This is a genomic window from Propionicicella superfundia DSM 22317, from assembly GCF_000423465.1.
In the GTDB taxonomy this organism is placed as follows: domain Bacteria; phylum Actinomycetota; class Actinomycetes; order Propionibacteriales; family Propionibacteriaceae; genus Propionicicella; species Propionicicella superfundia.
This window is the reverse complement of sequence record NZ_AUIA01000013.1, coordinates 112,626-170,296: the sequence shown is the minus strand read 5'-3', so window position 1 is coordinate 170,296 and position 57,671 is coordinate 112,626. Positions and strand designations below refer to the sequence as shown.

44 protein-coding genes (2 of these 44 cut by a window edge) are annotated in these 57,671 nt (G+C 71.2%); 23 read left to right on the top strand and 21 right to left on the bottom strand.

The annotated features are described in order from the left end of the window. The 8 genes from G555_RS22520 to G555_RS0102445 form a co-directional block, all read left to right on the top strand. The coding region annotated (locus G555_RS22520; RefSeq protein WP_028707645.1) for a tail fiber domain-containing protein crosses the window boundary (this coding region is incomplete at its 5' end): on the top strand, positions 1 to 363 show 363 of its 512 nt. 149 nt of the annotated region lie to the left of the window's left edge. Between the two features lie 1,315 nt (positions 364 to 1,678). Further along, positions 1,679 to 5,116 carry a TIGR03773 family transporter-associated surface protein gene (locus G555_RS0102475; RefSeq protein ID WP_028707644.1) on the top strand — a complete coding sequence of 1,146 codons (3,438 nt, stop codon included), beginning with the start codon at positions 1,679 to 1,681 and terminating at the stop codon, positions 5,114 to 5,116. Positions 5,117 to 5,235: 119 nt separating this feature from the next. Then, a complete protein-coding gene (locus G555_RS0102470) occupies positions 5,236 to 6,738 on the top strand; it encodes an anchored repeat ABC transporter, substrate-binding protein (protein ID WP_084634592.1) in 1,503 nt (500 codons plus the stop codon). A 50-nt stretch (positions 6,739 to 6,788) separates the two neighbouring features. Continuing rightward, a complete protein-coding gene (locus tag G555_RS17455; protein ID WP_084634577.1) occupies positions 6,789 to 7,922 on the top strand; it encodes a choice-of-anchor M domain-containing protein in 1,134 nt (377 codons plus the stop codon). Continuing rightward, entirely contained in the window at positions 7,919 to 8,686 is a 768-nt protein-coding gene (locus G555_RS0102460) for an anchored repeat-type ABC transporter ATP-binding subunit (RefSeq protein WP_036920712.1), read from the top strand. Before G555_RS17455 ends, G555_RS0102460 begins: the two co-directional genes overlap by 4 nt. After that, positions 8,683 to 9,648, top strand: a complete 966-nt coding sequence (locus G555_RS17450; protein ID WP_211223151.1) for an anchored repeat-type ABC transporter permease subunit — start codon at positions 8,683 to 8,685, stop codon at positions 9,646 to 9,648. The genes G555_RS0102460 and G555_RS17450 overlap by 4 nt, the downstream gene beginning before the upstream one ends. Beyond that, the gene (locus G555_RS17445) at positions 9,645 to 10,532 is read left to right on the top strand and encodes a lytic transglycosylase domain-containing protein (protein WP_051208266.1); all 888 of its coding nucleotides are present in this window, start codon (positions 9,645 to 9,647) and stop codon (positions 10,530 to 10,532) included. Before G555_RS17450 ends, G555_RS17445 begins: the two co-directional genes overlap by 4 nt. Positions 10,533 to 10,646: 114 nt before the next feature. Continuing rightward, positions 10,647 to 11,987 (top strand): choice-of-anchor M domain-containing protein, encoded by a 1,341-nt coding sequence (locus tag G555_RS0102445; RefSeq protein ID WP_028707641.1) that lies wholly within the window; start codon positions 10,647 to 10,649, stop codon positions 11,985 to 11,987. A gap of 200 nt (positions 11,988 to 12,187) precedes the next feature. Here G555_RS0102445 and G555_RS17440 read toward each other — a convergent pair whose 3' ends face one another. Further along, complete coding sequence (locus G555_RS17440; RefSeq protein ID WP_051208264.1) at positions 12,188 to 12,814, bottom strand: TetR/AcrR family transcriptional regulator; 627 nt, start codon at positions 12,812 to 12,814, stop codon at positions 12,188 to 12,190. A 147-nt stretch (positions 12,815 to 12,961) separates the two neighbouring features. Here G555_RS17440 and G555_RS0102435 point away from each other — a divergent pair, with 147 nt between their 5' ends. The 3 genes from G555_RS0102435 to G555_RS0102425 all read left to right on the top strand — a co-directional run bounded on the left by G555_RS0102435 (position 12,962) and on the right by G555_RS0102425 (position 18,672). Beyond that, entirely contained in the window at positions 12,962 to 15,637 is a 2,676-nt protein-coding gene (locus G555_RS0102435; protein ID WP_028707640.1) for an MMPL family transporter, read from the top strand. 13 nt (positions 15,638 to 15,650) lie between these two features. After that, positions 15,651 to 17,897 (top strand): YhgE/Pip domain-containing protein, encoded by a 2,247-nt coding sequence (locus tag G555_RS0102430; protein WP_028707639.1) that lies wholly within the window; start codon positions 15,651 to 15,653, stop codon positions 17,895 to 17,897. 154 nt (positions 17,898 to 18,051) lie between these two features. Beyond that, positions 18,052 to 18,672, top strand: a complete 621-nt coding sequence (locus tag G555_RS0102425) for an NADPH-dependent F420 reductase (RefSeq protein ID WP_028707638.1) — start codon at positions 18,052 to 18,054, stop codon at positions 18,670 to 18,672. Positions 18,673 to 18,692: 20 nt separating this feature from the next. On the opposite strand, the gene ilvD is transcribed toward G555_RS0102425, so the two are convergent. Then, positions 18,693 to 20,537, bottom strand: coding sequence for a dihydroxy-acid dehydratase (gene ilvD / locus G555_RS0102420; RefSeq protein WP_028707637.1), 1,845 nt, complete (start codon positions 20,535 to 20,537; stop codon positions 18,693 to 18,695). Between the two features lie 333 nt (positions 20,538 to 20,870). Between ilvD and G555_RS17435 the strand changes: the two genes are divergently transcribed. Further along, complete coding sequence (locus tag G555_RS17435) at positions 20,871 to 22,058, top strand: M20 metallopeptidase family protein (RefSeq protein WP_051208262.1); 1,188 nt, start codon at positions 20,871 to 20,873, stop codon at positions 22,056 to 22,058. Positions 22,059 to 22,068: 10 nt separating this feature from the next. Here the strand turns inward: G555_RS17435 and G555_RS0102410 are convergent, their stop codons facing one another. After that, complete coding sequence (locus tag G555_RS0102410) at positions 22,069 to 22,734, bottom strand: EcsC family protein (RefSeq protein ID WP_028707636.1); 666 nt, start codon at positions 22,732 to 22,734, stop codon at positions 22,069 to 22,071. Between the two features lie 131 nt (positions 22,735 to 22,865). Next, a complete protein-coding gene (locus tag G555_RS0102405) occupies positions 22,866 to 23,510 on the bottom strand; it encodes an HAD family hydrolase (RefSeq protein ID WP_051208260.1) in 645 nt (214 codons plus the stop codon). 112 nt (positions 23,511 to 23,622) lie between these two features. Between G555_RS0102405 and G555_RS0102400 the strand changes: the two genes are divergently transcribed. After that, positions 23,623 to 24,741 carry an N-acetylglucosamine-6-phosphate deacetylase gene (locus G555_RS0102400; protein ID WP_028707634.1) on the top strand — a complete coding sequence of 373 codons (1,119 nt, stop codon included), beginning with the start codon at positions 23,623 to 23,625 and terminating at the stop codon, positions 24,739 to 24,741. Positions 24,742 to 24,756: 15 nt separating this feature from the next. Here the strand turns inward: G555_RS0102400 and G555_RS22130 are convergent, their stop codons facing one another. Continuing rightward, positions 24,757 to 26,343 (bottom strand): SMP-30/gluconolactonase/LRE family protein, encoded by a 1,587-nt coding sequence (locus tag G555_RS22130; protein WP_051208258.1) that lies wholly within the window; start codon positions 26,341 to 26,343, stop codon positions 24,757 to 24,759. Positions 26,344 to 26,527: 184 nt separating this feature from the next. On the opposite strand from G555_RS22130, the gene aat reads away from it, so the two are divergent. Together aat and G555_RS0102385 are read left to right on the top strand one after the other, a co-directional pair. Beyond that, a complete protein-coding gene (gene aat / locus G555_RS17425; protein WP_084634572.1) occupies positions 26,528 to 27,244 on the top strand; it encodes a leucyl/phenylalanyl-tRNA--protein transferase in 717 nt (238 codons plus the stop codon). Continuing rightward, entirely contained in the window at positions 27,228 to 28,091 is an 864-nt protein-coding gene (locus tag G555_RS0102385; RefSeq protein WP_028707633.1) for an Fpg/Nei family DNA glycosylase, read from the top strand. Before aat ends, G555_RS0102385 begins: the two co-directional genes overlap by 17 nt. A gap of 219 nt (positions 28,092 to 28,310) precedes the next feature. On the opposite strand, the gene G555_RS0102380 is transcribed toward G555_RS0102385, so the two are convergent. The 8 genes from G555_RS0102380 to G555_RS0102345 all read right to left on the bottom strand — a co-directional run bounded on the left by G555_RS0102380 (position 28,311) and on the right by G555_RS0102345 (position 40,208). Beyond that, positions 28,311 to 29,246 carry a transglutaminase family protein gene (locus G555_RS0102380; protein WP_028707632.1) on the bottom strand — a complete coding sequence of 312 codons (936 nt, stop codon included), beginning with the start codon at positions 29,244 to 29,246 and terminating at the stop codon, positions 28,311 to 28,313. Continuing rightward, positions 29,246 to 31,759, bottom strand: coding sequence for a circularly permuted type 2 ATP-grasp protein (locus G555_RS17420; protein WP_051208256.1), 2,514 nt, complete (start codon positions 31,757 to 31,759; stop codon positions 29,246 to 29,248). The genes G555_RS0102380 and G555_RS17420 overlap by 1 nt, the downstream gene beginning before the upstream one ends. Before the next feature lie 55 nt (positions 31,760 to 31,814). Next, a complete protein-coding gene (locus tag G555_RS0102370) occupies positions 31,815 to 35,264 on the bottom strand; it encodes a transglutaminase family protein (RefSeq protein WP_028707631.1) in 3,450 nt (1,149 codons plus the stop codon). A 168-nt stretch (positions 35,265 to 35,432) separates the two neighbouring features. Continuing rightward, positions 35,433 to 36,071, bottom strand: a complete 639-nt coding sequence (locus G555_RS0102365; protein WP_051208254.1) for an NUDIX hydrolase — start codon at positions 36,069 to 36,071, stop codon at positions 35,433 to 35,435. Between the two features lie 78 nt (positions 36,072 to 36,149). After that, on the bottom strand, positions 36,150 to 37,487 hold the full coding sequence (locus tag G555_RS0102360; RefSeq protein ID WP_036920710.1) for an MFS transporter: 1,338 nt from the start codon (positions 37,485 to 37,487) through the stop codon (positions 36,150 to 36,152). A 210-nt stretch (positions 37,488 to 37,697) separates the two neighbouring features. Beyond that, positions 37,698 to 38,366 (bottom strand): methionine ABC transporter permease, encoded by a 669-nt coding sequence (locus tag G555_RS0102355; protein WP_028707628.1) that lies wholly within the window; start codon positions 38,364 to 38,366, stop codon positions 37,698 to 37,700. Beyond that, complete coding sequence (locus G555_RS0102350) at positions 38,363 to 39,349, bottom strand: methionine ABC transporter ATP-binding protein (RefSeq protein ID WP_028707627.1); 987 nt, start codon at positions 39,347 to 39,349, stop codon at positions 38,363 to 38,365. The genes G555_RS0102355 and G555_RS0102350 overlap by 4 nt, the downstream gene beginning before the upstream one ends. A 1-nt stretch (position 39,350) precedes the next feature. Then, complete coding sequence (locus G555_RS0102345; RefSeq protein ID WP_028707626.1) at positions 39,351 to 40,208, bottom strand: MetQ/NlpA family ABC transporter substrate-binding protein; 858 nt, start codon at positions 40,206 to 40,208, stop codon at positions 39,351 to 39,353. A 501-nt stretch (positions 40,209 to 40,709) separates the two neighbouring features. Here G555_RS0102345 and G555_RS0102340 point away from each other — a divergent pair. Then, positions 40,710 to 41,378 carry a hypothetical protein gene (locus G555_RS0102340; RefSeq protein WP_028707625.1) on the top strand — a complete coding sequence of 223 codons (669 nt, stop codon included), beginning with the start codon at positions 40,710 to 40,712 and terminating at the stop codon, positions 41,376 to 41,378. Between the two features lie 39 nt (positions 41,379 to 41,417). After that, positions 41,418 to 41,981 (top strand): DNA-3-methyladenine glycosylase I, encoded by a 564-nt coding sequence (locus G555_RS17415; RefSeq protein WP_036920708.1) that lies wholly within the window; start codon positions 41,418 to 41,420, stop codon positions 41,979 to 41,981. 53 nt (positions 41,982 to 42,034) lie between these two features. On the opposite strand, the gene G555_RS0102330 is transcribed toward G555_RS17415, so the two are convergent. The 4 genes from G555_RS0102330 to G555_RS0102315 form a co-directional block, all read right to left on the bottom strand. Beyond that, positions 42,035 to 42,697: a response regulator gene (locus tag G555_RS0102330; protein WP_028707624.1), complete on the bottom strand. Its 663-nt coding sequence runs from the start codon at positions 42,695 to 42,697 to the stop codon at positions 42,035 to 42,037. Positions 42,698 to 42,707: 10 nt separating this feature from the next. Continuing rightward, positions 42,708 to 43,982: a sensor histidine kinase gene (locus tag G555_RS17410; protein WP_051208251.1), complete on the bottom strand. Its 1,275-nt coding sequence runs from the start codon at positions 43,980 to 43,982 to the stop codon at positions 42,708 to 42,710. Positions 43,983 to 44,101: 119 nt separating this feature from the next. Then, positions 44,102 to 45,136, bottom strand: a complete 1,035-nt coding sequence (locus G555_RS0102320) for a 2-hydroxyacid dehydrogenase (RefSeq protein WP_245581174.1) — start codon at positions 45,134 to 45,136, stop codon at positions 44,102 to 44,104. Positions 45,137 to 45,150: 14 nt separating this feature from the next. Beyond that, positions 45,151 to 46,668, bottom strand: a complete 1,518-nt coding sequence (locus G555_RS0102315; RefSeq protein ID WP_028707622.1) for an FGGY family carbohydrate kinase — start codon at positions 46,666 to 46,668, stop codon at positions 45,151 to 45,153. A gap of 310 nt (positions 46,669 to 46,978) precedes the next feature. Here G555_RS0102315 and G555_RS0102310 point away from each other — a divergent pair, with 310 nt between their 5' ends. From G555_RS0102310 to tpx, 5 genes are all read left to right on the top strand, one after another. Then, positions 46,979 to 48,640 (top strand): hypothetical protein, encoded by a 1,662-nt coding sequence (locus G555_RS0102310; protein WP_156887389.1) that lies wholly within the window; start codon positions 46,979 to 46,981, stop codon positions 48,638 to 48,640. Between the two features lie 67 nt (positions 48,641 to 48,707). Continuing rightward, complete coding sequence (locus G555_RS22750; protein ID WP_211223146.1) at positions 48,708 to 48,836, top strand: DLW-39 family protein; 129 nt, start codon at positions 48,708 to 48,710, stop codon at positions 48,834 to 48,836. A 208-nt stretch (positions 48,837 to 49,044) separates the two neighbouring features. Next, positions 49,045 to 50,040 (top strand): dihydroxyacetone kinase subunit DhaK, encoded by a 996-nt coding sequence (locus G555_RS0102300; protein WP_028707620.1) that lies wholly within the window; start codon positions 49,045 to 49,047, stop codon positions 50,038 to 50,040. Positions 50,041 to 50,042: 2 nt separating this feature from the next. After that, complete coding sequence (dhaL, locus tag G555_RS0102295; protein WP_051208249.1) at positions 50,043 to 50,672, top strand: dihydroxyacetone kinase subunit DhaL; 630 nt, start codon at positions 50,043 to 50,045, stop codon at positions 50,670 to 50,672. A gap of 122 nt (positions 50,673 to 50,794) precedes the next feature. Further along, a complete protein-coding gene (gene tpx, locus G555_RS0102290; RefSeq protein WP_028707618.1) occupies positions 50,795 to 51,295 on the top strand; it encodes a thiol peroxidase in 501 nt (166 codons plus the stop codon). Between the two features lie 9 nt (positions 51,296 to 51,304). On the opposite strand, the gene G555_RS0102285 is transcribed toward tpx, so the two are convergent. From G555_RS0102285 to G555_RS0102270, 4 genes are all read right to left on the bottom strand, one after another. After that, on the bottom strand, positions 51,305 to 53,962 hold the full coding sequence (locus G555_RS0102285) for a fibronectin type III domain-containing protein (RefSeq protein WP_156887388.1): 2,658 nt from the start codon (positions 53,960 to 53,962) through the stop codon (positions 51,305 to 51,307). Between the two features lie 193 nt (positions 53,963 to 54,155). Continuing rightward, positions 54,156 to 55,676, bottom strand: coding sequence for an Ig-like domain-containing protein (locus tag G555_RS0102280; RefSeq protein ID WP_028707616.1), 1,521 nt, complete (start codon positions 55,674 to 55,676; stop codon positions 54,156 to 54,158). Next, positions 55,666 to 56,406 carry a TIGR03943 family putative permease subunit gene (locus G555_RS0102275; protein ID WP_084634553.1) on the bottom strand — a complete coding sequence of 247 codons (741 nt, stop codon included), beginning with the start codon at positions 56,404 to 56,406 and terminating at the stop codon, positions 55,666 to 55,668. Before G555_RS0102275 ends, G555_RS0102280 begins: the two co-directional genes overlap by 11 nt. Beyond that, complete coding sequence (locus G555_RS0102270) at positions 56,396 to 57,448, bottom strand: permease (RefSeq protein WP_084634550.1); 1,053 nt, start codon at positions 57,446 to 57,448, stop codon at positions 56,396 to 56,398. The genes G555_RS0102275 and G555_RS0102270 overlap by 11 nt, the downstream gene beginning before the upstream one ends. 74 nt (positions 57,449 to 57,522) lie before the next feature. Between G555_RS0102270 and G555_RS20975 the strand changes: the two genes are divergently transcribed. Further along, positions 57,523 to 57,671, top strand: partial view of a hypothetical protein gene (locus tag G555_RS20975; RefSeq protein WP_051208247.1) — the 5' portion only. Its footprint extends 241 nt past the window's final position; only the first 149 of its 390 coding nucleotides appear in the window; it begins with the start codon at positions 57,523 to 57,525; the stop codon falls past the right edge of the window.

The window sequence follows — 57,671 nt, the reverse complement described above, 5'->3', positions numbered from 1 at the left end:
CTGCGCATGCTCTCTTTGGAGGAATGGCAGACGTGCATGCCGTCACAGACCGTGACGATCACCAACACGCTGGAGCGGATCCCGACGTCGTCGGTCTCCGCGACGCCATCGGTCCCGGCTTCGCCGACACCGGCCTCCGCGACGCCGTCGGTCCCGGCTTCGCCGACTCCGGCCTCCGCGACACCGTCGGTCCCGGCCTCCGCGACACGGTCGGTCTCGGCTTCGCCGACCCAGGCGCACGCCGTCACGGACCGGCGGCTCGCCGCCACCGGTGCCGAGAGCGGTGTCGTCGCGGTTGTCGGGGCGTTGTTGATCGCTGCGGGAGCTGCCGTGACGAGGAGGAGCGCCCGACGCGGCCGCTGAGACCGGGCCGGCGGGTCTCGCTGCGGGAGGAGAAGAGGCTCCTCGGGTCTTGCGCCGTTCGTCACGCGTCGGCGAGGCCGGATCGAGGTGGTGCGGCCTTCGTCGAAGCCCACCGTGAATCCCTTGCCGTCGACGAATGAAGTTAGCCTGCATAGTCAGATCAATCCGTTGTCAGGGCAGGCGTGTTTGATTTGGATCAAGAGCTTTCGTCCGCTGTAGATCACGGTCGACATGCACTTTGTGCTGATTTCGCGAGAACTGCGATGATGACGGTCATCGTGTTGCGAAGTGGGACGTGACAGGGGATGACGTGCAGGCAACGACATCGGGTGCGTGGTGCGACCGGTGCTGTCACGTGGGGTTGTCACGGAAATTCAATGAGAAAAAGAAGCGACCGAATAATGGTCGCAATGACGAGGGTCATGCCTGGATCATTCGACGTGGCCGCCCCGCGAACAGTGGGCCTTCTGAGACGGTGCCGTCGTCCGCAGCACTGTCAGCATTCCCCGTGCCGTCGGCGAGCGGCATTCGCCGACCCCGGCGCCCGCCGGGAGGCGCGCGGGTGGCACGGCGCGGCGTTGCGTCGCTCGTGGCCGAGAGCCCGAGCGGTCGGGGGCACCGGCCACTCCTGAGCGGTGTGGGACACCCCCCGGGTCCCACGCCTCCGGGTGGCGGAGATCTCGGATCTCCGCCACCTCCCCCGACCGGCTGAGGTCTCAGGACTTCTCAGCCGGTCACCCGAGCGCGGGTTGGCGGTGAGCCTCCCCAAGGTCGCCGACCCGCTCAGGGGGCGTCGAGGCCCGGCTCGGCCCGACGCCTCCGGGGCCGGCGGCGCTGCCCGCCGCCGGCCCCCCTTCTCACTGTTCCGAGATGGTTGACCGCCAGCTTGTGAGGCATACCGGCCCGGTGGGCGCGGCCCGCGGCCGATGACCGCCAGGTTGTAAGGCATACGGCGCCGGATCCGGGCCGCGTAGCCCGTACAAGGTGGCGGTCAGCCCGCGGCGGGCGGCTCACCCGGCTGGAATGCCTCACAACCTGGCGGTCACCGCTGTCCCTGTCTGCTTCGCCCATCGCGGGCCGCTCGGCGACGTGGTGCGCGCCTTGACAGTCCAGAAAACGGCTGCTGTAATACTCATCAGTGATGATGAGACTCATTCTCATTAAGTAGCCACGGCCAGCACCAGCGTGCTGTAGAAGCGAGGCAGGCCATGCAAGCGACCTAGGCGCACCGGCGCGGGCGCATCCGTGCCCGCGGTCCCCTCGATTCCTTGGTCCCTCCACCGCGCCGCGGCACAGCCACGGCGGAAAGCCGCATATGCACAGCACTCTGCACGCCCGTCGTCTCCTCTCCCTGCTCACCCTCGGCGTCACGACCGCGCTTCTGAGCGGCACTCTCGGCGCCCCCGCGTCGTTCGCCGAAGAACCCGCACGGACGACCCGGGTCGCCTTGTCCCAGGCGTCGCTTCCCGCCCTGGTCGGGGACCGCACCGGCCTGTCAGTGACCGCCGCCGAGAACGGCACGCTCCTCGACCCGGCGACCACGGTCTTCACGGCGGTGGCCGGAGAATCCTCGACGTCACAGGTGCTCGTCGACACGGACTCGATCCCCGACGGACTGGCGTTCGCCGGAGCACGCCTGAGCTACGAGATCACGACGTCGCCCGAGGACGCTGCCGTCCGGATCGGGATCGTCGACAGGAACGGAAGCCGGACGGACTGGGTGGCGGGCCGGGCAGTGGCGATCGGCAGCACGAGTTCGGACACCCTCACGTGGGCCTTCGATCGCGCCGGAGACTACGTCCTGCGACTCACCGCCGAGGTGGAGCTGACCTCGGCCGCAGACACCGGAGCATCCGCGCCGACAGGCAGCGCCGACACGACGACGGGGACGAGCGAGACCGCCGACCGGACACTGACCTCGACCGCCGACTACGCCGTCGAGGTCTCCGTGCCGGCGGTCGGCACCTCGACGGATCGGGGCAGCACGTCCGCCGTCGCAACGCCGGCAGGCAGCGGCGGGGCCACCGCGACCGCGCGTGGCACCCAGCAGGCGCCCCGCGCCGACGCCGACGAGGACGCCGGGGACGGTTCGGACGAGACGGATCCCGACCCGGCGGCGTGGGACGTGCCGAACCACAGCACGACCGCGTCGGGGGCGACGATCATCACCGAGGGACATATCGATGTCGCCTCCCTCCTCGAGGGCGGCACGCTCGTCACGAGGATCAAGGACGACTCCGATCTCGCGGCGGGAACCACCTACCGCGACCCGGCCACGACCGTGTTGCAGGTGCGGCCGGAAGCGCAGACGACGGTCCCGGCCGTCGAGGCGTACGCGTTTCTCGGCGAGGCCGGATCCGCGCTGTGGCAGGTCTCCGAGACGCAACAGGCAGGACTGTTGTGGCCGGGGTGGTCGACCGAGGCGATACCCGTCGCCGCGACGCAGACAGGGGTGACCTGGAGCCTGGACAGGATCTCCGGGCCCGGCGAGTTCGCCTTGTACACGACGAGCCTGTCCTCGCCGAACGTGCTGTACAACACACGCGACGGGATCACGGAGAAGGACTCGTTCGAGATCCCGAAGAACTCCCACGTGCACGGGTCCTGGGCGTTCTCCACGCAGGGCACCTACTGCCTCGGCTTCACCCGGTCCACCAGGTCGGCGGACGGGACGAACGCCTCGGACACGTTCACGCTCGCCATCGCGGTCGGAGAGGTCGACGTCACCCGGATCGACCCGGCGGCGTGCTTCGCACGCACGGATGAGCCGTCCGAGCAGGACGTCACCCCGGTGCCGGAGCCACAGTTGACGGATGCGACCACGGGCGGCATCGAGGTGCTCGGGGGCGATGCCGGGTTCACGCCGGGGCAGCTCGTGACCGTCCAGGTGGGTGCCTCGCACGCCGGCCAGTGGGTGTCGGTGTGGCTGGACTCGACGACGTGGCTGGGCTGGGTGCAGGCCGACTCCGGTGGCGCGGTCCAGGTGCGGCTTCCCGCCGGTTCCGCGCTCGGGTCCCACAAGCTGGTGGTGAAGGCCGACTCGGGTGACCTGATCGGATGGGATGCGCTGAGCCTGGTGACGCCCCCCGAGGATCCCGGTGACGACTCCGGCGACGATCCCGGGAACGGCACGACACCGCCGCCGAACACCACCACCGGGTGCGAGGCGGAGACGACGATCATCTCGGCGGGCCACCTGGACTACTCGACACAGGTCGTAGGCGGCAGGTTGCAGTCGTTGATCGGGGACGACTCCTCCGGCCGCAAGGTCTTCCGGGAGCCCTCGGAGACGGTGCTGTGGCTCAAACCGTCCAGCAAGGTCAGACTGTCGGCCGGGTACGAGCGGGTCGCTCCCGCGGGGACGAGCGTGTTCCTGGGGCCGCAGACGCAGAACTCCGATCTGATCTGGCTGGGCTGGTCGACGGAGCTGGTGAACTCCTCCCACCTCGCGAGCCCGGTGACGTGGAACCTGGATCGGGTCGAGGGGCCCGGCGAGGTGTCGGTGTTCCTCCAGGGCGCCTTCGGCGGGATCGAGAAGATGGTGTTCGACGGGGCCGGCAGCTACCAGATCAACCTGGGCGTGCACGCGCATGCGAACTGGGCGTTCACGAAGGCGGGCATCTACCGGCTGCACTTCACCCAGTCGGCGACGCTGGCGAGCGGGCAGAGGTCGTCCGACACCGAGACCCTGACCATCGCTGTGGGGGACGTCGATCCGGTCAGCGCGGTCGACGGAGGCGCGGACTGCGTGGACACGTCCGGAGGCGGCGCCACGGTCGCCAAGGGCACCACGACGAACCCCGGCGCCGACACGGCCACAGACGCGGTGCGGAAGAAGCGGACCACCGCGGCCGAGTGCACGCCGACGAGGTCGACGGTGCTGTCCTCCGGACACATGGACTGGAATGCGCAGATCGTCGGCGGGAAGCTGGAATCCCTGATCGGGGACGATTCGACCGGCTCCCGGGTCTACCGGGATCCGGGGTCGACGGTGCTGTGGCTCAAACCCTCCAGCAAGGTCACCCTGCCGTCCGGGTTCTCCCAGATCGGGGCCGCGGGCTCGACGGTGTGGCAGATCCCGCAGACCCAGGAGCAGAGCCTGGTCTGGCTGGGCTGGTCCACCGAGTTGCTCAACGCCGGCAATGCGTCGAGCGCCGTCACCTGGACGTTGACCGAGGTCGAGGGGCCGGGCACCGTGGCCGTCTACACCATCGGCTCGTTCAGCGGGGTGCAGGATCTGGTGTTCGACGGCACCGGCACGTCCTCGATCGCCTTGGGCGTGCACGCGCACGCGAATTGGGCGTTCAGCAAGCAGGGCGTGTACCGGCTGCACTTCACCCAGTCGGTGAGGCTGGCCGGGGGCCGGACGTCCTCCGACAGCGAGGTGCTGACCATCGCCGTCGGGGACGTCGATCCCACCACCGTGACGACCAGTACCACCGGGTGCGGCGCGGTCTCGAACGGGGCTCGGTCCGGTGTCGACACCACTGCGGACCAGGCACGGGTCGCGGCCGACCAGGCCGTGGCGGAGGCAGCGGAGGTCGCTGCCGCGGAGCTGCCCGGGGAGGGTTCGGACGTGCCGGGGCCAGGCGCCTCGAATCCGTTCGAGGAACTCGCGAACGGCAATCCCGTCCCCCTGCTGCTCGACGTCCTCGGCGGGCTGCTGCTCCTCGGAGCGGTCGGCACAGGCGGGCTGTGGTGGCGCAGACGTCGCTGGGAGGGCGTCGCGGCGTCGGCGTCGGGCGCCTCGTGACGGGCTGGGCATCGGTGATCGGATTGCGTCCGCTCGACCACCGGCTCCGTCGCGGGCTGCGGTCCCTCGCGGTGCTTGCCGCCGTGGGGTTGCTGGTTTCGGGGTGCGCGGCCAAGCCGATGCTGGCGGCCGACTCGGACCGGCTGCAGGTGGTGACCACCACGGGCATCCTGCGCGATCTGGTGTCCCACGTGGGCGGCGACCGGGTGGACGTGGTCTCCCTGGTACCGGACAACGGCGACCCGCACACCTACGAGCCGACGCTGCGGGACGCCCGCAACGTGGTGTACGCCGATGTGGCGTTCAGCAACTACGCGATGCTGGAGGAGCAGTCGATCATCAAGACCCTGGACGCCAACATCGGCGACGACGCGGTGAACGTGTCGCTGGTGGAGGAGTCGGTCAAGTACGCCGCCGAGCTGATTCCGCTGGTCGAGGACGTCAATCTCGACACCGTGTGGCTGGGGTTGCGGGCACAGGGCGACGGTGAGCAGTACGGTGCCACGCGCACCTCCGAGGTGCTCCTCTCGGCCACGGCGGCCACGGGCCCCGGGGACGTGTACGCCTATCTGACCGGGACGTTCGGGGACACCGACGTGTACTTCGACTCCTCCGACGGGTTCGACGCCGCCACCGGCTACAAGGACGACACGATGAGCCTGCCGGCGGACGCTCACACGCATCTCTCCTGGGCGTTCACGAAGCCAGGCGTCTACACGATCACCCTCACGGCGCAGCTTCGGGTCGACGACACGTCCAGGCCGACCGACCTGGGCGAGGCCACCTACACGTTCGCGGTGGGCGTGAACCCGGTCGAGGCCGCCGCGGAGGCGGGCATGACGGACCCGGTGGTGCTCGACAAGGGACACGCGGACCTGGCGGCGAACCTCGACGAGGGCACGCTCGAGGTTCGCTACGACCCGGAGGGTGGCGGCGAGCACACTCAGCACGCGTACGCCGCCGACGAGGTGGTGATCGACGTGCCGGCCAAGGCTCTGGCGGAGATTCCCGCCGGAGGCCAGTACACGTTCCTCGGGCATGCGGGCGATCAGATCTACCAGCTCGCCCAGGCCGTCCTCGGCAAGCATGTGCACGGCGAGATCGACCCGCACCTGTGGCAGAACGTGCGCAACGCGATGGCCTATGTGCAGCTCATCCGGGACACCCTGATCGGGGCTGACCCGGCCGGGGCGCGCACCTACGCGGCCAACACCCAGGCGTACCTGACGGAGTTGGAGGCCACCGACGGCTACGTGCGGGACGTGATCGCGAGGATCCCGCAGAAGAACCGGTACCTGGTGACCACGCACGACGCGTTCGCGTATCTGGCCGACGCCTACGACATCCAGGTGGCCGGGTTCGTCACGCCGAACCCCTCGGCCGAGGAGTCGCTGGCGGACCGCAAGAAGCTCTCCGAGACGCTCCGCACGCTGCATATCCCCGCGGTGTTCCTGGAACCCAATCTGAAGGCGCGGTCCTCGACCCTGACCCAGGTCGCTGCCGAGCAGGGCATCGCCGTGTGCGCGATCTACGGCGACACGTTCGACGAACACGTCACGAGCTATGTGCAGATGATGCGTTTCAACGCGGACTCCCTGCTCGGTTGTCTCGGCGGCACGTGATCCCGCCCGCGCACCGAGGACCGATGAACCGGATGAGAAGAGAAGAACACATGACGCACGCTGACAGGCCCGCACGTACCCGCGCCCTCCGACGGCGCCGGCCGGTGCTGGGCGTCCTGGGCATCGTCCTCGCCGGCGCGGCGCTGCTCGCGCCGTCGGCGGCGTGGGCGGAGACGGCTCCGCCGGACGACCCGAACCTCAAGCAGACGCTCTCCCCGGACCTGGCGATCGTGCACGGGGAGCGAGTGCTGGAGACCGGGCATGTGGACATGGGCCCGAAGTTCGAGAAGGACGGCACCTGGCGGTTCCTCATCCACGACGACGTCGCCCGGGCCGACGCGGACGCGAAGAGCGTCTGGCGCTACCCGGACGAGACCGTCTTCCACGTCGTCGACGCCGCCGAGCTGACCGTGCCCGACGACGAGGCATACTCCTTCCTCGGCGCCGATCCCGGCGAGACCGTGTGGGTCGTGCCCCAGACGCAGAACCCCGACGTGGTCTGGCTGGGCTGGAACACTCAGGATCCCGACGTCATGAAGACGATCGACCGGGGGATCACCTTGTCGCTGACCGGGGTGCAGGGCCCGGGCGTGGTGACCACCTACCTGCAGTCGGGCTCCTTCGGAGCGCCGCAGGTGCTGTGGGATTCGCGGAAGACGGACGCGCAGCCGGTGTGGGTCGACGTCAACACCCACACGCACGCCAACTGGGTGTTCACGAAGCCGGGCGTCTACCTGCTGCGGCTGACGGCCGAGGCCGACCTGGTCGACGGCAGCCACGCCTCCGACACCCAGCTCATCCGCTTCGCGGTCGGCACCGCCACATCCCCCGCCGAGGCGATGGCCGCGACCTGGCAGGGTGAGGACGATCCGACCAGCACCGCCCCGGCGTCGGCCGGGGCGACGGCGGGATCCACGCAGGACGCGACGGCACCGGCGAACCGCGACACGGATTCGTCCGGCCCGCTGGTGCCCGTCCTGATCGGCGCGATCATCGTCGTCGCGGTCGGGTTGGTCACCGGGTTCGCGATCGCGATCGCCCGTGGCAACCAGGCCAGGCGCCGCATCCTCGCGGCCCGCACGGGCGACCGCGGGAGTCCGGACGAACCGGGATCGACGGCGGATCCGGGACAGGCCCCCGGCCCGGATCCCGGCCGCGACGGCTCGCGAGGCGGTGACGCATGAGCGACACCGGAACGACGGCGGCGCTGGCGGTGGAGAAGGTGTCTGTCGATCTCGGCGGCCGTCGTGTGCTGCACTCGGTCGATCTCCGGGCGCACCGCGGGGAGCTGGTCGGGCTGATCGGCCCGAACGGGGCGGGCAAGACCACCTTGTTGCGCACGATTCTCGGCCTTCTGAAGCCCGCCGCGGGCGCGGTCACCGTCGAGGGTCGCCCCGCCAAGCCCGGTCGGGTCCCGGTCGGGTACATCCCGCAGCGCCTGGACTTCGCCTGGGAGTTCCCGATCTCCGTGGCCAACGTCGTCATGACCGGGCTCACCGGGCGGCTCGGTCTGGCCCGCCGCCCCGGAGCCGCGCAATGGGAGGCGGTCGCCGACGCTCTGGACAGGGTGCGGATGACCGAGTTGGCGGACCGTCCTGTCGGGCAGCTCTCCGGCGGGCAGCGGCAGCGCGTGCTCGTCGCCCGTGCGCTGGCTCTCCAGCCCGCGGTGCTGCTGCTCGACGAACCGTTCACCGGTCTCGACATGCCGACCCAGGAACTGCTCTCCGGCTTGTTCGCCGATCTTGCCCACGAAGGACGCGCTCTGCTGATGACGACTCATGACATCCTCTCGGCCCTGGACGGTTCCGACCGGATCGCCCTGCTCAACCGCACGATCGTCGCGTCAGGCACGCCCGCCGAACTGGCCGGCGATCCGAGCCTGTGGGCGAGGACGTTCGGGATCGGGCCGGGCTCGGCGCTGCTGCGCATGGTGCAGGCGGCCGCCTGATGAGCCCGATCGAGTTCCTCGGCGACCTTCTCAATCCCGAGCTCGCATTCCTTCCGAAGGCGCTCGCGGTGGCCGTCATGTCGTCGATCGTGTGCGGGGTGATCGGCTGCTACGTGGTGCTGCGCGGCATGGCCTTCATCGGGGATGCGGTCGCCCACTCCGTCTTCCCCGGCCTGGCCATTGCGTTCGTCGTCGGCGGGAACCTCGTGCTGGGCGGTTCGCTGGCGGGGATCGCGACGGCGATCCTGGTGGCCGTGTTCTCCCAGAACCGGCGCCTGAAGGAGGATTCGATCATCGGGGTCCTGTTCGTCGCCGCCTTCGCGCTCGGTGTGGTCATCATCTCCCAGGCCCCCGGGTATGCGGGAAGCCTGCAGCAGTTCCTGTTCGGGTCCATCACCGGCATCCCCGACTCGGACCTGTACGTCGTCGGTATCACTGGCGCGGTCGTGCTGCTGGTGGTGTTCCTGCTGCACAAGGAGTTCGTCACCATCAGTCTCGACCGCGAATCGGCGCGGGCGCTCGGCGTGCAGGTGTTCTGGCTCGATCTGGTCCTCTACGTCCTCGTCACCCTCGCGGTGGTCATCTCGGTGCAGACCATCGGCAACATCCTCGTGCTCGCCCTGCTCGTCACCCCGGCCGCCACCGCCCGCCTGCTCACCGACCGGCTGGGAATCATGATGGCTCTCGCTCCGGCCATCGGCGGGCTCGCGGCCCTGACCGGCCTCTACGTGTCGTGGTCGTGGGATCTGCCCACCGGCGGAACCATCGTGCTCGTCCTCACCGCGGTGTTTCTGCTCGCCTGGGTGTTCGCCCCGCGACAGGGGCTTGTGGCGCGGGCCGGACGGCCGGGCCGTCGCACCCGCCCGGCCGACCCGGGCGCCGTGTCGGGATCCGCGCCGGCCGTGTCCCTTGCCGACACGGATCCCGATCCTCAGCCCGCCACCAGTGGAGCCCGCTCATGACCGAACCGATTCCGCCCGCCCGTCACCGCGACCGGGACGACGGCACCGTCGTCCTTCCCGACCCGGTGGCGGCCGAATCCGCATCGCCGCGAACGGGCACGCGTCGACTGCTGCCCGTGACGACCGTGACGCTGGCCGTCCTCGGTGCAGCAGCGCTCCTCGCCGGAACGATCGGCGCCGCCGGTGGCGCGTCCGTCCCGGCCCCGTCCGTTCCGGCGGTGTCGGCGACGGCGGGCGGGGTCGCGCGGACTCCCTCGGCCGCGTCGGCCGCGGCGGTCGACGCGGGTGCGGCCTCCGGCAGGCAGGACACTCCGATCTCCGAGCTCGCCGATCCCGCCTGGGTCTCCCGCATCGCCGAACAGGGCGACATCCCCGAGCGTGCGCTGGCCGCCTACGCCGGGGCGTCCCTTGCTGTCGCCGGGGCTGTCCCGGGCTGCAGGATCGGCTGGAACACCCTGGCCGCCATCGGCAAGGTCGAATCCGAGCACGGCACCATGAACGGCGCCCGCATCGACGACCGTGGCGTGGCGAGCCCCACCATCATCGGGATCGCTCTCGACGGATCGCAGAACACGGCGAGGATTCCCGACACCGACGACGGCAGGCTCGACCAGGACACCGCCTGGGATCGCGCGGTCGGGCCGATGCAGTTCATTCCCGCCACCTGGGCTCAGGCCGCCCGGGACGGGAACAAGGACGGCGCGAAGGACATCAATCAGATCGACGATGCCGCCCTTTCGGCCGCTGTGCTCCTGTGCGAGGCCGGCGGCGGCGATCTCACCGTGGCCGAGGGCTGGATCGCGGCCGTTGCGGCCTACAACGACTCGGCCGACTACAACAACCGCGTCGCCGAGGCCGCCACGACCTACGCGACGCTGAGGTAGGCGCGGGGCAGCGGGAAAGCGACCAGACCCGGCTCCGAATTGATATCGACTCTCAATATCGTTTAATATCGCAAGGATCGATCGTTCCGCCAGTCGAAGGAGACCGAGTAACCAATGTCCGCCCACAAATCCATTCCTCGCCTCGGGGTGACGCTCGCGCTCGCCGTCGGCCTCGCCCTCCTTGTCCTGGGGTCCGGCATCACCCAGGCGAGGGCGGACCCACTGCGGGAGTACGTGCTGCCGAAGGGACACATCGATCTGTTCGAGGTCACCTACGACGCCGAATCGGCGGGCCTGAAGCTCAGCGTCAAGGACGACACCAGGATCTACTCCTCCGGCGTCGAGTTCCGTGCTCCCGAGGAGACATCGCTCCTGGTCGACAGCGGGTTGGCGGTGCTGGATCTGTCGGGGATGCCGTCCGCGTACGACTTCCTGAAGGTCGACGGGACCACCGTCTACTACTTGCCGCAGACGCAGAACCCGGATCTGCCCTGGCCCGGCTGGAGCACCGAGCGGCTCCCGAGCACTCTTCCGGACGGTGTCAGCCTTTCTGCAACCGGTTCGCCCGTGGAGTTGGACCTGCAGATCGAGGGCCCGGGGGAGGTCTTCACCTGGCAGACGGGGACGTTCGGCGGAGTTCAGAACACCTACGTCAACACCGCCGATCCCGCGCCCGACGTGATTCCCATCGCGAGGAACGCCCATGTGCACACGAACTGGGTCTTCACTCAGCCGGGCGACTACTACCTCACGGTGACGCCGTCGGCCACGACGACCACGGGCGAGACGCTGACCGGCCCGAGCGCCAGCTACCACATCCGTGTCGGGGCTGCGACCGACCTCGCGCTGGTCTCGACGGCAAAACCCGTCGTCAGCGGGACGCCTGCGCCCGGTGAGACGCTCACGGCGACGGGCGGCACCTGGGAGCGCACTCCGGACTCCGTCACCTATCAGTGGTTGGCGGACGGCCAGCCGATCACCGGCGCGACGGGCAGCACCCTCGACGTGACGGACGCCCTGCTGGGCAGTCAGATCTCCGTCGAGGTGACCGCGACGAAACTGGGCCGCACGAACGGCGTGGCCGTATCCGACCCGGTCGGTCCCGTCGCGACGCCCGCTCCCTCCGAGACTCCGTCGCCGTCCGGGTCGCCGTCGCCGACCGGGTCGCCGTCGCCGTCGGAGTCTCCGTCGGGATCGGCGCTGCCGTCGGAGTCGCCGTCCGGAACGGGGTCACAGACCCCGAACTCGTCGGAGTCGGCAAGCGATCCTGTTCCCAGCGGGTCGTCCTCCGAGAGCGCACCGCCCACGGACCAGGATGACGAGGACGGTGCCGCCGATCCGCAGCTCGCAGACACCGGAACCGGAGCGGGCATCGCCGCCGTGGCAGGACTCGTCGCCGTCGGCGGCGCGGCCGGCAGCCTCCTCCTCAGACGTCGGATGCTCCGACGCCCCTGACCGGCGGACCGCCGGTTGTGGGTGTCCGGCGGTCGGACCGCCTCACCGGCGAAGAGTGACCGTCAGGTTGCCATGGCCATCAGCCCGGATTCGCGGGCCGTATGCCCCGCAGCCTGGCGGTCACCTTTCGCTTCGCGGCCGCCCCGCAACCCGGCGGCCGGTGCCACCGGCGAGGCGCCGGCGCGGAGAGTCCGGCGACGTCAGGCCTGGCACGCTCCGTCGAGCCGGACGATCATCGCCTTCAAGGTGTCCCGCATGAGGGCGTGGATCATCGCCGGATCGGAGCCCCGCATCGTGTGCGACTCGAGGACGCAGCCCAGGAGATCGATGGCCTGAGCCGTCGGCAGCCGCAGGCCGAAGCGGATCCGCTGCAGTTCGTTGTCCAGCAGTTCGACGAAGATGGCGTTCGTCCCGCCGAGCTTGGGAGCCTTGTCGGCCAGGTGGGGATTGCGCAGAAAGTGCAGCCGGATCTCCAGTTGCGCCAGCACCCGCGTGGGAGCGGCGATCCCCTTGTCGAGGGCGACGCCGAGCGCCGCGTCGAGCACATCCGGGAGCTGCGCCTCGTCGCCGAGCGTCTGCGGCACGACATCGACGGCGGCCCTGACCGTCTGCTCGGCGTCCGCGACGAAGCGGCGGAACGCGGCGACGCAGAGATCGTCCTTCGACTCGAAGTTGGAGTAGAACGCACCGCGCGTGAAGCCGGCACGCTCGCAGATCTCCTCCACCGTGGCCGCCTGCACGCCCTTCGCGGCAAAGATCTCCAAGGCGGCGTCCAGGAGCCTGTCGCGCGTGTGGGCCCGGCGGGCGGTGAGCGTCGAATCCGTCATCGCTGCCCCTCTCGGACGATCGGTCTCAACCCTGGGATGTCCCCGATGCGGCCTCGTGTTGGATACACCGCCGTATCGAATACACTAGCGTATCGAACGGGCCGAGGCAGGGTTCTGCCGCCGTGGCCCTCGCCGAGGGGAGAACACGTGTCCGCATTCCTCTACCGTCTGGGGCGGGCGTGCTTTCGTCACCGGTTCCGTGTCCTCGCCGTGTGGCTCGTCGTCGCGGCGGTGCTGGGCGGTTCGGCGGCTGCCTTCGGCGGCAGGTTCAGCGACGACTTCACCATTCCCGGAGCTCCCTCGGCCGAGGCCCTGCGGCAGCTCAACACCACCTTCCCGGGATCGGGCGACGCGACGGCGACGGCGGTCGTCGTCGCCCCCGAGGGGCAGACCTTCACCGACCCCGACGTCAAGAAGGCCGTCGAGTCGTGGCTGAAGGACCTCGAGAACGCCCACAAGGTCGAAAGCGTGACCTCGCCCTACAGCACGATCGTGAGCGGCCTCGTCAGCGATGACGGGCGAGCCGCGATCGTGCGCATGGGCGTCCAGGGCAGCCTCGCGGAATGGTCCGACGCCGACCGAGCGGCTCTCACCGAGGACGCCCGGACCATCGAGACCCTGCTGCCCGGCTCGTCCATCACCGTCGGCGGAGACGTGTTCTCCACCGACCTGCCCCACCTGTCGGTGGTCGAGTTCCTCGGCGTGGTCGTCGCGTTCGTCGTGCTGATCCTCACGCTCGGCTCGCTCATCGCCGCGGGCTTCCCCCTCGCGGTGGCGCTGATGGCCGCCGGGCTGGGAACACTGATCATCCTCATCGGGGCCGCGTTCACCGACGTCAACTCGACGACCCCGATGCTCGCCGTCATGCTCGGCGTCGCGGTCGGCATCGACTACTGCCTGTTCATCGTGTCCCGGCACCGCGATCAGCTCCGCCGCCCCGACCTGTCCCCCGAGGAGTCCGCCGCGCGCGCTGTGGCCACAGCCGGCTCCGCGGTCGTCTTCGCCGGGCTGACGGTGATCATCGCTCTCATCGGCCTGTTCATCGCCGACATCCCGTTCCTCACCGTGATGGGCATGTTCTCCGCCGTCACCGTCGGGATCGCCGTGCTGCTGGCGAACACGCTGCTGCCCGCGCTCCTGGGATTCGGCGGCGAACGGCTGCGCCCGAAACCGGCCAAGGCGGGCAAGGAGACGCGGCAGACGGCGTCCGAGCGTGCCGCCACCTGGTGGGTCGGCGTCGTGACGAAGGTGCCGGTGCTCACCATCGTCCTCGTCATCGCCGCCCTCGGCGCGCTCTCCCTTCCCGCCAAGGACATCCACATGGCCCTGCCCACCGCCGGGCAGAGCGCACCGGGCACGGCTGCCCGCGACACCTACGACCAGATCTCCGAGCACTTCGGGGTCGGGGCGAACGGCCCGCTCATCCTCACCGGCTCCATCGTCGAGTCGGACGACCCGCTGACGCTGGTCGCCGACCTCAAGGCCGAGATCGAGCAGCTTCCCGGGGTGGCATCCGTGCCGCTGGCGACCCCGAACCAGAACGCCGACTCCATGATGATCCAGATCGTCCCCGAGACCGGCCCCGACGACACCGCCACCACCCAGCTCGTCAAGGACCTCCGCGCCCATCAGCAGGAGTGGAAGGACACCTACGGCGTCACCACTTACGTGACGGGCGTGACGGCCGTCCAGATCGACGTGTCCGACCGGCTGGCCGGGGCGCTGTTCCCGTTCGGCGTCTTCGTCGTCGGCCTGTCGCTGGTCCTGCTCACCGTCGTGTTCCGCTCGCTGTGGGTGCCGATCAAGGCGTCCCTGGGGTATCTGCTGTCGATCGGGTCGGCGTTCGGCCTCACGACGATGGTCTTCAACTACGGCTGGTTCAAGGAGGCCATCAACCTCCACGAGGCCGTCCCGATCATCAGCTTCTTCCCCATCATCCTGATGGGCATCCTGTTCGGCCTCGCGATGGACTACGAGGTGTTCCTCGTGTCCCGCATGCGCGAGGAGCACGTCCACGGCAACCGCAACAGTGTGCGGGACGGCTTCGTCCACACGGCGAAGGTGGTCGTCGCCGCCGCCCTGATCATGTTCGCCGTGTTCGCCTTCTTCGTGCCGAACGGCGAAGGGGCGATCAAGCCGATCGCGTTCGGCCTCGCGGTCGGCGTGGCGATCGACGCCTTCCTCGTGCGGATGACCCTCGTCCCCGCCGTCATGGCCCTGCTCGGCGACCGGGCCTGGTCGCTGCCGAAATGGCTCGACCGCATCCTGCCCGTGATGGACATCGAGGGCGAGGGCCTGGCCCATCAGCTCAAACTCGGCCAGTGGGAGCAGGCCGCGCCCTACGCGGTGTACGGGGAAGGGCTCCGTCTGGATCTGGACGGCGTCACGCTGTTCGCCGATGTCCGCGTCGCCCTCGTCGCCGGACAGCCGCTCGTCGTCACCGGCCCGCCGCAGTCCCGCCGCGCCCTGCTCCTCGCCATCACGGGCCGCACCGACCTCACCGCCGGGGAGCTGAAGGTCCTCGGCCTCGTCCTGCCCGAACAGGCGAGCCAGGTGCGTCGCCGGGCCGAGGTGCTGACCAGCGACCAGCCCAACGTCGCTCAGGCGCTGACCCGGTCGCGTGCGTCCCTGGTCGCCGTGGACGGTGTGAGCAAGCTCAACGCCGAGGAGTTCGCGGCCCTCGTCACGGCCATGAAATCCCGGCCCGAGGTGACCTGGGTGCTCGGCACCCCACCAGGCTCCGACCTGACCGCCCTGCCGCCCGCCCCGTACACCCAGGTCAATCTGCCCCTCGACCGCGCCCTCGCCCGGGCCACGAACTGAAGGAAGTCCGAAGATGTCGAAGCGACACACCTGGTACACGCTGGTCGGCGTTCTGCTGGTCCCGCTGATCTTCGCCGCCGGCTTCCTTGCCGCGACCTGGAACCTCGACAGCCGGCTCCACACCGTGCAGGCCGCGATCGTCAACAACGACGAGGCCGTGACCGTCAACGGCCAGACGGTGCCGCTCGGACGGCAGCTCACGGCGGCGCTGGTCGACTCGGATCGTGAGCAGAACCTCGACTGGGTCATCGCCAGTGCCGAGGACGCCAGCGCCGGGCTGGGCGACGGGACGTACGCCGCGGTCGTGACCATCCCCGAGAACTTCTCGGCGGCCGCGACCTCGTACGCGAAGGACGCCGACAGCGCGCACAAGGCGACGATCAAGATCCAGACCTCGTCCAACGGCGGGATCGCCGAGACCTCGCTGGGGCAGTCCGTCGCGAAGGAAGCCGTGACGACGCTCAACGCGTCCCTCACGACCACCTACCTGGACCAGATCTACGTCGGCTTCAACGACATGCACACCCAGTTCACCGACCTCAAGACGGGCACGCAGCAACTCGCCGACGGCGCGTCCTCGCTGTCGACGGGGATCGGTCAGGCCTCGACCGGCACCGACCAGCTCGCCACCGGTCTCGAACAGCTCTCCGCCGGCAGCGCCCAGCTCAACAGCGGTGCGTCGCAGCTCGACAGCGGCGCGTCCCAGCTCGCGACGGGCGCCTCGCAACTCGCCACGGGAGCGTCGCAACTGAACTCGCAGACGGCCCAGCTCCCGAGCCAGACCAAGGCGCTGGCCGATGGTGTGTCCACCTACGTCGCGGGCGTCGACACCCTCATCGACGAGACCGAGACCCAGACCACGGCGTCGGCGGCGCAACTGGCGAAGCTCGGCCAGGTCAGCGTGCTCACCGGGGGCATGACAAAGCTGAACACCGGGCTGCAGACCTACAAGTCGGGCATGGAAGCGCTCGTCGACGACCCGTCGCCGGTGGCCGCGGAGGTCACGACGCAGGTGCAGTCGCAGATCGGCGGTGCCTGCCCCGCCGAGATCCAGGCCGCCTACGGCGACGCCGGGTGCGCGGGCTTCGCCGCTGGTCTCAGCACCGGCGTGAGCGCCGGGGTCAGCGGCGGTGCCTCGGCTGCGGTGACGGGTCTCACGACCGAGGAAGACGGCTCCACCATCATGAGCGGAGCGGCGAATCTGAGCGCGGGCGCGACGGAGTTCCAGCAGACCGTGGACGCGATCGACGTCCCGACCCAGTCCGAGCTGGACGCCGCCACGAAGAAGCTCGAACAGCTTCGGGCGGGGGGCAGCGAACTCGCCTCGGGCACGAAGAAGCTCGCCGACGGCATGCCGGCGCTGAGCAGCGGCATCTCGCAACTGTCCTCGGGCGCGACGCAACTGTCCACAGGGGCGACGCAACTGTCGTCCGGCGTGAGCCAGTTCACCACCGGGCTGACGCAGTACACCGCGGGCGTCGACCAGACGGCCACCGGTGCCCGGACGCTCGCGACCGGGCTGTCGCAGGCCGCCGAGGGCGCGTCGGAACTGAGCACCGGCACCCAGAAGCTCGCGACGGGCGTCGCCGAGGGGGCCACGCAGGTCCCGACCTACTCGGCGACCGAGCGCAAGAACCTCTCGGAGGTCGTCGCGGCACCGGTCTCGGACGACTCGGTCCTCGGCCTGCCCGGTCCCGGCGTCGCGTGGGCGTCCCTCGTGGTGGTCGTGGCGCTGTGGCTCGGCGCGATGGCGATGTACATCGTGACGACCACCATCCGCAAGGGCGCGGCGATGTCCACGGCGTCCTCGGCGCGCGTGCTCGGAGAGTCCCTGCTGCCCGGCGCGGTGGTCGGCGCGGTGCAGGCGGTCGTCCTGGCGGTGGTCGCCGCCGCGATCGGGGTCCCGCAGGGCCTGGCGCTGACCGGCGTCCTGCTGCTCGCGTCCCTCGCGTTCATCGCGATCAACTTCGCGCTCGTCGCGCTGTTCAAGAACGTCGGCCGGTGGCTGTCGGCAGGGTTCGTGATCCTCACCACGGCGACGGCTCTGACGTCGGCGCTGCCGTCCTGGCTGAGCGTGCTGAAACCCCTGTCCCCGGTCGGTTCGGCCCTGGAGGCGGTGAGAGCGCTGATGAACGGGCAGTCCCTGGTCAACCCGCTCATCGCGTTGACGGGCTGGTTGCTGCTCGGCCTCGTGGGATGCGTCGTCGCCGTGCTCCGGTCGCGGAAGGTGCCGGCGTCGGAGCTCGTCGCCGTGCACTGACCCTGTCGAGGCTGACTTCGTCGAGGCGCTGCCGGGCGTCTCGTGGCCGGGTCCGGCACGCTCAGCGCGGCTCTCGTTCGGAATGAAGCCCGACAGCGAAGCCATTGAGATCCCGGCCGGCGAGGCGTGTACTGAGCCGCAGGAGGTGGTCGCGATGAGGATCGCCGTCTTGGGGACGGGCGCGGTCGGCAGCGGCTGGGCCGAACGGCTGCGGGAACTGGGCCATGACGTCGTCATGGGCACGCGGACCCCGGGTGCCGCCGGAGAAGCCGTTCGGCGACTGTCTCACGCCGAGGCGGTCGCCGGCGCGTCGATCGTGGTGAACGCGCTGAACGGAGCCGCGTCCCTCGACGTCCTGGAGCGGCTGGCGGAGCCCCTGACCGGCACCGTCCTCATGGACATCGCCAACCCGCTGGACTTCTCGCACGGCTCGCCGGCGCTGTTCGTCGCGGGCGACGACTCGCTCGCCGAGCGGCTGCAGCGGGCGCTGCCCGCGACGCGGGTCGTCAAGGCCGCGAACACGATGAACGTGTCGCTGCAGGTCCACCCCGAGCGCAATCCGGGGACGGTCTTCGTCGCCGGGGACGACACCGCGGCGAAGGAGGCGGTCGCCGGCCTGCTGCGCGAGGTCGGCCACGACGACATCCTCGACCTCGGCGACCTCACCGCCGCCCGCGGACTGGAGATGTTCCTGCCGTTGTGGCTGAGCATCATGGGCGCCCTGGGGACCGCCGAGTTCCAGGTGCGCGTCCAACGTCCCCGCGCCGGGGGATAGCCGGGCGGCGCGATGCCGGGTCAGTCCTCGACGAGGCGGAAGGCGCCCTTGTCGGCGGACTGGGCGCGCGACGCGTACACCTTGAGGGCCTTCGAGACGGCACGCTCCCGACTCTTCGGCTTCCACCCGAGCGCGTCCTGCTCGGCGCGCCGCCGGGCGAGCTCGTCGTCGTCCACGAGCATCCTCACCGACCGGCTGGGGATGTCGAACTCGATGATGTCGCCGTCGCGCACCAGACCGATCGGGCCGCCGGCCGCCGCCTCGGGGGACACATGCCCCACGGACAGGCCGGACGTGCCGCCGGAGAACCGGCCGTCGGTGATGAGCGCGCACTTCGCGCCGAGCCCCTTGCCCTTCAGGAAGGACGTCGGGTACAGCATCTCCTGCATCCCCGGGCCGCCCTTCGGGCCCTCGTAGCGGACCACGACGACGTCCCCGGCGCCGATCTCGCCCGAGAGGATCTTGCTGACCGCCTCCTCCTGGGACTCGGTCACCTTCGCGGGGCCGCGGAACACCCACAGCTCCTCGGCCACGCCGGCCGTCTTCACGATCGAGCCGTCGGGCGCGAGGTTGCCCGAGAGGATCGCCAGGCCGCCCTCGGTCGTGTACGGGGTCTCGACCGAGCGGATGCAGCCCTCCACGGCATCGGTGTCGAGGGACTCCCAGCGGTTGTCGGTCGAGAACGGCTCCGTGGTGCGCACCCCTCCGGGGGCCGCGTGGAACAGCTCGACGGCCTCGGGCGACGGAGCGCCGCCGCGGATGTCCCACGTGCCCAGCCAGGTCGCCAGGTCGCCGGAATGGACGGAGTGCACGTCGTCGTCCAGCAGCCCGCCCCGGTACAGCTCGCCGAGGATGGCGGGGATGCCGCCGGCGCGGTGCACGCTCTCCATGTAGTACTTGTGCGAGTTCGGCGCCACCTTGCACAGGTTCGGAGTGACACGCGACAGGGCGTCGATGTCGTGCTGGTCGAAGTCGACGCCGGCCTCGTTCGCGGCCGCGAGCAGGTGCAGGACGGTGTTCGTCGACCCGCCCATGGCGATGTCGAGCCGCATCGCGTTCCTGAACGCCGACGTGGTGGCGATGGACAGCGGCAGGACCGACGCGTCGTCCTCGCCGTACCAGCGGCGCGACAACTCGACCACGAGGCGACCTGCTTCTTCGAACAGGCCCCGGCGGGCGGAGGCCGTCGCGAGCGTCGACCCGTTGCCGGGCAGCGCCAGGCCGATGGCTTCGAGCAGGCAGTTCATCGAGTTGGCCGTGAACATGCCCGAACACGATCCGCACGTCGGGCACGCGTTCTGCTCGATGGAGAAGAGGGTCTCGTCGGTGACGTTCGGGTCGGCCGAGGCGACCATCGCGTCGATGAGATCCAGGGACGTGGTGACGGTGCCGTCGTCGCCGATGACGGCCTTGCCGGCCTCCATCGGACCCCCCGAGACGAACACGGTCGGGATGTTCAGACGCAGCGCCGCGAGGAGCATCCCGGGCGTGATCTTGTCGCAGTTGGAGATGCACACGAGGGCGTCGGCCTGGTGTGCCTCCACCATGTACTCGACGGAGTCGGCGATCAGGTCGCGGCTCGGGAGGCTGTACAGCATGCCGCCGTGTCCCATCGCGATGCCGTCGTCGACCGCGATGGTGTTGAACTCGCGTCCCACGCCTCCCGCGGCGGCGATCTGCTCGGCGACGAGCCTGCCCATGTCCCGCAGGTGGACGTGGCCCGGCACGAACTGCGTGAAGCTGTTGGCGACCGCGACGATCGGCTTGCCGAAGTCGGATTCGACCATGCCGGTGGCACGCCACAGCGCGCGGGCACCGGCCATGTTGCGGCCGTGGGTCGTGGTGCGGGAACGGAGAGCTGGCATGGTTGAACCTCGAAGTAGATGTAACCGCCTCAGCCTAGTCCGAGCGCTCAATCGTGTCTGTGTGGACCGCGGCCCGGGCCGGGTGCTGAGATGAGCGGAAAGGGTTGCCTAACCAGGACGGCCCCCTCGCCCCCGCCGAACGCTCCCCAACTGCCGGTTTTCGCAGCAAAACCGGCAGTTCGGGAGCGTTCGGCGGGGGGCGAGGCCGGTGCCGGACGCGATGAGGTGGCGCGGAGCCGGCCAGGCGGACGGCGGGGGGCGATAAACTGCGGCGGTTCCGTTCCACCGGGGTGAGCCGCCCGTCCCCGGTCCAGACCTGTCGAAGAAGGACCCGTGACGTTCCAGTCGGCCGCTCACCTGCTCGCGGCGCTCAGCTCAGCCATCGACGTCCACCTGCCGGCTGCGATCGCGTTGCGGCGCGAGCTGCACCGGATTCCCGAACTGGGCGGGGCCGAGGACGAGACCCCGCTCCGGCTCCAGGCCGAACTCTCCGGGCTTGCGACCGAGACGATCGCCGGGACGGGATTCGCCGCCCGCCTTGGCGACGGCGGCCCCGCGATCGCGCTGCGCACAGAACTGGACGGGCTGCCGATCACCGAGGAGACCGGCGTCGCGTGGGCCAGCCACAACGGCGCCATGCACGCCTGCGGCCACGACATCCACATGTCCGCGATGGTCGCGGTGCTGCGGGCCGCGCAGACGCTGCCCCTGCCGGCGGCGGTGCTCGGCGTCTTCCAGCCCCGCGAGGAGGTGAACCCGCCGGGCGCACCCGATGTCGTGGCCGAAGGCGTCCTGACCCGCCACGACGTCCGGGCGATCGTCGCGGCGCATGTTCAGCCGCAGGTGGCGAAGGGGGTCGTCAGCGCCGAGTTCGGCGTCGTCAACGCCGCCGCCGACGAGTTCGAGGTCGTCGTTCACGGCCGTGGTGGTCACGGGGCGTACCCGCAGGCGACGATCGACCCGATCCCGACGCTCGCCTCCATCGTCCTCGGGCTGCAGGAACTCGTGTCGCGCAAGATCGATCCCATGCACCCCACCGTCGTGACCGTGGGCGCGATCCGCGCCGGATCCGCCGCCAACGTCATCCCGTCGCGTGCCTCGCTGCGCGGGACCGTCCGTACCACCGACGAGGCCGACCGGGCGACGCTGCACGCCGAGATCCGCAACGTCGCCACCCACGCGGCGCAGTCGCGAGGCGCGACCGCCGAGGTGCGCATCGTCGAGGGCGAGCCCGTGCTGCGCAACGATCCGGCCCTCGTGCGGGCGACGCGCACCGCGCTGAGCGAGCTCGTCCCCCTCGCGACGACGCCGTTCCGCTCGTGCGGGTCGGACGACTTCGCGCACTTCTGCGACCGCGTGCCGTCGCTCATGATGTTCGTGGGAACCGGCCGGGAACCCGACGGACCCGTGCTGCACCACGCCCGCTTCCTCCCGCCCGACGAGACCATCGCGGTCACCGCGCGGGCCCTGGCGGCCGGTTTCGTCGGCGGCCTGGTGTCTCAGGGACTCCTTCCGGCCTGACGACGGCCGGTCAGCGCAGCATGCGGCGGGTGATGAGCTCGTCCTTCACGTACGAACCGATCGCGTACGTGAGGTAGCCGTCCACCGCGCCGCCGACGGGGCCGCCGACAAGGGGGACGCGGCGCAGGAGCTGCACCGCGAGCTGCTTCCCGCCGATGCGGCCCGCGAGGTCTCCGAGGACGACCTCCGACACGCGCCGGTCGAGACCGGCGTCGTAGACGGGCGCGGTCGCGACGGCCAGCGGCCGGGGCAGGTCGGGCTTCCTGGTGCGACGCCCCGCATCGACGTCGCCCAGCAGGCACATGAGGAGGGCCGTGCGGACGCGAGGATCGTCGACGTCGTAGCCGCGCAGATGCGCGATCGTCGCTGCCAACCGCACCTGCAGCACCGCCACACCGGTGATGTTGGCCGGCAGCGCGACGACGGCGGTGGCGAGTCCGCCGAGGTTCGTGGCGAAGCCCTGGGCGGACGCGAGCGCGACGTGGGTGCGGATGAGCGACTCGATGGCGGCGTCCGCGTCGCCGTGGCGTTGGAGGTGGCGTGCGGCCGTGGCTTTCGCGCCGGGCACCGACGCGACGCCCTCGATGGCGAGGGTGACGATCTGCCTGAGCATGCCTCCGCCCGGTTCGGCGACGCGCTGCACGAGTGCCCTGCCGGTTTCGCGGGCGTTTGCCATGGATGCCTCCCGGGCTTACGACGGACGTTGCCAGCGTACGCGCGTGATGCCCGCGTCCCCCATCGGGTACAGCCCTGACGCGTCCCTGCCGCGCGCTCCGGCCTGCCGGTGGCGCCTGCCCCGCCCCGGGCTCACAGCAGCGCCTCGACATCCGCGAGCGACGTCACGATCCGGTCGGCCATGGCCAGGCCGGAGGCCGTGAACGTCCCCGTCAGCCCCACGGTCGTGCCGACGCCGGCAGCCGCCGCCGAGATCAGTCCTGCCGGCGCGTCCTCGACCGCCACCGCGTTCCGCGGCGCGACCCCGAGGCGGGCACAGGCGAGGGCGTAGGGCTCCGGGTCGGGCTTTCCCCGCTCGACGTGCTCACGGGTCACGATCGTGGTGAACAGCTCCCGGACGCCGAGGACCTCGTCCAGGCACATCTCGGCCCAGGCGGCGACCGCCGAGGTGACGAGCGCCACCGGGACGCGCGCGGCCGCATGCCGCACGAGGCCGGCCGCTCCCGGCACCGGTTCAAGGGCCTCCCGGGGCGTCAGCGCGACCATCAGGGCCATGAGCTCGGCCGGATCCTCGCCGGCCCATGGGCCGGGCTCGGAGGCGAACACGTCGTCGGGCCGTCGTCCCGGAAACAGGGCGGCGAGGTCGTCGCTGTACGTCCAGCCGCGCGCCGCGCAGACGCGGCGCAGGCGTTCGTCGTTGGCGGCCTCGGAGTTGACGAGGGTGCCGTCGAGATCCAGCAGCAAGGCGGTGACGCCGGGCGTCGTGGTGGCGGCCATGGCCCGAGGCTAGCCGCCGATGCGCGTCCCGATCCGCGGGTTCATCCGCTGAGCCCCGGTTGCTCATCGGTCGTTTCGGCGCGATCCCGCGCCGGTACACTCCAGACGAATCATGCTGATCAGCGCCGACAGGCTTCTTCTCCCCGACGCGGACGATCCCGCTCCGGGTTGGCTGGACGTCGCGGCGGACCGGATCCGGGCCGCCGGCACGGGCATGCCGCCGCGACCGGCCGACGAACGCCTCACCGGCCTTGTCGTGCCGGGCTACGTCGACGTGCACAGTCACGGCGGGGGCGGCGCCTCCTTCGTCACAGAGGACCCCGATGCGGCCCGCAGGGTGCTCGCGGCACACCGGGCGGCCGGGACGACGACGATGGTCGCCTCGCTGGTGACCGGCGCGGTGCCCGACCTCGTGCGGCAGGTCTCCGCGCTGGCGGGGCTCGTGGACTCGGGCGAGCTCGCCGGTATCCACCTCGAAGGGCCGTGGCTGGCCGCCGGGCACGCAGGCGCCCACCCCCGACGCCTGCTGTGCGATCCGGCGCCGGAGGTCGTCGACGAGATGCTGGCCGCCGGAAGGGGCGGCGTGCGCCTGGTCACCGTCGCCCCCGAACGGGCCGGTGCGCTGGAGGCGATCTCCCGCCTCACCGCCCGCGGCGTGACCGTGGCCATCGGCCACACGGCGGCCGGCTACGACCTGACCCGGCGCGCGATCGAAGCCGGCGCCCGCGGCGCGACCCACCTGTTCAACGCCATGGCGCCGCTGCACCACCGCCGGCCCGGCCCGGCGCTCGCCCTGTGGGAGGATCCGCGGGTCACGCTCGAGATCATCCTGGACGGCGTGCACGTGCGACCGGAGCTCGCATCCTTCGTCTGGCGGACCGCACCCGGTCGGGTCGCATTCGTCACCGACGCCATGGCTGCGGCCGGGGCGCCCGACGGCGACTACGTCCTCGGCGAAGTCGACGTGCAGGTGCGCGGGCGGATCGCCACCGTCGCGGGCACCGACACGATCGCCGGGTCGACGCTGACGCTCGACCGGGCCGTCCGCAACGCGGCCGCGGCCGGGATCCCGCTCGCTGCGGCCATCCGGGCGGCGACGGCGATCCCGGCCGACTATCTGGGACTCACTGACGTCGGGCGGCTCGCGGCGGGTCGCTACGCCGATGTCATCGTGCTCGACGGCGACCTGCGGGTCACGCGGGTCCTGCGCCGCGGCCGCTGGGAGGCGTGAGGCGGAGCCGCGGTGTCAGCGGCGACGGGCGGGACGCAGCACCATGCCGACGAGAGCGGCACCCAGGAGCAGCGCGGCACCACCGAGCCCGGCGGCGAGCGGAGACACACCCGATCCCGTGTCGGCGATCGTCCCAGAGGTCGCTGTCGGCGTGGCCGAGGTGACGACGGGAGTGGTGGTCGAGGTGGACTGCGTCGGCGATGTCGTGACCGTCGGGGTAGGCGTACCCGGGGAGGTCTGTGTCGGCGTCGGTGAGCCCGTCGGGGTCGGCGACTCGGTGGGAGTGGGTGTCGAGGTCGGACTCTGCGTCGGGGCGGCCGCGACGGTCAAGGTGAGCGTGGCGGTGGCGGTCTGGGTGCCGTCGGACGCCGTGATGGTGAAGACCGTCTGGGCCGACGCGGCGGCGGGGACGCCCGACACGACTCCCGTGGCCGGGTCGAGGCTGAGGCCGGTCGGCAGGCCGGGCGAGATGCTGTAGGTGACGGAGTCGGTGAAGTTGGACGCGGTGATCGCCGCCGTGGACAGGCTCGTTCCGGCGGTGCCGGCGACGGTCTGGTCCTCGGGGGACAGGGAGCCGTAGCCGAGGACCGTCACCGTGCTGCCGCCGTTGTCGGGCACGTAGACGGTGCGCCCGTCGGGGGAGACGGCGAGCAGCAGGGGCGAGGTGCCCACGGCGACCGAGGAGGTCACCGTGCCGGACGCGGTATCGATCACCGAGACCGTGTTCGAGTCCCGGTTGGTGACGTAGAGGACAGCGCCGTCGGGCGACGACGCGACCCCGATGGGCGCGGCTCCGACGTCGATCGTGCTCGTCACCGTCCGGCTGGCGGTGTCGATGACGACGACCCGGTTCTCGGAGGTCGCCGTGACGAAGGCGGTGTCCCCGGAGGGGGAGAACGCCACGTCGTAGGCGAAAACGCCGACATTGATGGTGTCGAGGATGGCCAGCGTGCCCGTGGCGAGCACGACGACTTGGCCGTTGCTCGTGGTCACATAGATGGTGGCGCCGTCCGGCGAGAGGGCGATACGGCGGGGATTCGGGATCGGTGCCAGCTCGCTGGCGGACCCGGTGGTGTCGAAGGCGATCACGAGGATGTCTGACGCCGCGTAGAGAGTCGACCCGTCGGCAGAGACCGCGATCCCGGCGGGTGATCCAGGAGTGGGGAAGGTGCCGGTCACGACACCGGAGGCGATGTCGACGGCCGCCACCGCGCTACCGCCTTCGTCGGCGACGTAGAGAGTCGCCCCGTCGGGCGATAGCGCCACGGCTCCGGGGAGAGAACCGACGCCTGTGATCGTGCGTGTGACCGTTCGCGTCGCGGTGTCGATGACCGACACGGAGCCGGAGTTGGCGTTGCTCACGTAGGCGGTCGCTCCGTCGGGGCTGAGGGCGACCTCGAAGGGCGCACTGCCGACGGCGATCGTGCCCAGATCGGTGAGCGTCGTCGACGCGGCCGCGGTCGCGCGGGTGCCGCCGCCGGTCAGGAACGTCGCCGCCACCGTGAGGACCGCCGCGAGGACGCCCGTCGCGCGCAGCCAGGGACCGGCCTTCGTCCGGGTGCGCGTTCGTGGCGCGCTCGACCGGCGAGTGTGTTCCTCCATATGACGCCCCAAGTCCGTCGTGCGTCCCCCGAAGGGGTGCTGCCCTGGCGCTACCTTAGAGGGTGATCGACCGCGCAGTGAAGAAACCCCCGTTTTCCGAACCGCTCCATGAGGGTTCGGGAGCCTCGGCGCCCGGCGCGGGCGTGTGGCCGACGCTGTCGGAACCCGGTGCCACACTAGGGACGTGGCGACGACGTTCTCGGAGATCTTCACCGACCCCGGGTCGTGGCCTGCCCAGGACGCCGTGCTGCGCTCGACGTCCATCTCGGCCGAGGTGACGCTGCTCGCGTACCGGCACGGGCTGTTCCCGATGCCCATCGGGGAGCCCGGAAGGCAGCCGTGGATGTGGTGGTGGTCGCCGGTGCGGCGCGGGGTGCTGCCGCTCGACGGGCTCAGGGTGTCGCGCTCGCTGCGGAAGTCCGCGCGCAGGTTCCATGTGACCGTCGACGCCGCCTTCGACGAGGTGCTGTCGCGGTGCGCCGATCCGCGTCGTGACGGCGGCTGGATCGACGCCCGCATCGGCGCCGTGTACGCCGAGCTGCACCGGCGGGGTGTCGTGCACTCGGTGGAGTCGTGGACCGCTGACGGACGCCTTGCCGGAGGCCTGTACGGGGTGAGCATGGGCGGGCTGTTCGCGGGCGAGTCGATGTTCCACGATCCCGAGATCGGGCGGGACGCCTCCAAGGTCGCGCTCGTCGGGCTCGTCGAGCGGCTGCGGGCCGCGGGCACGCCCGAGCGGCGGCTTCTCGACGTCCAGTGGCGCACCGACCACCTCGCGACCCTCGGGGCGGTCGAGATCCCGCGGGCGGAGTACCTCACGCGGCTGCGGGCCGCGTTGCCGCTGACCGAGCCGGATTGGGGCCGGCCGGAGCGAGGAGCCCGACGTGCCGGAACTGCCTGAGGTGGAGTCCCTGCGACGGGTGCTGGTCGAGCGGGCCCTCGGGCGCTGCGTCGTCCGCGCAGACCTCGTCGCGTTCAGCGTCCTCAAGACCGTCGACCCTCCGCTGACGGCGTTGCTCGGGCTCGAGCTGACCGACGCGATCCGGCGAGGCAAGCACCTCGCGGTGGGCACGGACGGGCTGTGGCTCGCGTTCCACCTCGCGCGGGCGGGGTGGCTGCAGTGGAGGCCGCAGCAGCCCGCCACCGTGCCCCGGCCCGGGAGGGGTCCGCTGGCCCTGCGGATCGCCCTCGACGACGGGGGCGGCTTCGACCTCACCGAGGCCGGGACGCAGCGCAAGCTGGCCGTGCACGTCGTGCGCAGCCTCGACGACGTCGACCGGATCCGGACGCTCGGCCCCGACCCGCTGGACGACTCCTTCACCGTGGACGACCTGGCCCGCGTCCTCGCGGCTGCCGGGCGCGCGCAGCTCAAGGGTGTCCTGAAGGACCAGCGGGCGCTGGCCGGCATCGGCAACGCCTACAGCGACGAGATCCTGCACGCCGCGCGGCTGAGCCCGTTCAAGGCGGCGGACAGTCTGACCGACGAGCAGACGCGGGAGGTGTACACCGCGACGAGGAGCCTGCTCACGGCCGCGATCGAGACCGCCTCGGGTCTCGGACCGGAGAAGCTGAAGGCCGAGAAGAAGGCGTCGATGCGTGTCCACGGGCGTGAGGGCGAGGCGTGCGGGGTGTGCGGCGCGACGATCCTGTCCGTTCACTACGCCGACTCGTCCCTGCAGTACTGCCCTGTCTGCCAGACCGGCGGCAAGCCGCTGGCCGACCGGAGGATGTCGCGGCTGCTGAAGTGAGACCGTCACTGGTCCCGGTGGTCTTCGGCTCTGCTCTGTGGTTCGGGTGCGGTGGTCCGGGTGCGGTGGTCCGGTCTGGTTCGGTCCTGTGCGGCTTCTCCGTAGCTACGCTGCGGCCGGGAAGCTACTGGGGGACCGGTAGCGTCCTGACCTTGGCGTAGCGGCCTGGCCCGGAGCGTAGCTACGCCGGGGCCGTGACTCGTGCCCGGACGGACGCGGCTACTGCGGCGGGGGCGGCGGGTCGTCGGACTCGGGCAGCCGGATCACGTCGACGCCGACCTTGAGGGTCGACTCCTTGGCCTCGGTGTAGATCACGCCCTTCAGCGGGGACACGTCACGGAAGTCGCGACCCCAGGCGGTCGTCAGATACCGGCTGTCGACGAGGTGGTCGTTCGTCGGGTCGAGATCGACCCACAGTCCGGTGGGCGTGAGCACCCCGGCCCAGGCGTGGGACGCGTCGCTGCCCTCCAGCTTCTCGCCCCCCGGTGGCGGGGACGTCTCGACGTGGCCGCTGACGTAGCGGGCGGGCAGCCCGACCGAGCGCAGGCACCCGACGGCGAGGTGGGCGAAATCCTGGCACACGCCGGCGCGCAGGTCGAGCAGTTCGGGCAGGGAGGTGCGGACGCTCGTCACACCCTGCTCGTACCGGAAATCGCGGTAGATGGCGTGAATGAGGCCCTCGACGGCATCGCCGAGCGGACGGTCCGGCCCCAGGATCGGCTCGGCATACGCCGACACGGCCGGAGCGAGCTCGACGAGGTCGCTCGGCAGCAGGAACGCGGTCCGCTCGACGGCATCGAGTTCGGAGCTCTCGGCGATCTCGGCCGCGGCCGAGGCGACCGTCCACCGGTTGAGCGACCCGAGATCGACCGGCGTCCGCTCGACCCGGATGTTCGCGAACTCCGAGACCTCCAGCACCGAGTGATCGGTGAGCACCTCCACGTAGTACGAGTGGTTGCCGAAGAAGTCGACATGCTCGCTGAGAGCGTCGGGCTCGGGCTCGACCACGATCCGGTGCTCCAGCACCGTCTGGTAGTCGGTGTCCCGATGACGCAGGAAGCCGCGCTCGTAGGCGGCGTCGACCGTCCCGTCGTAGGTGTAGACCGTCCGGTGGCGGACGAGATACGTCCGCGGCGTGTCGTGCTCGGCGGACATCAGACCACCTGCCACGGGGTGTTCCAGCCGGGCTGCTGGGCGCGGATCGGCGAATGCCGGGTGAAGTGACGCCGCGTCAGGCGGTCGGACCATCCGCGCAACTCGCCCGACAGCTCCGACAGGCGTCCGAGGACGTCGGTGGCGGACGGGTCCTGCGTCTCGGCGCCGGCGATGGCCGAGCCCAGCTTCTCGACCTCTGCTGCGACGGTGGCGTCGCCCGCGAGCCGCAGGTCCGCGGCCAGATGGGTGAGCTGGGACAGGACCGACCGCGGGTTGGACGGATCCCACAGCAGGAGCCGCAGCGTCGCGTCCAGCGGCCTGCCCCGGTACTCGCCGTCGGCGACGCGCCGCCGGTAGGTGATCAGGCTCTCGCACGCCGCGAGGACGGCCTCGGCGAGCCGCGACTCGGCCGGCAGCGCCTGTTCGCGTGCGAACGCCCGCCGCATCAGGTCCACGGTGTGCAGCGCCCGCTCGATGCGCGCGCCGGCGTCCAGGAACGAGTACGTCTCGTCGCGCACCATGGACTCGGCCATGATGCCCGACCAGGCCAGGAACGACTCCAGGATCTTCTGGCTGTGCGGCTGGAACTCGTGGTCCGCGCGGGCCTCGTCGAGCGTCCGCTCCAACCGGCTGAGCATCGACCACGTGTCGACCGACAACACGTTGCGAACCTCGTGGGCAGCGTCCGTGAGGCGCTGGACGCTGGCTGCCACGCACCCGGCCGACGTCCCGACGAGCGCCGCGTGCAGCGCGCCGCGCGGGTCGTTGCCGAGATCCGCGGGGTGCCCGGTGAGCGACGAGAACGCCGACAGCATCGCCTGCAGAACCTGGGACGCCGCAGGGCCGCGCAGGTAGGCGTAGTCCCGGTCGAGGTCTTCGCAGATGACGATGAGCCGGGCGGTGTTCTCGGCGCGGTTCGCGTAGCGGCCCAGCCAGAAGAGGTTCTCGGCCACACGGGGCGACAGCAGCGGCGGGCGGCCCGCGGCCCGGGCGGCGACGGGCGTCCGGTCGGCGGCCTGGTCGGTGGTCGCGCCCGTCAGCACCCAGACGTCCTTGGCCAGGGCGCCGGTCGAGTTGCTCACGAGGTACGGGTGGTTGCCGCCCGCGACGCGGCCGAGCCCGCCGTGCATGAACGTGTACCCGGACTCGACCCCCACCCCGAACGTCCGCAGGACGGTCCGGCGCGGAACGAGGCCCTTCGCCGTCACCACGGGCGACGTCGACACGGACAGGGCCTCCTCGCCGACCCACTCCCAGGGACACGCCTTGATGCGTGCGACGAGCTCCTCACGCTCGGCGGAGGAGAGCTCCCAGCCGAAGCGGTCCAGCTCGCGGGTGCTGCGGTGGGTGGGCTTGAGGACGAGCGAGTCGATGTTCGCCAGCACGTGCGACCGGTCGGCGTCGTTGCCGCACCACCATGTCTGCGGGTCGTGCAGCGCGAGGTCCTCGTCGAGCACCTCGCGCGCGAGCCGGGGCAGGAACGCGGCGAGGCCGGGGTTCTCCAGCACGCCCGAACCGATCGGGTTGACGATCGTGACGTGGCCCTGCCGGGACGCCTCGATGAGCCCGGGCAGGCCGAGCCGGGAGTCGCTGCGCAACTCCAGCGGGTCGGCGAACGCGGAGTCCACGCGGCGCAGGATGACGTCGACCGGCTCGAGCCCGTCGCCGTCGGTCACCCACACGCGTCCCTGCCGCATCACGAGATCCTCGGCCTGCACCAGCGGGAAGCCCAGCAACGTCGCCGTGAACGCCTGGTCGTAGGCGGTCTCGGACGCGGTCCCGGGGCTGAACACCACGACGCGGGGGAGTTCGGTGGACGTCGGGGCGGCGTCCTGCAGGGCCGACGCCATCGTGCGGAAGAAGTCCCGCAGGAACGCGGTCTCGGTGCGGCGGTGGAGGCCGGCGAGGGTGCGGGTGACGATGCGCCGCGTCCCCATGACGTAGCCGGCGCCCGACGGCGCCTGCGTCCGGTCGGACAGCACGCGCCATCCCGATCCGTCGCGCACCAGGTCTGTCGCGGCGAGGACGAGCTGGCGGCGGCCCTTCAGCCGGATGCCGTCGGCCTGGAGGACGAACTCGGGGTGGCCGACCACCAGTTGCGGCGGGATCAGGCCACGCTGTAGCAGGTGCCGTTTCGTGTACAGGTCGGAGAGGATCGCGTCGAGCAGTTCGGCGCGTTGGCGCAGCCCGGCCTCCAGGTCGCGCCACTCGGCGGTGCCGATGATGAGCGGCAGCGGGTCGACCAGCCACCGGGTGGCCTGGGACAGGTCCGTGCCCCCGTAGGTCATGTCCTCGTCGGAGACGAAGCGGGCGACCTCGGCGCGGGCGGCCAGCAGCCCGCCCCGGCCCATCGCCTCCATCTGCTCCGCCAGCGCGGCGTACGCGGGGCGCACCCCGTCGGGCCCGAGGAACTCGTCGAAGACGGGCGCCGGGAAGCCGTCCGACATGCCCACCAGGCGTTCCCGGTAGGTGTCGCTGAGCCACGGTTCGTCGTACTCGGCGGCGGCGCTCATGGCGCCCACTCTAGGGGGAGGGCCGAAGTGCCCCCTCCCGGGCCCACTCCGGGCGTCACAGCGTGCCGGGCGTGAAGCGCCGCAGGTCGAGCGTGCACGGGAACTCGCCGTCCGAGGGTCCCCAGGCGGGGTGCGCCTGCAGGGCGTCGACGTCGATCGGCCCGGGGGTGTGGCCGGTCGTCGAGAAGCGGGCCGCGCGGCGGGACTCGGCGGCCACGGCGTTGACCGGACGGTCGTCGTACGCCCGGCCGCCGGGGTGGACGACGCCGTAGCGGAACCCGCCGAGCGAGCGTCCGTTCCACAGATCGACGACGTCGAAGGTGAGCGGGGCATGGACGCCCATCGTGGGATGCAGCGCCGACCACGGTGCCCAGGCCCGGAACCGCACGCCGCCGACGAACGCGTCGGCCGAGCTCGTGCCGAGCGCTCCCCAGCCGGTCGTCGCCATCCGCCGCAGCGGCACGGGCACCCCGTTGCAGGTCAGGACGTGGCGACCCTCGACGAGACCGGTCGCGGCGATCTGCACGCGTTCGACGGACGAGTCGACGTAGCGCGCGGTGCCCGACCCGGTCATCTCCTCGCCGAGGACGTGCCACGGCTCGATGGCGGTGCGCAGTTCGAGGTGGACACCGGCCACCTCGGTCTCGCCGAGGCGGGGGAAGCGGAACTCCAGGAACGGGTCGAGCCAGGCGGGATCGAACCGCTGGTCGGTGAAGGTGGCGAGGTGGTCGTCGAGGTCGCGCACGACGTCGGCGAGGTCGCCCGCGGCGTACGCGGGCAGGAGGAAGCGGTCGTGCAGCCGCGTCCCCCAGCGCACGAGTCGTCCGGTGTACGGCTTCTCCCAGAACCGGGCCAGGAGGGTGCGCACGAGCAGCGCCTGCGTGAGGGCCATCCGGGCGTGCGGCGGCATCTCGAAGCCGCGCAGTTCCAGCAGTCCCAGCCGGCCACGGTTCGAGTCGGGGCTGTACAGCTTGTCGATGCAGAACTCGGCGCGGTGCGTGTTCCCGGTCAGGTCGGTGAGGAGATGCCGCAGCAGCCTGTCGGTGATCCACGGCGGGGTCGGGAACGGATCGGGCTGCGACCCGGTGACGTGCAGCGCCGACCGCAGGTCGGCCAGCAGGCCCTGGTCGGGTTCGGAGACGCGTTCGAGTTCGGCAAAGGCCAGTTCGAGCTCGTAGAGCGTCTCGGGTCGTCCTTCGTCGACGCGCGGCGCCTGGGACGTGGGGCCGATGAAGCGGCCGGAGAACACGTACGACAGCGAGGGGTGATGCTGCCAGAACGTGATCAGCGAGCGCAGCACGTCGGGCCGGCGCAGCAGCGGCGAGTCGGCCGGGGTGGCGCCGCCGATGGTGAAGTGGTTTCCGCCGCCGGTTCCGGTGTGCGAGCCGTCCACGTCGAACTTCTCGGTCGTGAGCCGTGCCTGCTTCGCGTCCTCGTACAGGGTCGTGACGAGTTCGCGCTGCTCGGCCCACGACGAGGTCGGCTGCACGTTGACCTCGATCACGCCGGGGTCGGGCGTCACCGACAGCGATGCGATGCGTTGGTCGGACGGCAGCCCGTACCCCTCGAGGACGATGGGCAGGCCCAGTTCGGCGACCGCGTCCTCCAGGACCGCGACGAGTTCGAGCGCGAGTTCGGGATCGCGCAGCGGCGGCAGGAAGCAGAACAGGTGGCCGTCGCGCACCTCCAACGCCAGGGCGTGGCGGGGGGCGTCGGCGATGTCGAGGATCGCGGCCGGCGCCGAGGCGAGGTCGTCGACGTCGGGGAGGGCGTCGCCGGGCGGGGTGAACCCGTCGGGCTCGGGCTCGTCCTCGGGCGGCTGCCAGGCCAGGGAGTTCAGCGGGAGCCGGCTGCCGATCGACGACGTGCCCGGGATGAGGAAGACGTGGGTCCGGCGGGTGCGCCAGCGGGCGGTCCCCCACCCGGATCCGTCGGGCGCGACGAAGAGGGGAACGACGTATCCTGCGGGCACCCCGGGGTCGGCCGAGAACTCGTTGGCCATCCGTGCCCGTGCGGCGGCCAGCGCGACGTCGGGATCGGCAGGGTCGAGGTCGGCTGCGGGGCGGTCTCCCTGCGGCTGCTGCGACTCGGCCCACAACTGGTGCAGCGGGTCCTCGTGGACCGGGCGGGCGAAGTCGGTGGGGATGCCGAGCCGGCGTGCCACCGACCAGGCGAGGTCGCGGACCGTCCGGGCGACGGTGGCCGGGTCGCCGGTGACGACGGGCGGGCTCCACGGGTCGTCCAGCAGGGTGGCGTCGCGCCAGATCGGCTCGCCGTCGGTGCGCCAGTTCAGCTCGATCTTCCAGCGGGGCAGGGGCTCGCCGGGGTATTGCTTGCCCTCGCCGTGGAACAGGACGGTCCCGGTGCCCCAGCGATCCCGCAGCCGGCGGGCGAGGCCTGCTGCGAGGCGACGCTTCCCGGCTCCGTCGGCGGCGGACTCCCACTCGGCCGACACGGAGTCGTCCACCGACACGAAGGTCGGCTCGCCGCCCATGGTGAGCCGGACGTCCCCCGCGGCGAGGCGGGAGTCGACGAGGTCGCCGAGGCGGTCGATGGCCTCCCACTGGGTGTCGGTGTAGGGGAGGGTGACGCGGGGGTCCTCGAAGATGCGGCGGACGCTGTTGTCGAAGCGGGCCGTCACCTGGACGGGATCGGTCGTGCCTTCGATCGGGGCGGCGCTGGTGGGGTGCGGGGTCGCCGACAGGGGGATGTGTCCCTCGCCGGCGAACAGGCCGCTGGTCGCGTCCATGCCGATCCATCCCGCGCCGGGGATGAACACCTCGGCCCAGGCGTGCAGATCGGTGAAGTCGGCGTCGGGCCCGGCCGGGCCGTCCAGCGGTTTCTCGTCGGCCGCCAACTGCACGAGGTAGCCCGACACGAAGCGGGCCGCCAGGCCGAGCTGACGCAGGATCGACACGAGCAGCCAGGCCGAGTCGCGGCAGGAGCCGAGGGCGGCGTCGAGGGTGACGTCGGGCGTCTGGACGCCCGCCTCCATGCGGACGGTGTAGGCGATGTCGCGGTTGACGGCCTGGTTCAGGTGGACGAGGAAGTCGACGATGCGCAGGTCGGTGGCGTCGCCGGGGAGATTGCGGGCGAGCCATTCGCGGACGAGCGGGCCGGGGCCCTCCCCGCACGTCTCGTCGACCGGGGCGAGGTACGGAGCGAGGTCGGCCAGCAGGTCGGGCGGGTACGCGAACCCGTACTTCTCGGCGTAGCTCTCGACGAAGAAGTCGAACGGGTTGACGACGGTCATGTCGGCGACGACGTCGACCACGAAGCGCAGTTCGCTCACCGGCTCGGGGAAGACGAGGCGTGCGACGTAGTTCCCGAAGGGATCCTGCTGCCAGTTGATGAAGTGATCCGGCGGGTCCACGGTCAGCGAGTAGGACTCGATGGGCGTGCGACAGTGCGGCGCGGGTCGCAGTCGCACCGTGTGAGGGTGCACCGACACGGGCCGGTCGAATGTGTAGACCGTCGAATGCTCGATGGCGACCTTGATCGTCACCTGTCGAACGTTAGCCGCTGGGCGGCGCTGCGCCGCGTCGTGAACGGCGCGGTCACATTCCCGTAACACGGAAGGGACCGGCGACGCGGCGGCGGGCTCGATCCCGCGTCGAGACGGGCGGCGACGAGCGGTTCGTCGGACGCCGGCGCGCGGCTGCCGGGGACGGCGTCAGGCCCAGCTCCACGTCGCGCCCGGGCGCCCGCGTCCGCGGACGACCTCGCGGCCGCTCACGCGCAGCTTCGGAATGGTCGCGAGCCGCCGGTTGAGGTTGCCCCGGTCGGGGACGGTCCGGGTGAGGGACTCGGTGAGTGCGATCGCCGTGGACACGGGGAAGGTGGGGCCGGTCAGGGCCCTGGTGAAATCGAGGTTGCGCCACAGCATCTCGGCGAGCATGGGGCGGCACACCTCGATGATGCGGTTGTGGTCGAACGCCAGCGGTGGCACGTCGTCCAGGGAGACCCAGGTGCCGCCGGGGCCGTCGGCGACCGCCCACATGGCCACGGACAGCGTGGCGCCGCGCGGGTCACGCGCCGGCTCGTCGAAGACGATGAGTTGACCGAGGGCGCGTGGCGCGCCCCAGCCGAGCTTGTCGCGCAGGGCGCGCTCGGCCGCGTGGGCGAGGCGTTCGCCTTCCAGCAGGACGACGCCGGGCAGGGCGAGCTGTCCGGTGAAGGGTTCCTGCGTGCGCGTGGTCACCGCGACCTCGACCCCCATCTTCTGGGGGTTGAAACGCAGTGTCACGGCGTCGACCGAGACCTTCGAAGAGCGGGGCTCCGCCGATGCGGCACTCCGAATAGTATTACTCATCAAAACTAATAATATGTGCTGAGCCGGGCTCGGAAGGCGAAGTCCAGGAAATCTCCGACCCGGCGTCCGGGCCAGGCCTCAGGCGGCGCCGGGAGCGGCCCGGGCGTCGTCGCGGGCGAACTCGGCGGCGGGAATCCTGGCCGTGGCAAGGGCGAACCCCACGGCGGTGAGGAGGTAGCCGACACCGAAGAGGACGAAGACCGTCGTCGATGCGCCGTCGGGGGGCAGCAGGAGGGCGGCGAGCGCGGCGCTGCCGACCTGGACGACGTTGAACAGCATGTCGTACCAGATGAAGACGCGTCCCTTGTACTCGTCGTCGATGTGGGTCTGGACGAGGGTGTCGACACAGATCTTGATGGACTGCGCGAGCACTCCGATGAGGCCCGCGGCGACGAACAGGGCGACCGGGACGAAGATCGATCCGGGCACGATCTGGAAGACCCCGCAGCCCACGAGCAGGACGAGGATCCAGCGTTTCAGCCCCATCCAGCGCGTGAGCAGCGGGGTGACGAAGGAGGCGGCGATGAACCCGGCGGCGGTCGCGGCGCCCCACACGCCGAGGTCGGCGAGGGCGGGCGTGACCTCGTCGACGCGGTGGAAGTACGTGCGGAACAGCAGGATCACGCCGACGGACGCCGCGCCGTGCCAGATCCGGTGGACGCCGATGGTGGCGAGCCCGATGGCGGCAGGGCGCCGCGCCGCGATGTGCCGCAGCGCGGCGGTGAGCCCGCCGAGGACGGATCGCGCGGAGGCGGGGCGCGCCGCGTCCGCCCGCGGGCCCAGGGCGTCGCGGGTGAAGCCGAGCGAGATGGTCAGGCTCAGCGCGAACCCGGCCGCGGCGACGGTGAACAGCAGGGCGTCGGCGCGGTACGTCGGCCACACCGTCGAGAGGGTGAGCCGTGCGATGGTGGCGGCGCCGCCGCCCAGCGCGGTTCCGATGGGGCCGACGATGGGCATGACGGAGTTCGCCGTCAGGTACTCGTCGGGGTCGATCGTGTGCTCCAGGCTCGCCGACAGCCCGGCCAGCATGAACCGGTTGAGGCTCATGGACACGAGGACGAGTGCGAAGAACGCCGCGTCGCGCCACCCGCCGCGTACGCCGGTGACGATGAGCGCTCCCAGCGAGAGGCAGACGACGGCCCGGACGAGGTCCGTCACGACGATGACCTGGCGCCGGTTCCAGCGGTCGAGCAGACCGCTGACGAACGGGCCGAGGAGGGAGAACGGCAGCAACGCGATCGCGAGGATCGTGACGATCGACCAGGCGTCCGGTTGGGACTGTGGCGAGAACAGCACGTACGCGGCCGTCGTCACCTGCGTGAGCCCGTCGGCGGACTGGGTTGCGATGCGGACGGCGAGAAGCCGCCGGAATCGGCGGTGACGCCACAGGCGCCGGAGCCCGGCGAGGCGGTTCACCAGTACATCCCTCCCGGCTTCGGCGCGAGGTAGGAGCCCTGGAAAAGCACCAGGGGGCTACGGCACAACGCCAGCAACCCCCTAGGCAATGCTGAGGAACCCCCTCAGTGGTTTTAGTATGCAACACCAGCCAACGTGCGTCAGTCTGTCAGACATCTTCGTTGCCAAAGCGTTATCAAACCTGAAGGTCTGCTGAAATCCGCCCAAGCGTCACCGGCGGTGCGACAAGGAGCGGACGATGAGGTCTCCTGTGGTCTGGATGGCCTGGACGATGAGGACGAGGGCCGCGATCGACAGCAGCAGGACGGGCGTGTTGAACCGCTGATACCCGTAGCGGATAGCGAAATCGCCGACGCCGCCGCCACCGATGGTGCCCGCCATCGCGGAGTACCCGATGAGCATGACGAAGGTCAGCGTCGCCCCGGCGACGAGCCCGGGCAGCGCCTCGGGGAGCATCACCTTCCACACGATCTGCCGGGTCGAGGCGCCCATGACCTGCGCCGCCTCGATCTTGCCCTGCGGGATCTCCAGCAGGGCGTTCTCGACGACTCGTGCGAAGAACGGGATGGCGCCGAGGGCGAGGGGGACGATCGCGGCGGTCGGCCCGTAGGCGGTGCCGACGATCCAGCGGGTCACGGGGATCAGCGCGATCAGCAGGATGAGGAACGGCAGCGACCGGACCACGTTGATGATCGCCCCGAACACCTGGTAGAACGCGCGGTGCGGGCGCAGTCCGCCCGGCGCGGTGAGGCGCAGCGCCACCCCGCAGGCGATGCCGAACACGACGGTCGCGAGGAACGCGATCGAGCACATCCAGCCGGTCTCGGCGAGAGCCGCCAGGAGCTCGGGCAGGGCCTCGACGGGTGATTTCTGATTCATGGCCTGGACACCATCACTCCCTGTGCGGCGAGGAAGCCGACGAATCTGTCGTGATCGGGCCCGTCGAGGGGCCGGCTGAGCGCGACGCGCAGGCGTCCGGCGGTCCGGCCGCCGACCTGCTCGACGCTTCCGGACAGGATCGACACGTCGAGCCCCAGCTCGCGGGACGCGTGGGACAGCACGGGCTCGGTGGCCGATTCGGAGCGGAAGCTGAGGATGTACTCGACGGAGGGTTCGGAGTCCGTCGGCCGGCCCACGGGAATGAGCTGCTCCGCGAGGCGCGAGCCGGGGTCGGCCAGCAGGTCGGCCAGCCGGCCGGACTCGACCAGTCTCCCGTCCTCCATCAGCCCGGCGGAATCGCAGATCCGCCGGACGACGCCGGACTCGTGGGTGATGAGGACGACGGTGACGCCGGTGGTCTCGTTGACGACCTTGATGAGGTCGAGGATCTGCTCCGTCGTGGCCGGGTCGAGGGCGCTCGTCGCCTCGTCGCACAGCAGCACGCTGGGGTGGGCGGCGAGGGCGCGGGCGATCCCGACCCGCTGCTTCTGGCCGCCCGAGAGCTGCGACGGGAAGGCGTTGGCGCGGTCGGTGAGCCCGACGAGGTCGAGGAGCTCGGCCACCCGCGCCCTGCGCTCGGAGCGGCCCACCCCGGTGATCTCCAGCGGGAACGCGATGTTGTCGCTGACGGTCCGCGCATGGAACAGGTTGAAGTGCTGGAACACCGTCCCGATCCGCTGGCGGGCCGATCGCAGGTCGGCGTCGGAGAGGCCGACGAGTTCCAGCCCGTCGACCGTGATCGTCCCCGACGTGGGGCGTTCGAGCAGGTTGAGGCAGCGGAGCAGGGTGGTCTTCCCCGCCCCGCTGCGTCCGAGAATCCCGTGGATCTCCCCGGAGCCGACCGTCAGTGAGACGTCGTCGACGGCGGTGACGGTCATGCCCCGGTTCTCGTAGACCTTGGTGACGGAGTCGACGACGATCATGTCAGGCGTTCACCGGCAGGACGGAGCCCTTGTAGGTCTGCGTGATGTACTCGGCGATCTCGCTGCTGGTGAGCGCCTCGGCGAGCTTGGTCACCCGCGGGTCGTCCTTCAGGGTGTCCTTCACGACGAGGACGTTCGCGTAGGGGTTGTCCGTGGCGGACTCCAGGACGAGGGCGTCCTTCTCGGGAGTGAGCCCCGCTTCCAGCGCGTAGTTGCCGTTGATGATCGAGAGGGTGACCTTCGCGTCGTCCAGCGAGCCGGGGAGGTTGCGTCGTTCGAGGGTGACGAAGGAGATCTTCTTCGGGTTGTCGGTGATGTTCTTCGTCGTCACCTGCGAGTAGTCGAGGTCGGGGTCGGTGGCCTTCACGTCGAGCGTGACGAGACCGGCGTCGGCGAGCAGGAACAGCGCGCGGGCCTGGTTGGTGGCGTCGGACGGGATGGCGATGGTCGCTCCCTCGGGGGTGTCGGCGACCGCGGAGACCTTCTTCGAGTACAGCCCGAGCGGCTCGACGTGGACGGCCGCGACGCTCACGAGCGGGGCGTTGTCGTGCTGGGCGTTCCAGTCCTTGAGGTACGGGACGTGCTGGAAGAAGTTGGCGTCGACGTCCCCGTCGAGGACGAGTTGGTTCTGGTCGATGTCGCCGGTGGCCTCGCGGAGCGTGATCTTGACGTCGCCGAGCAGATTGCTGTCGATGGCGTGCTGGATGATCTCGGAGTGCGGCGTCGAGTCGGCGATCACGGTGAGGGGCGTGCTGGTGTCGCTGCTGGCGGTGCTGGACGTGTTGGCGCCGCAGGCGGCGAGGCCGGCGGCGAGGACGGTCGCGCCGAGGGCGGCGACGATGCGGGTGAGTCGTGACATGGTGGTACCTCGCTGAGAATCAGGATTCGTGCGGAGCGGCGCAACCTGACAGCACGGCGCACATGACTCGGACCTGGGCGATCTGCGCCCTGGGCGGTTTGGGGCGTGCTGTCAGCGGGGCATTCGCGCACAGCAGTCACACATCATCCGCATGGCGCGGACGTAGGAAGCTGTGCTCAACACGGTGACGACACTAATCGCGCCGCCGGGAGGAGGCAAATCGTCCGCCGGCGACCTCCGGGCGTCCTTGCCGTGGGTGCGTCGCGGCCGGTCGGGCGTCCTCGCTCCGCGTAGCTACCCCTCGGCCGGGAAGCTACCGGGGGACGGGTAGCGTCCCGGCCTTGGCGTAGCGACGTGGCCGGAGCGTAGCGAGGGGGGACGCCAACACCGGCGGTTCCGCGCCCGCATCCCCGTCGCCCGGGCAACGTCTCGGCCGCACCGACGACACCGCGACGGGATCCGGCGACGGTGCGGGCAACGTCGCGCGGGCAGCATCGCGTCATGACGACATGGACAGGATCGACAGGCGCCGACCTGGCGCGATGGTGGGCGGGCGGCGCGGACGCCGAGCTGCCGCCGGCATGGCGAGGCCACCCGGCACTGGCGGCCCGGCGGACGGTGTCCGAGGCCGAAGAGGCGGCCCGGACGGGTTCGGACGCCGTTCTGGCCGCTCTGCTGCGTCTGCTGCAGGACGGCGAGCAGCAGGCAGGGCTCGTGGTGATGAAGGCCTTGTGGACGAGGCTTGCGCGTGCCGCCCGCGGGCGGTCGGCGCGGGCCGACGAGCTCGCGGCGCCGTTCTGGCTCGTGATGGCGGCCTACCCGCTCGACCGCCGGCCCGCGCGGATCGCCGCCAACCTCGTCTGGGACACCCTCAAGGCCGCGCGGACCGACCCGCGCGAGCGGCCCGTGGCGCCCGAGACGATGGACTCCCTGGCGACGGCGCCGGCGGCGGACCCGGTCCCGACCGGTGATCGCGTCCTCGCCCGGGCGCAGCGGCTCGGCCTCATCGACGGTCGTGCGGCCCGCATCCTGTCCAGCGTGTATCTCGACGGGATGCCGGGCCGCGTGGCCGCCGTGCGGCACGTCACGACCGAGACCGCGATCCGCTGGCGGTGCAGTTCGTCGGTGCGCCGCCTCGCCGCCAACGCCGAGCGTCTCCTGGCCGCGTGAGGGGGCGACGTGATCAGCCCGTCCCAGTACGCTACCCCCGTGACCGTACGCTGTTTCGGGACCGGCGACGCGCTGTACGAGGCGTACCACGACGACGAGTGGGGACGCCCCGTCCACGGCGACGCCGACCTGTTCGAGCGGTTCAGCCTGGAGGCCTTCCAGTCCGGTCTCTCCTGGCTCACGATCCTGCGCAAGCGGGAGGGGTTCCGCCGGGCCTTCGCGGGGTTCGATCCGGCCGCGGTGGCGGAGTTCGCCGCCGCGGACGTCGACCGGCTCCTCCTCGACGCCGCCATCGTCCGCAACCGGCGCAAGATCGAGGCGGTGATCGCGAATGCGCGGGCGCTGGTGGCCCTGCAGGGTTCCGGCCGGACGCTCACCGACCTCGTGTGGAGCCATCGTCCCGCGCGGCATCGGCGGCCCCGGTCCCTCGCGGAGCTGCCGGCGACGACGCCCGAGTCGGTGTCCCTGGCGAAGGCGCTGAAGGCGGTCGGGTTCGTGTTCGTGGGCCCGACCACCGCATACGCGTCGATGCAGGCGTGCGGGATCGTCAACGACCACCTGGTCGGGTGCCCGGCGGGCACGCAGGCCGCGGCCGGGGCGTGACGCTTCGGCGCGCGTGAGAGGTGTGCCGCCCGGCCCGGGCAGGCTCCTCCGCGTCAGGCGTGGACCAGGCCCGACTCGAAGGCGAACAGGACCAGCCCGACGCGGTCGCGGCACTGCAGCTTCGCCAGCAGCCGGCCGATGTGGGTCTTGACGGTGCCTTCGGCCATGTACAGCGTCCCGGCGATCTCGGAGTTCGTCGCCCCCTTGGCGATCTCGACGAGAACCTCGCGCTCGCGGTCGGTGAGGAGTTCCAGCCGCGGGTCGGGGGTGATCGGCCCGGCGGGCAGCGTGGGCACCACATGATCGAGGAGGCGCCGGGTCGTGGAGGGCGCCATCACGGCGTCACCCGCGTTGACGTTGCGGATCGCGTTCAGCAGGTCGGCGGGCCGGGCGTCCTTCAGCAGGAACCCCGACGCTCCGGCGCGCAGCGCGGCGAACGCGTACTCGTCCAGGTCGAACGTCGTGAGGACGAGCACCTTCGTCCCGACACCGGCGGAGATGATCCGGCGGGTCGCCTCGACACCGTCCATGATCGGCATCCGGATGTCCATGAGGACGACGTCGACCTTGATGGCGGTCACGCGGCGGACCGCCTCGTCCCCGTCGGCCGCCTCGCCGACGACCACGAGGTCGTCCTCGGCCTCGATGAGCATGCGGAACCCGCTGCGCACCAGGGACTGGTCGTCAGCGAGAAAGACCTTGATGGGTTCGCTCACCGGGCATCTCCTACGATCGACGTGCAGGGACATTCTGCCGCACGCTGGGCTGACGCATCTGATACGGCAGCGTCGCACGCACGCGGAATCCACCCTCGGGGTGCGGCTCGGCCAGGAGCCGCCCGCCCATCGCCTGCACCCGTTCGGCCATGCCGCGCAGGCCGTGGCCGCGGCCGTCGCTCCCCGCCGCCGCGCCGAGCCCGTTGTCCGACACGTCCAGATCGACGCGGCCGGGCGTGAACATGACGAGGACGCGGGCCGTCGCCTGAGGCCCGGCGTGCTTGAGGAAGTTGGTGAGCGCCTCCTGCACGATGCGGTACACCGTGAGGCCGAGGGCGGGCGGCAGATCGGGGACCTGGCCGCGGACGTCCAGGGTCGCCCGGTCGGTCGTGCGGCGGACGAGTTCGGGCAGGTCGGCCAGGCCCGGTGCGGGGGCGAACGCCGCCGGTTCGGCCTCGGGGCCCGACCGCAGCACGCCGACGATGCGGCGCATCTCCTGCAGCGCCTCGCGCCCGGTCTCGGCGATGACGTCGAGCGACTCCGCGGCGGCCTCGGGGTGCTTGCGGGCCAGGGCCCGGCCCCCCTCGGCCTGCACGATCATCACCGACAGCGAATGGGCGACGATGTCGTGGAGCTCACGGGCGATCTGGTTGCGGGCGTTGACCTCGGCCGACCGGATTCGCTGCTCCCGCTCGGCGATCTCCAGTTGCTGGCGTTGCCACACGGCCATCCGTGCCTGCGCGTTGGCGGCCTCGGAGTCGTGCAGCCGGCGTCCGATCGCGTACGGGGTGACGACCGCCCCGAAGCACAGGAAGGCGAGGATCAGCAGGTAGGTGGAGACCGACGGCCAGTCGGAGCCGGGGTAGAACCAGCCCGAGAACAGGACCCACTGCAACGGCCCGGCGATCGACCCCACCCCGCCGGCGTACAGGACGGTGCGGGAGATGCGTCCGGGAACGCGGCGGGCGACCGCGTAGGCCGTCAGCGGAACGGCCAGCAGCGCGGGCAACGGGCCCGTCGAGCCGATCAGCATGACGATCCCCCCGGCGATCACACCGGCCATCATCAGCAGCGGGGCGTGCCGCCGGGCGACGACCGACACCGCCATCAGGGTCGACCCGACCAGCATCGCGATATCGCGCAGCGGATCGGACATCCCCATGCCGATCCCGATCACGAACGGCAGCACGGTGAAGGACATCATGCCCAGTGCCATGCCGCCGTCGATCGCCCAGTCGTGCCGCGACGCGCCGGGCGGGAAAAGGGAACGGGACAGATCCTGCATCGGTCCCAAGACTAGGAGTTACAGGCAACACGGCACGTACGCCCGTGGTCTGTCCTCACCCAGACCACGGGCGTCATTTCGTGTCGCGCAGGTCCGCGGCGGCGGCGGACCCGTCGCCGCTAGAGCCCTTCCACCTCGGGGTTGACCGCGTGGAGAGTGGGCACGCGCCCCAGGAAGCGGGCGATGTCCGCGGCACCGATCTCGGCCGCGAGTTCGGCCGCCTGCTTGCTGCCTCCGCCGAGGTGCGGCGTCATGGTCAGGTTCCGCGTCGTCAGCAGCCGGGACCCCTCGGGGAGGGGTTCGGACGGCAGGACGTCGCACGCCGCCGCGTACAGGTGCTCCGAGTCGAGTGCGTCGCACAGGGCGTCGTAGTCGAGCAGTCCGCCACGCGCGCAGTTGACCAGGATCGACCCCTCGGGCATCCGGGCGATCTGGGCGGCGCCGATCATGTGGTAGTTGTCGGGAGTCTCGCGCGCATGGATGGACAGGATCGCCGCCCGCCCCAGCAGGTCGTCCAGCGACCCGACGAGCTCGACGCCCTCGGCCACCTGGCCGGGGGAGAGGAACGGGTCGTAGACCGCGACCGTGGCCCCCATCGCCTGCAGGATCGCTGCGACCCGCGACCCGACCGCGCCGTAGCCGACGAGGCCGACGGTCTTGCCGCGCACCTCCGGCCCGACGAGGTCGTAGCGGTACAGGTCGCCGCGCCAGATCCCGGCCTTGAGCTCCGCATCGCGCTGCGAGACCTGCCGCACGGCCGCCAGGATCATCGCGATCGTGTGCTCGGTGGTCGCCGTCGCGTTGCGTCCGGGCGTGCGGGTGACGAGCACGCCGTGCTCGGTCGCCGCCGGGATCGACACGTTCACCGGGCCGCCGCGGCAGATCACGATCATGCGCAGGTCCGGCGCGTTCTCGATCACCGTCCGGGTGAATCCATGGGTGTGCGAGAACGCGACGGTCACGCCCTGCAACGCCGCGATGAGCTCGTCACGGTCGCCGGCCGCCTCCCGCACGTCCTCGACGTCGGTGAGGGGGGTGTCGGGCCAGGGGCCCGTCAGCTCCGCCGTCTCGGCGTCGGGGACGTGACGCGCGAGGGCGGCACGGAGGATGGCGGACGTGACGAACCCGTCGCCGGCGAGCAGAACCTTGACCACTGTCGTCCCTTCGCTCACTCGCCCTGCGAGGCCGAGCGCAGCGCCCGCATCGCGGGCCACACCGGCCGGACGGCTTCGCGCGACGCCACGTACACGTCGAAGGTCTTCTGGTAGATCGCCAGGTTCTCGGGGTCGGGTGCGAACGAGGTGAGATCGGAGGCGAGCATGCCGGCCGCCGAGGTCAGATCCGCTGCCTCGCCGGCCGTGACCAGGGCGTAGACCGCTGCCCCGCGGGCGCCGGCCTCGGGAGCGTCCTGCCGGACCACGGTCTGCCCGGTGGCGTCGGCGAGGATCTGGCACACCAGGTCGGAGCGGAAGCCGCCGCCGGACACGATGAGGTCGCCGGTGAGCTCCAGCGTCCGAACGCACTCGACCAGGCTGAACGCGACGCCCTCGTACACCGAGCGCAGGATCTCCGCCGGGCTCGTCGTGATGGACATGCCCAGCCAGGAGGCCGACGCGTTGGTGTCGAGGAACGGCGCGCGCTCCCCGCCCGGGGACGCATAGGGCAGGTAGATCACGCCGCCCGAACCCGCCGGGACCGTACGCGCCTGCTTCTCGATCTCGTCCCATTCCTTGTCGGACAGGCCGAGCGTGTCGCGGATCCAGTCGAGGTTCGGCGTGCCCGTCATGGGCGGCAGGAACTCCAGCACCTGTGTGCCCTGGCCCGTCGCGAGCACCATCGACACATCGGTGCGCCGTTCGGCGACCGAGCCGAGAAGCGCGCCGACGAAGCCCGTCGTGCCCAGGATCAGCCAGCCCTGACCGTCCTCGACGGCGCCCAGGCCGGCGCCGGTCACGGCCACGTCGATCTGGCCGATGCCGACCGGCGTCCCCTCGGGAAGCCCGGTCTTCGCCGCCGCGGCGGCGGTCAGGGTGCCGCCGTCGCCGTGTGCCGGACGGATCTCGGGCACGAGGCGGAACGCGTCGCTCAGCCCCAGCTTCTCGGCGAGCTCGGCCGAGTACCCGCCGACCGTGCGGACGTCCAGGAAGTTGCGGGACGCCTCGGTGTAGTCGGTGGCGATGACGCCGGTCAGGTTGTAGCGCAGCCAGTCCTTGCAGTACGCGAGCCAGCCGGCGTTCGCCAGGGACTCGGGCTCGGTCTCGGCGAACTCGGCGAGCAGCACCGGCGCGAGGCCGGGGAAGGTCGTCGTCCCGGTGACCTCCAGGACGGCGTCGGCCTTGCCGTCCTCGAGCCACTGCGCGACGCGTTCGGGCGCACGCCCGTCCAGCCAGATGGCGGCCTTGCGGACGGGCCGGCCGTCGGTGCCGACGAGCCAGCAGCCGTCGCCCTGGCCCGTGAGCCCGATGGACACGACCTGCGTCCCGGCGGGGAGCGCATCGGCGACGCCCTTGAGGCAGGCGGCGACGCCCTCCCAGATGAGAGTCATGTCCTGTTCGGCCTCGCCCCCCTTGCCGTACTCGACGGGGACGCCTTCCTTGTGCGAGGCGACGATGTTGCCGGACAGGTCGAAGGCGACGGCCTTCACTGCGGTGGTACCACCATCGACACCGATGACGACCTTGGCCACGGGATCTCCTTTGACTGTGGGGAAAAGCTGAGCAATTCCTTTGCGGACAAGCGGAAACGACCGCCCTGCCGCCATATCGCGGAGTATAGGTTCGGCCGTCCCCGGAGCGAGACGGCCCGATCGAGCCGGCTCATATGTGGGCTGGGAGGCCGCTGCCCCGGACCGTTCGGACCGCCCGGACGGGGTGACCGCGGGGAGACCCACGGACCTCGGCGGGTGGCGATCGCCCTTTGCCGATTCGAGATTCCGGCGGTCGGCCCGCTGGCATGGGTTGTGACCCTGTGGGCCGGGCGGCTACTTTTGTGCCAAGATGGCTGCCCCCACCGAACCCGTGAGGCTGCCGGGAACACTCGCCTTTGTCGCGGCCCGGCGAGCCGGCTCGGACGCGAGACTGCTGACCCTGCTGGACGACATGTGGCGAGACCCGGCGGGGTACGAGACGTTGGAGGACGCCGGCCTGGTACGCCGGACGATCCTCGGCTTCAAATACTGGGTGGACGAGCCCGGCCCGGACTCGGTGCGCTACTGGGCCGAGAGCCACACCCTGTCCTACAGCGCCTGCGCCTACCTCGCGGGCCGGTTCTTCCCCGCCGAGCAGTTCGTGAGTTCCGGCGTGCGCGGCGCCGAGCTCGCCCGCAAGGCCGAGCACAGGATCCTCACCTGGCTCTCCCGGTGCTACCGGTTCGGCATGAGCGAGTGGCTGACGGCGCAGACGCTCGTCGAGGTGCTCGCGACCCTCGTCGTCCTCGTCGATCGCGCCCCCGACGAGGATCTCGTGCAACGCGCCAAGATGGTGCTGGACGTCGTCCTGCTGGATGTCGCGCTGTACGGCTTCGAGGGGGACTTCGCTCCGGCGGCGGCCCGGGTCACGCCCGATCCGGGGATGCGGTCGATCCTCTCCTGGCTGCGGGACACGCCGGTCCGCGACGCCGCCGACCCCCTGGTCGCGCGCGTCGTCGCAGGAGGCGGCTACGACCTGCCGCCGGTGCTGCAGCGGATCGCCTACGACGATCAGGCGTCCACGTCGTGGAGCACGTTCGGCCTCAACCCGTCCGACATCGAGCGCGAGACCTGCGGCCAGGTCGATCAGGCGTGCCTGCTGGCATGGCAGATCGGCGCGTACACGTGTCCCGAGACGGTGAAGTGGTCGGCGCACGGCTACCGGAAGTGGGCGCTGACCGGCAACCGGGCGCTGGCACCGGTGAAGCGGTTCGCGTCGCCCCTGACCCGGCTGCTGCCGGCGACCGGAGACGCGCAGTTCCCCCGGGCGCGGTTCACGAGCTTCCGGACGCGGCACTACCAACTGTCGAGCGTGCAGTCCTATCGCGTGGGGCAGATCGGGGACGCCCGCCCCTGGCAGGCGGTGCTCCCGGGCGGCATCCACATCACGTCCGTCCACCCGAGCCGACCCGATGCGCCGCGTGGCAGCGGGCTGCTGCCCTCGGTGGGGCAGCACGAACACGTGCTGCTGGCGATGTACGACACGCGCCATCGCGATGTCGGGGAGGGCTCGAAGGTGATCGTGCCGTTCAGCCGCTGCGACGAGGCCAGACTGGGGCGGACCTGGATGGCGGCGCAGGTGCGCGGCACCTTCCTCGGGTTGCTGTCGGCGGCGCCGCTGGAGCTGTCGGCCCGCGACGAGGTGGCCCAGCGGGGGCCGGTGACCGGATGGGCGGTCGTGATGGGCGACCGCAGCCAGTCGAGTTCGCTGACCGACTTCGTCCGGATGCTGAAGGCCTCGAGCCTGTCCGTCGACCGCGACGCCCTCCACCTCCGCCTCGCCGACCTGGGCCACTACTCGCTCAACCCGGAGGGGTCGCTGACGGAGCCGCACGGGCTGGTGGTGCATCCGGCAGGCCGGCACCGCAATCCCTGGGTCCGCCCCTTCGCGGCCGCCGGTCGCCTGGACGTCGAGTGCGGCGGCCGCACTCTTCACCTGGACTGGGATCGGGCGTCCCGCGTGTGGACCTGACGGCCGGGCCGACCGGACTCGCGGTGCCCACCGGTGTCGCTCAGCGGCGCAGGCTACGCTCGACCCCATGAAGAAGCTCCTGGTCCTGGTGGGCGCTCTGACCGTGGTGGTTGTCGTCATCCTCAAGGTGCAGAACGACCGTGCACGGGCGGAGGCCGAGCTGTGGGCGGAGGCGACCGCGGCCCCGAGCGCCTGACAGATCCCGGCCCGGCGCACGGGACCGGCGGCCCCCGGGTCGCGCCGCGCGGACGAGGCGGATCGGCGACCGCGGACCGCGACCGCGCCGGTCGGCACTTCGCTCATGTGTGCGGAGCGTGCGCAGACGTCCCTCGATCGGACGGGTGACTGGAAGATAGGCTGAGTGGCGTGCCGACAAGGACGTCGGCTGAATCGGAGGAGGCAAAGTGGCCAAGGTCAAGAAGATCATCAACGATACCGAGAACATCGTGAGCGAGGTCCTCGACGGGTACGTCGCGGCCTCCATGGGCAAGCTGGCGCGGGTCAGCGATCGCGTTCTCGCACGGACCGACATCGAGCCCGGCAAGGTCGGCCTCGTCATCGGCGGCGGATCGGGACACGAGCCCGTCTACACCTCCTACGTCGGCAAGGGCCTCGCCGACGCATCGGTCGCGGGCAACATCTTCGCGGCGCCGGCGCCGCAGTTCGTGACGGCCGCGGTCGAGCTGGCCGACAAGGGCAAGGGCGTCCTGCTGGTCTACGGCAACTACGCCGGTGACGTGCTCAACTTCGACCTCGGGGCCGAAGACGCCACCGACGACACGGGCGTCGAGGTGCGCACGGTCCTGGTGGCCGACGACTGCGCGACCCCCGATCTGGAGACCCGGCGCGGCATCGGCGGCGGTTTCTATCAGGTGAAGATCGCCGGCGCGGCCTGTGCCGAGGCGGCGTCCCTCGAAGAGGCCGAGGCGGCTGTGAAGAAGTGCCAGGCCAATCTGCGGACGCTCGGCGTCGCGGTCTCCGCGGGCTCGCTGCCCGAGACCGGTGAGCCCACCTTCACGCTGGGCGACGACGAGATCGAGATCGGTCTCGGCGCGCACGGCGAGGTCGGCGTGGAGCGGTCGAAGCTGATGCCGGCCGACGTCCTCACCACGAAGATGATCGACCATCTCGTGGCGGACCTGCCCTACAAGAAGGGCGACCGCGTCGCGATGCTCGTCAACAACCTGGGCGCCACGACCCAGATGGAGCTCATGATCGTGACGCGCAAGGCGTACCAGTTGCTGGGAGACCTGGGGATCGAGATCGCGCGCTGCGACATCGGCGCGTACTTCTGCAGCCAGGAGATGGCGGGATTCTCCATCTCGCTGTTGAAGCTCGACGATCAGCTCGAGCATCTGCTCAACGCGCCGTGCGAGAGCATCACGTTCAGTCAGGGGTGACTATGGAGCTTACGATCGAGCAGACCCGAGGGATGCTGGCGGCGATGTGCGACGCCATCATCGCCAACGTCGACATCCTCACGAAAGCCGACCAGGCGATCGGGGACGGCGACCACGGCGTCGGCATGTCCCGAGGGTTCAAGGCGGCCAAGGAGGCCATCGAAGGGGCCGAGCCTGCGACCGTCGGGGACCTGTTCAAAGCGGGCGGGTCGGCAATCATGGCCACCAGCGGTGGAGCCTCGGGGGTGATCTTCGGCATGTTCCTGAAGGCGCCTGCCCGGACCTTCACCGGTGACACCCTGGACGCCGCGGGCTACGCGACCTGGCTCGCCGCCGCGGCGGCGCAGATCCAGGCGCGCGGCAAGGCCAAACCTGGGGACAAGACGATGGTGGATGCCGTCGTGCCGGCGGCCGAGGCGGCCGAGGAGGCGGTGCCGAAGGGGCTGCTGGCCGTGGCCGAGGCCGCGGCGGAGGGCGCCCACAAGGGCAAGGACGACACCGTCGACATGATCGCCACGTTCGGCAAGGCGAAGGCTCTCGGCGAGCGTGCGAAGGGACACCCCGACCCCGGCGCGGTGTCGACGACCATTCTGTTGGACACGGCGCTGGCCTACCTGAAGACCCTCGGGTAGGGCACCGCCCCGACAGCTCGACACGGCCCCCGGCGATCGCGCCGGGGGTCGTGTCCTGTCCGCGGCGGCCCACTGACCGAGCGTCCCTTCACTGCGGCCGCGGTGTGCGCAAGGATCGGGGCATGGCCGAAATCACTCACCGTGGGGAAACGGTGCACACCGTCGGAGAGCTTCCCGCCGTCGGAACCGCCGCCCCCGACTTCACCCTCACCGGCGCGGCGATGAAGGACGACGTGTCCCTCGCCGGCTTCGCGGGCCGGCAGGTCGTCCTCAACATCTTCCCGAGCATCGACACCGGCACGTGCGCGCTGAGCGTCCGCACCTTCAACGCGAAGGCGTCCTCGCTCGACAATGCCGTCGTCGTCTGCGTCTCCAACGACCTGCCCTACGCCCAGGCGCGCTTCTGCGGTGCCGAGGGGCTGGACGATGTCATCACCGCCTCCGCGTTCCGCAGCTCTTTCGGGGACGACTACGGGGTGACGCTCGCCGACGGCAAGAACCGCGGCCTGCTCTCCCGGGCCGTCGTCGTCCTCGACACCGACGGGACGGTCCGCTACACCGAGCAGGTCACCGAGATCGCGAACGAGCCCGACTACGACGCGGCGCTCGCCGCGCTGGCCTGAGCGGTCGCGTCAGGGGCGCCGCGGGCGTCCACGCGTCAGCCGGCTCGCGCCGGCGAGGGCCGTCAGCAGCCCGAGCAGGGCGAGGACGCTCGTCGCCGGTGCGATCCCGGTGTCGGCGAGCGTCGCGGCGGAGGCAGGGCCGGAATCCGCTGCGGCGCGACCGGCCGGTGTCCCTTCGGGCGCCGCGGTGGGCGTTCCCGCGGGACGGACCGGTGCGACCGCGATCGGCATCTGTGTGACGACGACCCCTCCGGCGGGGTCCGTGAGCACCGCGACGAGGGTGTGCGTTCCGGTCGTGGTCGTGGCCGGCACGCGTCCGGTGAGGTCGAACCGTCCGGCGGCGTCGACGGTCGCGGTCGCGAGGACGACGGGATCGGAGTGGATCGACAGCGTCACCGTCGTCCCGGGCGGTAGGCCGAGACCGGCGAGGGCGAGGTCCTCGCCGGGGTGGAGGGTCGCCCCGGGCAGCAGGGTCCCTGTGGGTCCTCTCCAGGCGAGGGCCCCGGTCCCGGTGACGGTCGCCTCGGCGACCTCCGACCACCCACCGACGGCGTCCTCGACCAGTCCCGCCACGCGGAACCTGTAGCTGCCCGGGGAAAGGCCGTCGATCTCGGTGGCGGAGTCCGTCGTGGACACCGTCTCCCACTGCGTCGCGCTGCTCTCCCGGTACTGCACGGCGTACCCGGTGAGGGCGTCCGGAGACGATGCGACCGGTGTCCACTCCAGTGCGACGGAGCGCATCCCTCCGCGGACGGTGAGCGTGGGGGCGGGGATGTCGACGACCGTGATCGCGAGCTCGAGCCGCGTCGGCGTCCCGGTGGGGTCCGTCATCGTGGCACCCAGGGTGTGTGTGCCCACGTCCGCGCCCGCGGGTACCGAGGTGTCCGCCGTGAGCATGCCCTGCGCGTCGGTCGAGCCGGATGCGATCACCGCGTCGTCGAAGGTCAGTGCGATCACGGTGTCCGGAGGCAGCCCGCCGGCGGTGAAGCGGAGCGCATCGCCTCGCTGAAGGACGGCGTCCGGGGCGAGGATTCCGTTCGGCCCCGTCCAGTCCGCCGTTCCCGTGCCTGTGACGGAGGCGGTGACGATCGCCGACCAGGCGCCGGCGGCGGCGTCGATCAGCCCGCCGACACGAACCTGATATGTGCCGGGCGACAGGCCCGAGAGCATTCCGGTCGTCGTGACGCCGAGGTCGCGGACGGTCCAGGCATCCTCGCTCACCGGCCGGTACTGGACGCGGTAGCCGGTGAGCGTTCCCTGCGCGGTGCCGGCCGCGGTCCATGACAGGCCGATCGAGGTCGTGCCGCCGGAAGCGGTGAGGACGGGCGCCGTCGCGGATGCGGTGTAGTCGGGGTGGATCGCGATGGTCGCGGGACCGGCCCCGGCGATGCCGCTCAGGGCGGTGGCGTTCGTCATCGGGACGCCGCTCGCGGTGTACCAGCGGCGGGCGCGGTCGTCGCTGTCGGCCAGGGCAGGAAGGCTCGCGCCGCCGGCGGCGAGGGTCGGCGCGTAGACGCGCAGCGCGACCACGGGGTCGGCGGAGGCGACGAGGTAGTTGTTGTGCTCGACGCGCAGGCCGTGCACGCCGTCGCCCGTGCCGTCGTCGGAGACCGTCCCGGCACCGGACGTGGCGATCGTCCCGTCGTTGGTCACGGTCCCTTGACCGGCGACGGCTCCTTCGACGCTGATCGAGCCGCTGTTCGTCACGAGGCCGCCGGCGAGTGTCAGGCTCTTCCCGGCAGGGATGTCGAGCTTCGCCCCGGTGGGGATGGACAGGACTCCTGCGCCGGAGACGCCCGTGTCGGGCCAGGATTTCGCCGTGGCCCAGCCGATGGCGCTCGGTCCTCCGGAGCCGGGACGGACGCTGAGCGTACCGCCGAGGACGCTCACCGAGCCGGCCTGGGTCAGTTCCGTCAGGCCGGGGGCAATCCCTGGTGCACCCGATCCGCCCGTCGCCGAAACGGTTCCGCCGCTCACGACGAGCGTGGCACCGGCTCCCCGGGGCGCGGAGAGCGCGCGTCCGGCTCCGATCCCGGCGGCGCCGGTGCTGCCGCTCTTGGGCCCCCCGCCGACGGCGGTCACGGTGCCGCCGGAGACGGTCACCGTGCCGCCGCCGCCCGCGTTGAGCATTCCGCTTCCGCCACCGATGCCGGCGCCCGACAGGCCTCCGGTCGCGGTGACCGAGCCGCCGGTGATCAGGACGGCGGGCGAGCCGCCGCCCCCGGTCAGGAAGCCCGAGCCGATGCCGGCGCCGGACTCCCCGCCCGTGGCGACCACGGTGCCTCCCCGGATGGTGACGGATCCCCCGCCGCCCGTGCCCTCGCTGTTGTCGTACCCGCCGATGCCCGCGGCGTACAGGCCTCCGGTGGCGCTCAGCAGCGAGGCGGCGTCCCCGACGACGGTGAGGCTGTTGCCGGCGGATACGCCGATCCCCGCTCGGTAGCTCCCGCCTCCTCCGGCGAACAGCGAGTGGCCGTTCAGGTCCAGCGTCTTCGTCCCCGACACGATCGCGTTCGGGCACGGGGCGTCGGCGGAGCCGATGTCGCCCGTCAGGCGCACGGTCTGCTCGGTGCTCGTCGCGAGGTGCGTCGTCACCGCGGTGCAGTCGGCAGCGTCCACGATCGTGTCGTCGGCGTGCGCGGGTGGAGCGGCAAGCGCCGATGTCACCACGACACAGGAGAAGAGGACGGTTGCGAGGCCACGACGCACGCTGAAACTCCGATCGGCAGAACCCGCGAGAACGGGGCGGGCACCATTTCGCATTGTTCGCCGGTCGGGGGCCGATGGTCGGGGGAATACGCAGATCCCCTGTCGCCAGAATGTAGGACAGGCGTCTCATGGGGCGGTCGCCGATGTGCGCTCAGGCGATGCCCCACGACGGGCCGGATCCGCGGACCTGGGCCACCTGCCGGCCCGTCGCCAGGTCGTAGACGGTGGTCGTCGCGTGGTCGGACGCGCCCGACGAGAAGTCCTCCACCGGCGCGTCCGGGTCGAGCACGGTCATCCAGGCGTACTGGCCGTTCGGGGACACACCGCTTCCCTGCACCTCGCCCTCGTCCGGGCCGACCTCGGCGATCGCCGTGGTCCGACCGGCGGACACGTGGACGAGCCGGGTGGTGATGCGGGTGGTGCCGCCGCCGTACTCGATCTGGTTGAGCTCCATGAGGTAGCCGTCGGCGCTGAGCTCGGTGCGCCTGCCGGGAATCGCCGTCTCGGTCTCGCCGACGGTGGCCGCGACCGGGGACGTCGTGCCCGTCGTCAGGTCGATGAGGACCTCGGAGGCGTTGCTCATGACCGCGAGGGTGGTCGTCCCCGGCAGGAAGTCGATGAGCTGGGCGAAGCTGCCCAGGGTCACGGGGGCCGTGTCGGCATCGAGGTACACCAGATACGCGCGGCCCTCGGTGGTCAGCACGACGACGGCCGCGACGCCCGGCACGAATCGCCAGTCCTGCACCGAGAAGGGGGTGCCGGAGTCGGCGATCTCCAACGGGGCCGCGGCGAGGTCGCCGGCGTCCTGGACGAAGAGGGCGTCGACGTACGTCGTCCCGGCGGTCGTGTCCCGGCCGCTGACGACGTACCCGAAGCGCGCGCCGTCCGGCGACGCGCGAAGCTGGTCGATCGTCGACGCCGCGGGTGTCTGGACGGCCGCCGCATCGGCTGTCGCGGAGGTCGTCCCGGGGCTCGTCGTGCCGTCGCCGGACGTCGGTGACGTGGCCGTCGCGGGGACGGTCACGAGGCGCGGCGCCTCTGCCTCGGGTTGGCTGACGGCGACGATCCGGCCTCCCGCGACGGTGAACTGGGACAGCCGTTCGGCGGCGAGCGCCGTGTCGGCCGGGGCGGACGTGTCCGTGTCCTCGGAACTCGCCCGCAGGACGGCGTCCGCGGTCGCGGCGGCCGTGTCGCCCCGGTGGGCGAGAAGCGTGTACAGCGACGCCGACGGGGTGGAGAAGGCGTAGGTCCAGTCGAGGGTGGTTCCCGTGTCCCTGCTGCGGGCATCGGAGACGGTCACCGTGTAGCGGGTGTCGTAGGACAGCGGCGCGGTGAAGCGGATCGTGAGCGTCGAGTCCTTGGTGGTCACGGTGCAGGGCACGGCCGGCTCGATGCGGACCTGGTCCGCGGACACCTCGGCCAGCGGCTGCCGCGACCGCAGCCGAAGCCGCTCACCCGCCACCGTGACGCTCCGCGTCGGGGAGATCGACGCGGACACGAGATCCGGCCCGCGGACGACCGCGACGAACGCGAGCACCGCGGCGATCAGCGCGAGTGCGACGCTCAGTGTCGTCGCGAGGAGCCAGAAGCGGCGCGTGCCGACGGGCTGCTCCTCGGGGGTGGTGGGGTTCGTCCCCGGCCGGCGGCGGGGACGGTGCGTGTCACCCTTCATAGGGCTGCGCCGGCTGGGGGACGACCGCGATGGTCTGGGGTTTGAGGACGAGCGCCGCGTCCCCGGAGTCGCCGGCGGGGACGAAGCTGCCGGTCACCTTCACCCACTGGTCGGCGCTGTACGTGTCGGCCCACCGGGACGCGGTGACCGGGACCCCCACCGGGACGGCGTCCGCGGCGCAGCAGGTGATGACGAAACGGGTGAGGAAGAACGTGTCGGCCGCACCGCTCGCCGTCGGGCTGACGAAGCCGACGAGGGTGACCTTCTGGCCCGCGTAGGTGGCGGCGCTGCCGGGATCGGCGATGATCCCGGCCCAGTCGCGGACCGTGAAGTTGGACGGGTCGGTGCCGACGAGCTTCGTGGTGTCGCCCGTGTCGACGGAGGCGTTCACCGAACGCTGCTGCACGGTGGCGTTCGACAGCGTGGCGGGCGGGATCACGAGCAGCGTGAGCACGAGGACGACGGCCGTCGCCCCGGCCGTCCAGCCGCGTCCTCCGGCCGTCGAGGCGGCCCGGACGGCGAAGGCGGCGACGGCGGCCAGCGCCGCCAGGGCGGCCGTGACCTCGGTGAACACGAAGTAGCGCGGGTGGATGTACAGGCCCAACTGTCCGGTGGTGCCGAGCCACAGGATCGACACCGAGCCGATGAGGGTCAGCAGCAGTCCCCAGGGTGGGACGTGCCGGCCGGGGCCGGCCCGGTGGCCATGGTCATGGTGCGAGTCAGAGGACAAGGTTCAACCCCAATCCCAGCACGAGGGAACAGAGTCCCACGACGGCGGTGAGCAGGATGAGGGCCCGCGTCGTGTACGTGGTGCGCAGCAGGGCGAGCATCTTGATGTCGACCATCGCCCCGAAGACGAGGAAGGCCACGATGCCACCGGTCGCGAACGTCGAGGCGAACGCGAGGATGAAGAAGGCGTCGACGTTCGAGCACAGGGAGACGACGAAGGCCAGCAGCATGAGAACGGCCACCGACAGCACGGGATGACCGCCGAGCCCGAGCAGGACGTCCCGCGGCACGCCCACCTGGATCGCACCGGCCAGGAAGGACCCGGCGACGAGGGCGGGAAGCATCGCCGTCGTCTCGGTGGCGAAGGACTCCGCGCTGCGTCGCCAGCGTCCGCCCGTGTGCTCGTCGGCCGCGCACGCCGCCTCGAAGCTCGGCGTGAGCAGGGTCGACGGAGCCGGGTGCCGCGAGAACACCCAGCCGACGAGGTTGGCGATGACGAACGCCCCGACGATCCGCGAGACCAGGATTCCGCGGTCGAAGCCGAACGCCTGGTAGGTCGTGATGATGGTGACGGGGTTCAGGATGGGCGCCGCCACGAGGAAGGTCAGCGTCTCGCCGACGCCGAGTCCGCGCAGCATCAGCCCGCGTGCCAGCGGAACGTTGCCGCACTGGCACACGGGGAACAGGACACCCAGCACCGACAGCGCCGCGCGCCGCAGCGTCGGCTGCCGCGGCAGCAGCCTCCAGGCCCGGTCGGGGAGCCAGATCTGCACGAGGATCGAGATCGCGATGCCGAGGAAGACGAAGGGCAGCGATTCGAGCAGGACACTGAGCGACAGCGTGACGAGATCACGCCCGGCGGCGGGGAGCCACGACGTCCAGTCGGGGTCGGCCACGAGCCGCAGGGCGAGGAGGGCGGCGACGGCCGCCAGACCGATGGCACCCCGCAGGGCGACGCCACGGGCCCCGTGTGGGGGTGGCGCCGCATGGTCGTGTTCGTGGTGGTCGTGAGACACGGCCGACACAGCCGAGCGTTGAGCCATCGCGGGCCAGTCTAGGCATGCCTCGCCCGGCAAAAGTCCTGGCCGGGCGGGTGTCGGGCACTAGCGTGAGACCCATGCCGCGTGCGCTTCGGGTGATCCACCTCCTGTGGATCGCGGGCTTCCTGGTCGGGACCGTGAGCCACGTCCTCGACCTCGCCGCCGCCGGCACCGAGGTCTATGCGGGTTTCCCGGCCGGGCTCCGGGTGTTCTGGATCTCGCTCAC

Excerpts from the sequence above, each read along its gene's own strand:
- G555_RS0102475 (WP_028707644.1), top strand. The coding sequence starts at position 1,679 with ATGCACAGCACTCTGCACGCCCGTCGTCTCCTCTCCCTGCTCACCCTC.
- G555_RS0102470 (WP_084634592.1), top strand. The coding sequence starts at position 5,236 with ATGCTGGCGGCCGACTCGGACCGGCTGCAGGTGGTGACCACCACGGGC.
- G555_RS17455 (WP_084634577.1), top strand. The coding sequence starts at position 6,789 with ATGACGCACGCTGACAGGCCCGCACGTACCCGCGCCCTCCGACGGCGC.
- G555_RS0102460 (WP_036920712.1), top strand. The coding sequence starts at position 7,919 with ATGAGCGACACCGGAACGACGGCGGCGCTGGCGGTGGAGAAGGTGTCT.
- G555_RS17445 (WP_051208266.1), top strand. The coding sequence starts at position 9,645 with ATGACCGAACCGATTCCGCCCGCCCGTCACCGCGACCGGGACGACGGC.
- G555_RS0102445 (WP_028707641.1), top strand. The coding sequence starts at position 10,647 with ATGTCCGCCCACAAATCCATTCCTCGCCTCGGGGTGACGCTCGCGCTC.
- G555_RS17440 (WP_051208264.1), bottom strand. The coding sequence starts at position 12,814 with ATGACGGATTCGACGCTCACCGCCCGCCGGGCCCACACGCGCGACAGG.
- G555_RS0102430 (WP_028707639.1), top strand. The coding sequence starts at position 15,651 with ATGTCGAAGCGACACACCTGGTACACGCTGGTCGGCGTTCTGCTGGTC.
- G555_RS0102425 (WP_028707638.1), top strand. The coding sequence starts at position 18,052 with ATGAGGATCGCCGTCTTGGGGACGGGCGCGGTCGGCAGCGGCTGGGCC.
- ilvD (WP_028707637.1), bottom strand. The coding sequence starts at position 20,537 with ATGCCAGCTCTCCGTTCCCGCACCACGACCCACGGCCGCAACATGGCC.
- G555_RS0102410 (WP_028707636.1), bottom strand. The coding sequence starts at position 22,734 with ATGGCAAACGCCCGCGAAACCGGCAGGGCACTCGTGCAGCGCGTCGCC.
- G555_RS0102405 (WP_051208260.1), bottom strand. The coding sequence starts at position 23,510 with ATGGCCGCCACCACGACGCCCGGCGTCACCGCCTTGCTGCTGGATCTC.
- G555_RS0102400 (WP_028707634.1), top strand. The coding sequence starts at position 23,623 with ATGCTGATCAGCGCCGACAGGCTTCTTCTCCCCGACGCGGACGATCCC.
- G555_RS22130 (WP_051208258.1), bottom strand. The coding sequence starts at position 26,343 with ATGGAGGAACACACTCGCCGGTCGAGCGCGCCACGAACGCGCACCCGG.
- G555_RS0102380 (WP_028707632.1), bottom strand. The coding sequence starts at position 29,246 with ATGTCCGCCGAGCACGACACGCCGCGGACGTATCTCGTCCGCCACCGG.
- G555_RS17420 (WP_051208256.1), bottom strand. The coding sequence starts at position 31,759 with ATGAGCGCCGCCGCCGAGTACGACGAACCGTGGCTCAGCGACACCTAC.
- G555_RS0102365 (WP_051208254.1), bottom strand. The coding sequence starts at position 36,071 with ATGAGTAATACTATTCGGAGTGCCGCATCGGCGGAGCCCCGCTCTTCG.
- G555_RS0102355 (WP_028707628.1), bottom strand. The coding sequence starts at position 38,366 with ATGAATCAGAAATCACCCGTCGAGGCCCTGCCCGAGCTCCTGGCGGCT.
- G555_RS0102350 (WP_028707627.1), bottom strand. The coding sequence starts at position 39,349 with ATGATCGTCGTCGACTCCGTCACCAAGGTCTACGAGAACCGGGGCATG.
- G555_RS0102345 (WP_028707626.1), bottom strand. The coding sequence starts at position 40,208 with ATGTCACGACTCACCCGCATCGTCGCCGCCCTCGGCGCGACCGTCCTC.
- G555_RS0102340 (WP_028707625.1), top strand. The coding sequence starts at position 40,710 with ATGACGACATGGACAGGATCGACAGGCGCCGACCTGGCGCGATGGTGG.
- G555_RS17410 (WP_051208251.1), bottom strand. The coding sequence starts at position 43,982 with ATGCAGGATCTGTCCCGTTCCCTTTTCCCGCCCGGCGCGTCGCGGCAC.
- G555_RS0102310 (WP_156887389.1), top strand. The coding sequence starts at position 46,979 with ATGGCTGCCCCCACCGAACCCGTGAGGCTGCCGGGAACACTCGCCTTT.
- G555_RS22750 (WP_211223146.1), top strand. The coding sequence starts at position 48,708 with ATGAAGAAGCTCCTGGTCCTGGTGGGCGCTCTGACCGTGGTGGTTGTC.
- dhaL (WP_051208249.1), top strand. The coding sequence starts at position 50,043 with ATGGAGCTTACGATCGAGCAGACCCGAGGGATGCTGGCGGCGATGTGC.
- tpx (WP_028707618.1), top strand. The coding sequence starts at position 50,795 with ATGGCCGAAATCACTCACCGTGGGGAAACGGTGCACACCGTCGGAGAG.
- G555_RS0102280 (WP_028707616.1), bottom strand. The coding sequence starts at position 55,676 with ATGAAGGGTGACACGCACCGTCCCCGCCGCCGGCCGGGGACGAACCCC.
- G555_RS0102270 (WP_084634550.1), bottom strand. The coding sequence starts at position 57,448 with ATGGCTCAACGCTCGGCTGTGTCGGCCGTGTCTCACGACCACCACGAA.